The following is a 56,073-nucleotide window of genomic DNA, read 5'->3' on the forward strand; positions in this document are numbered from 1 at the left end:
GATGCGGCGACCCGCACAGTCATCTCTGCGCGCCACGCCTTCCATAATATCCAGCATGGCGGCGATGACCGGCTGGCCGTTGTCGTCGGGCCCTGCTCGATCCACGATCCCCTCGCAGCCCTCGATTATGCCCGGCGGCTGGCGGCGCTGCGCGAGACGCTCGGCGACCGGCTCGAAATCATCATGCGCGTCTATTTCGAAAAGCCCCGCACCACGGTGGGTTGGAAGGGCTTGATCAACGATCCCAGTCTCGATGGCAGCTTCGACATCGATCACGGGCTCCGCGTGGCGCGCAATCTTCTGCTCGATGTGAACAATCTCGGCCTGCCGGCGGCGTGCGAATTCCTCGACATGACTACCCCGCAATACATTGCCGACCTGGTCAGCTGGGCCGCCATCGGCGCCCGCACCACCGAAAGCCAGATCCACCGCGAGCTGGCCTCGGGGCTCTCCTGCCCGGTTGGCTTCAAGAACGGCACCGATGGCAATGTCCGCATCGCCCTTGATGCCGTGAAGTCATCGAGCCAGCCGCACCACTTCCTCGCCGTCACCAAGTCCGGCCGCTCCGCCATTGCCACCACCACCGGCAATGAGGACTGCCACATCATCCTGCGCGGCGGCAAAACCACCAATTTCGACGCCACCAGCGTCGATGCCGCCTGCAAGGACGCCGAAAAGGCTGGCATTGCCCCCGTGGTGATGATCGACGCCAGCCACGCCAATTCGTCCAAAAAGCCCGAGAACCAGCCCGCCGTCCTCGCCGATATCGGCGCCCAGATCGCTGCCGGTGATCGCCGCATCATCGGCGTGATGATCGAGTCCAACCTCGTCGCCGGCCGCCAGGACCTCGTCCCCGGCCAGGACCTGGTCTATGGCCAGTCGATCACCGATGGCTGCATCGATTGGGACACCACCGTCGCAGCGCTCGAAGCCCTGGCCGACGCCGTCACCCGCCGCCGCGCCGCCACCAACCAGGCCGTCGCCTAGGCTCACCGTGCCGCCCGCGGACTTGATCCGCGGGCCACTCTCACCCCGAGACGCGCTTTGACCGGTCCCCGGATCAAGTCCGCCCCCTGCTTCATCACATTGCTGGCTTGACCCTCCCCCGCCAATCCTGTTGTCTCCGGCCATGGCCAAATCACCGCTGACATCGATCCCCAATATCATCACCATCGCCCGTATCGCGACGATCCCGCTGATCGTCTGGCTGCTCATGACCGGCGATATCGGCCTGCGCATCGTCGCGCTCGTTCTCTATGTCGTGGCTGCTGCCAGCGACTGGCTCGACGGCTATCTGGCCCGCAAGTGGAACCAGGTCTCTCCCCTCGGCCGCATGCTCGATCCGATCGCCGACAAGCTCCTCGTCGGCATCGTCATCGCCGCGCTCGCCTGGGATGGCAGCTTTTCGGGCTGGGACATGATCCCGGTCATTGCCATCCTGTTCCGCGAATTCTTCATCTCGGGCCTGCGCGAATTCCTCGGCAATACCAAGGTCGTGCTCCCCGTCAGCACCCTGGCCAAGTGGAAAACCACCGCCCAGCTGGTCGCCCTTGCCATCGTCATGCTTGAGCGGATCCTGCCCGGCCTGGGCCTGGTCAGCGATATCGTACTCTGGGTCGCGGGCATCCTGACCGTCTGGACCGGTTGGCAATATCTGCGCGCCAGCTGGCCGCACCTCTCGGGCGAACAGCAGTGAAAATCCTCTATTTCGCCTGGCTGCGCGAACGCCTCAATCGCGGCGAGGAAGAGGTCGATCTTCCCGCCGATATCCTCACCATTGCCGACCTGATCTCCTGGCTGGCCGACCGCGACGAGGCCGCCGCCCTCGCTTTCGAGAAACGCGCGCTGATCAAGACCGCGCTCGATGCCAGGCTGGTCAGCCACGATACGCCCTTGGCCGGCGCCAAGGTCGTCGCCCTGTTCCCCCCGATGACGGGAGGCTGACTTGGACATCCGCGTCACCCAGGCTCCACTCGATCCCGGTGCGGAGGCCAATGCCTTCATCGCCCGGGCCGCCCATGCCGGTGCCGTCGCCACCTTCACCGGCCTCGTGCGCTCCATGCCCAACGATTCGATCCTGTCCCTGACGCTGGAATGCTATCCCGAACTGGCCATAAACCAGCTCACCGCCATCGCGGCCGCCGCCCAGTCCCGCTTCGCCCTGGCCGACGTCACCATTATTCACCGCTATGGCCGCATGCTGCCCGGTGAACCCATCGTCCAGGTCATGGCTTCTGCCCCCCACCGCCAGGCCGCCTTCGATGCCGCCCAGCTGCTGATGGACCACCTCAAGACCGACGCCCCGTTCTGGAAACAGGAAACCACCCCCGCCGGCACCCACTGGGTCGAAGCCAAGTCCGCCGACGACGACGCCAGGGCGCGCTGGCAATAGCCGGGTCCACAATTGCCGGGACCGCCCCCTTGAGCGCAGGCTGAGGGATCGCGGCAGGCCTAGCCAGCCACCATCGGGTGCTCCTCGCGCCGGCGGAAATCACCGGCGCAGGATACGCAAGTTCAGCAATGTCCGATGTCAGCCTGCGGCGCTGGCCGCGCCTAGGCGCGCCCCAGCTCCTCGGTCCGCTTGCGCGCGGCGGCCACGGCCCGCTCCATCAACGGCGTCAGCCCGTCATCGGCCATCAGCACGGCCAGCGCCGCGGCCGTCGTGCCATTGGGCGAGGTCACATTCTTGCGCAGCGTTTCCGCCGGCACGGCTGGTTCGGCTTCCATCAGGGCGGCCGCGCCGATCACCGTCTGGCGCGCCAGCTTCATCGCGATCTCCGGCGACAGGCCCTGCTGCACACCGGCAGCCGCCATCGCCTCGACCATATTGAACACATAGGCCGGACCCGAGCCCGAAACCCCGGTCAGCGCATCCAGGTCGCCTTCGCTATCGAGCCAGACGACCATGCCGGCAGCCGCCAGCAGCGCATCGACCGTCGCGCGTTCATCGGCGTCAACATCGGGGCCGGCAACCGCGCCGGTAACACCCTTGCCGATCTGTGCCGGGGTATTGGGCATGGTGCGCACCACCCGCCCGCTATCCATGCCGCGCGTCAGCCGCGCAATGTCGATCCCGGCGGCAATCGAAACCACCAGCGTTTGCGGGCCGATAACCGGCTGCAGCGTTTCCATCACAGCATCGATGATCTGCGGCTTGACCGCCAGAACCAGCACATTGGGCAGCAGCCCCGCGCCTTCGGCGTGCAATGGCAGTTCGTAATCTGCGGCCAGTGCCCTTGCTTCCGGGCTCGGCGACGGATCGACCAGCACCAGGTTGCTCGGGGCCAGGCCGGCATCCAGCCAGCCGCGCGCCAGGGCCAGTCCCATCTTGCCGGCACCAACCAGCATCACGGGACCAATCGTGCGGAGAGATACGCTCATGCTTCACCCACCGTTTCAAACATTACATGGCTCAGTGCATCGGCAGCGGACTTGCCCGCCCAGACGACGAACTGGAACGCCTGGTAATATAGATCGCAGCTATCGGTAGCCGAGCGCAAGAGTGCTTCGCATTGCTGCGGCGACACTTCGGCGCCACCGGTCAACAGGTGCGAGTTGCGGAACAGCACCACGCCTTCCTTGTTCCAGATGTCGAAATGGCCGATCCACAGCTGCTCATTGATCAGTGAGATCAATTGCTTGATTTCGTTGCGCCGCCCCTCTGGCACTTTCAGATCGAACGCGCAGGCAATATGCAGCGATTCAAGATCTTCCATCCAGTTGAACGAGACGTGATAGTCGCTCCAGCCGCCGCGCACCGAAATCGAGATTTCGTCGGCGTCCTGGCGTTCGAAAGTCCAGTCATTGATCGATGCGATATGCTCGATGATGTCCACCGGATGGACAGTGCGATCGGGCTCGATCTGTAGAAGTGACATTGACGGGTTCCGTCCTGGGAGCGCGTGATCGGGAGCGGCCGCAAAGCCGACAGATTCAGGGTACTCAGGGAACTTACCGCACGCATGAGAGCTTACGAATCGTCCTGATGTTTTGACCCTACACCGCTCCACTGATTCAGGGGACGCGCGGCCGGTTCAGGACGCCAATCTCTTGTGGATGATCGGACTGCGAGCGTTAACAAGCCGTTAACAGACGGGCCGAACGCCCATCACAACTGCACGAATTCAGGACGCTTTGCTTGGAAACTGCGCGCGGCGCGCCCGTTATTTGCTCTAGCCAAGCATTTCGGGCCCGGCCCAGCCCGTCGTCAGCACCTCGGCCCATTGGGGAAAGCCGTTGTCCAGCGCCTGCCGGGCCGCACCATCCCAGTCATATCGGACGATCCGCAGTTCTGCGGTCCAGCCCCCGCCCCGCCGCTCGATGATGGCATAGCGCGCATCGGGCGCCCCATGCACCAATTGCATGCCGACCGAGCCCGGATTGACGATGATCCGCCCATCGCGCAGCCGCACGAAGCGCGCCACATGGCTATGGCCACACAGCAGCACCGGGAAATCGCGGCCATCGGCTAAAGCCGCCACCTCCGCCTCGCTCGGCAGCGTCGTCGTCCGGCCATCGAAGAAATTGTCCAGCCAGGGCGCATTGTCGTCGCCGGGGATGCCGTGACAAAGGAACACCTCGCCGGCCTGCACGGCTTCGGCCGGCATGGTTCGCAACCAATCCAGCTGCGCCGGGTTCAGCCGCGACCGCGCAAAGCGATCAATAGCCCGCTGCGGCATCGCCTCGAGCACCCAGCGGTCGTGATTGCCGACAATGATCGGCCCTGGCAGCGCCATCAGCCGCGCGGCAGCGCCTGCCGGGTCCATCGGTCCGCTGACATGGTCACCCAGGCACAACACCGCGTCGACACCCAGCCGGGCGATATCGTCCAGCACGGCATCGAGCGCCAGCCTGTTGCCATGCACATCGGAGATGACAGCGAAGCGCAAGCCTTAGGTCGACTTGGTCTTGGCCTTGGGCTCAGCCTTGAGCGCCGCCAGTTCCTGGCGCAACGCGTCGATTTCCTCGCCCTGCACCTGCACCAGCTCGCGCAGCGCGTCGAAATCCTCGCGCTTGACCAGGTCCATGTCGGCGACGAAACGCTGGGTCTGCGACTTGACCGCGGTCTCCACTTCCCGGCGCACGCCATCGGCCACGCCAGCCGCTTCATTCATCAGGCGGCCGAGATCGTCGAAGATCCTGTTGTTCTGGCTCATGGCAAACCTCAAATATCGTGTTGGCCGGCAAAGCGGCGTCTTGCTCTGATATGTAATGCATCGGGTGCAAAAGTGGAAACCGGTTTTCCGCCGCGACCATGCGGCATACAAGACCGCGCGAGCCCGGCTTGACCGCAGACCGCCGAACCGGCGATGGTCCGCGCCGACCGGTTGCCATCGACAGCCCGGCTCACCACCTATGTCAGCACCCAGTGCGGAGCACGCCTTGCCCTTTCCCGATATCGACCCCATCGCCTTTGCAATCGGCCCGTTTGCTGTCCGCTGGTATGCCTTGGCCTATCTGGTCGGCGTGGGCCTGGGGGCGCTGTACGCCATGCGCCTGTTGTCGCGCAAATCGCTCTGGGCCAATAATGCTCCGCCGTTCCAGCCGGCCGAAGCCTGGGATTTCGCCTTCTGGGCCATGCTGTCCATCGTGATCGGCGGCCGCATTGGCTATGTGCTGTTTTACAACCTGCCCTTCTACGCCGCCAATCCCATGCAGGTGTTCAACACCCTCGATGGCGGCATGTCCTATCACGGCGGCATGATCGGGCTGATGGTCGCCGGCATCATCTTCACCCGCCACAAGGGCGGCAATCCGCTGTCGACGCTTGACCTCCTGGGCGCGGTCGCCCCCATCGGCATCATGCTGGGTCGCCTCGCCAATTTCGTGAATGCCGAGCTATATGGTGCGCCCACCACCCTGCCCTGGGGCGTTGTCTTCCCCACCGATCCGCTGCAGGTCGCCCGCCATCCCAGCCAGCTCTATGAAGCCGCGCTTGAGGGCCTGCTGCTGTTCCTCGTCATTCGCTTCGTCACCCACATCGCCTATGGCCTGCGCCGCCCCGGCCTCGTCGCCGGCATCTTCGCCATTGGCTATGCCCTGTCGCGCATCGCCGTTGAATTCGTGCGCCTGCCCGATGAGCAACTCGGCTATCTCTATGGCGGCTGGCTCACCATGGGCCAGGTGCTCAGCCTCCCCATCCTGCTCGGCGGTGTCGGACTTGTCGTTTTCGCCATGACCCGCAAGCCGGCTATTCGCTAGGCTCTGGGGAACCAGGCCAGCTTCCATCAGGGCATGCCCGCGCCGGCGGGTATCGCCTTCTCCTGACTGCCGCCACACCCGTTCGTGGAGACCACCGATGACCGAGAACCCCAGCCTCCCCGAGCTTATCGACATGCAGATCCGCACCACGGGTCCCATGTCGGTGGCCACCTATATGGGTCTGTGCCTCACCCACCCGTCCAAGGGCTATTACAAGGGCGCCGACCCCCTCGGCGCCAAGGGCGACTTCATCACCGCCCCCGAGATCAGCCAGATGTTCGGCGAGCTGGTCGGCTTCTTCTTCGTCAATCTCTGGCAGCAGATGGGCAGCCCCAGGGAATTCACCCTGCTCGAGCTGGGCCCCGGCCGCGGCACGCTGATGGCCGATATGCTGCGCGTCGCCTGCCGCGCCGAGGGCTTCCGCGACGCGCTCGACCTGCGCCTGTTCGAGACCAATCCCACCCTGATTGCCGAGCAGCATGCGCGCCTTGAAGCCTATGATCCCAAATGGATCGACAGCTTTGAAAAAGTCGGCCGCGGCCCGCTGCTGGTGGTCGCCAATGAATTTTTCGATGCCCTGCCCATCCGCCAGTTCGTCCGCAGCGATCAGGGCTGGCACGAGCGCATGATCGGGCTGATCGAGGGCAAACGCGCCTTTGGTCTCTCGCCAACCCCGATCCCGCCAACCTCGATGCCCGAAGCCGTCGCCGATGCGCCGCTGACCGCCGTGCTGGAGGTCGCCCTGGCCGGCACCGAGGTGATGACGCGCCTCGCCAACACCATCTCGACCCAGGGCGGAGCTATTCTCGCCATCGATTACGGTTATGCGCGCACCCAGCCCGGCGACACCCTGCAGGGCGTGCGCCGCCATCAATATGCCGACGTGCTGGACAGCCCCGGCGAAGTCGATCTCTCCGCCCAGGTGGATTTCCAGGCCCTCGGCAATGTCGCCGCCCGCGCCGGTCTGGCCGTGCCGCCCCTGCTCACCCAGGGCGAGTTCCTGACCAATATGGGCATCAATGACCGCGCCAGGGCGCTGTCATCGGCCAATCCCGGCGCCGCCGCCGATGTCGCCTCCGCCAGGGCCCGCCTTGTCGACGCCGACCAGATGGGCACGCTGTTCAAGGTCTTATGCGCCCATAGTCCGGGCCTGCAGGCGCCCGGTTTCACGGCATGATCGCCCCCTTCGAGCAAAGCCCGGCGCTCGCCGCCATCCCAACCATTCGCCACGGCTTCTTCGGCCGTCGGGGCGGCATTTCTACCGGCGTCTATACCGGGCTCAACGTCTCTGATTCAGGCGGCGATGACCCCGAGGCTGCCGCCGCCAATCGCGCCATCGTCTCCGCCAGCCTCGGCCTCGGCGAACCCGTCATCCTGCGGCAGGTCCATTCCAATCGCGTCGTGACCCTGGATGCCCCGCCCACCGGCCCGCGTGTCGAAGCCGATGCCCTCGTCACCAACCGGCCCGGCATTGCCCTCGGCATCCTCACCGCCGACTGCACGCCGATTCTCTTTGCCGATTCTGCCGCCGGCATAGTCGGCGGCGCCCATGCCGGCTGGCGCGGTGCCGTCGATGGCATTGTCGGCAATACCATCGCCGCCATGGTCGCCCTCGGTGCCGATCCCGCCCGCATCGTCGCTGCCATCGGCCCCACCATCAGCGCCCCCAATTACGAAGTCGGTCCGCAATTCCTGGCCGATTTCCTGGCTCTGCACCCCAATGGCGGCAAGCATTTCTTCGTGCCGGAAGGGCGGCGCGAGCACTTTGACCTGCCCGGCTTTATCCGCGAGCAGCTCGCGACGGCGGGAATTACCCGCATCGAACAGGTCGGCGCCTGCACCTATGGCGCCCCCGAACGCTACTTCTCCCACCGCTATGCCACCCATCAGGGCACCACGACCGGCCGCCAGATCGCTGTCATCGGATTGCCATGAGGCAAATTAGCTATCATCCATTTGTTGCGTTGCGAGTCTGACGCGCAGCGGCTACATGTGCGCCGAAACTGGATGCGCCCCTCTCCCGGGGCCATATTGAGCACAGGATCGCGTCATGAAGCTGGTCACCGGCAACTCCAACCGTGCCCTCGCCCAATCCGTCGCCAGCTATCTCGAACTCCCCCTGACCGATTGTACGGTGAAGCGCTTCGCCGACAAGGAAGTCTATGTGGAAGTCCACGAGAACGTCCGCGGCGAGGATGTCTTCATCCTGCAGTCGACGAGCTTCCCGGCCAACGACAATCTGATGGAACTGCTGATCCTGACCGACGCGCTGCGCCGCTCCTCGGCCCGCCGGATCACCGCTGTCCTCCCCTATTTCGGCTATGCCCGCCAGGACCGTAAATCGGCCCCGCGCACGCCCATTTCGGCCAAGCTCGTATCCAACCTCATCACCGAAGCCGGCGCCAACCGCGTCCTGACGCTCGATCTGCACGCTTCCCAGATCCAGGGCTTTTTCGACATCCCCACCGACAACCTCAGCGCTGCGCCAGTCATGGTGCGCGACATCCAGGACAATTATGACGTCAAGAACGTCATGATCGTTTCGCCCGACGTTGGCGGCGTGATCCGCGCCCGCAATGTCGCCGGCCGCATCGGCGCCAACCTCGCCATCGTCGACAAGCGCCGTCCGCGCGCCGGCGTTTCCGAGGTGATGAACATCATCGGCGACGTCTCCGGCCAGGCCTGCATCCTGATCGACGATATCGTCGATTCCGGCGGCACCCTGGTCAACGCCGCCGAGGCCCTGCTCAAGGCCGGCGCCAAGGAAGTATCGGCCTATATCACCCACGGCGTTCTGTCCGACGGCGCTTCCGAGCGCATTGCCGGCTCCATGCTCAAGGAACTGGTGGTCACCGACTCGATCGAGGAGACCGAGGTGCAGCGCGCCGCCGGCAATATCCGCCGCCTCTCCATCGCGCCGCTGATCGGCGAAGCCATCGCCCGTACCGCCAGCGAACAATCGGTCTCGAGCCTGTTCGATTAATTCGGCTGGGCTCCGGCCCAGGCGCATCCACGATGCCATCCCGGCACAGGCCGGGATCCGTGTACCGCCACCACGCTAGAATCGCGCCCTTGGCGAAGTGCGCCCTATGCGCCTGCATCCTGATTCTTTCGCGTAGGGGCTCGCCCGGCGCGAGACTCCGCTTGTTCCTCGACGAAATCTGGCTTATAGCCCGCGCCATGAAGCGCTCGTCACCCCTGGAGGACGGGCGCGTATGCTGTTGTTGTGACGCATACACCAACCAGAATGGATATTTCCATGGCTGAAGTTAAGGTGCTCAGTGCACAGGCGCGCGAAGGAGTGGGCAAGGGGGCCGCTCGTGAGCTGCGTCGTCAGGGACTCGTTCCTGCTGTTATCTACGGTGACAAGAAGCCCCCCGTCACCATCTCGATCTCCTATAAGGACGCGATGAAGAACATCTATGCGGGCGGCTTCCTGTCGCACGTCATCGAGCTCGACGTCGACGGCACCAAGCACCGCGTGATCCCGCGCGACTACCAGCTCGATCCCGTCAGGGATTTCGCGCTGCATGTCGACTTCCTGCGCGTCGGCGCCAACTCCACTCTCACTGTTGAAGTCCATGTGAATTTCATCAATGAAGAGAAGAGCCCGGGCCTGAAGCGCGGCGGCACGCTGAACGTCGTGCGTCACACTGTGGAAGTTTCGGCTCCCGCCAACGCGATCCCGGAAGAGATCACCGTTGACCTGACCGGCACCGAAATCGGCGATTCGATCCACATCTCGGCCGTGACCCTGCCCAAGGGCGTGACCCCGGTGATCACCGACCGCGATTTCACCATCGCGACCCTGGTGGCACCGTCGGCGCTCAAGTCGTCCGAAGGTGGCGAAACCGAAGCCGAGACGACCGCCGAGTAATCGCGCGATCGCCAGACTTCTGCTACTGATCGAGGCGGCCTTCGGGCCGCCTCTGTTTTTTGGAGCCAGCCTTGATGAAACTGCTCGTTGGCCTCGGCAATCCCGGGGACCAGTATCGTGGCAATCGCCACAATATCGGCTTCATGGCCATCGATGCCATTGCCCGCCAGCACAGCTTCCCCGCCTGGAAGAGCAAGCATGCTGGATTGCTGGCCGAAGGCCAGATCGGCGGCGAGCGCGTCATCCTGCTCAAGCCGCAGACTTTCATGAACCGCTCGGGCGACAGCGTCCAGCAGGTGGCAAAATTCTACAAAATTCCGCCCGAAGACATTGTCGTGCTCTATGACGAGCTCGACCTCGCCCCCGGCAAGGTCCGCGTCAAGATTGGCGGCGGCAATGGCGGCCACAATGGGCTGCGCTCCATCGATCCCCAGATCGGGCTCAACTACAAGCGCGTCCGCCTCGGTATCGGCCATCCCGGCTCGAGGGAGATGGTGACCCATCACGTCCTCGGCGATTTCGCCAAGGCCGACCAGGTCTGGCTCACCCCCCTGCTCGATGCCATTGCCAGGCATGCCGACATGCTGCTGGCCGGCGACGACAATGGCTTCATGAACAAGCTGGCGATTGCCATCAAGGGCGAAGACGAGCCAGCGCCGGCCAAGCCCGCCAAACCCGCCCCGGCGTCCACCGACGCGCCCAAGGCCCAGAGCCACATCCGCGCCGCCCGCCCGGCCCAGCCGCAAGCGGCCGTCCCCAGCAGCGGCCCGATGGCCGACATGCTCAAGAAGCTGTTCAAGGGCTAGCACCGGCCGCGCGAGCGCCCATGCCATTGCTCGAGGATCGCGATAGGCATCGCCCGCGCACTGGGCTAGAACAGGAGCGCGGCGCGCTGGCCGCATGACCACCACCAGACTGCGAATACTCTTTGGGGAGAGGGCGATGGCAGGCAATGAGGTTGTGTTCTACCAGGCCGTCAGCAATGATGGTTTCATCACCGACAAAAGCGGCGCCAGCACCTGGCAGGGGCCCTATTTCATTGCCGAGCTGGGCTTTCACGAATTCATCGCCGGCGTGGCCAGCGTCATCCTTGCCCGCCCCATCTATGACCGCATCGTCGCCAACGGCAGCTGGCCCTATGGCGACATTCCAGGCATCGTCGCCACCGACCAGCCGCTCACCGATTTCGCCGCCCCCATCATCGCCGCGCCCGACGATCCCGCCGCCCTGGTCGCTGCCGCGCAGGAAGCCCGCCCCGGCCTCGCCTGGATCGTCGGCGACACCGCATTGGCCACCCGCATGATCCTTGCCGGCCTCGTCACCCGCGCCGAGCTCTTCGTACTCCCCCTTGCCCTCGGCTCCGGCACCGAATACCTCGCCCCCGACACCCTCGCCCACCTCGACCTGGTCGACCAACACACCTTCACCAACGGCGTGGTGCGCCTGACCTACACCCGCAGAGCGACCTGAGCCCCCCTCCCGCATGCTCACGCTAATCGCCGCCCTGTCCACCATCGTGAGGGGCTTCCAAACGACCCGGAGGGACAAATCGCTCCAGTGGAGCGCTTTTGAGAGCGGAAGGCCATGAGAGCTATGCTCGAATGGCTGGCCACGGTGGGGCTGCTGCGGTTCCATCTGCCCAATGTTCGCCTTTCAACCAATCCACCTCACCCACCGGCCGTCATCCCGGCGAAAGCCGGGATCCAGTTTCCTTGCCGCATACCAAACTGGACCCCGGCTTTCGCCGGGGTGACGCTGAGTGTGTGGATGCGCCGACCCAACAGCCGTCGTCCCCTCCCCCTCGAGGGGGAGGGTCAGGGTGGGGGGGCTGCGGTTGTCGCGAGGCGGGAGCGTGGGGAGCGCGCAGAACCCCCACCCTTGATCCCTCCCCTCAAGGGGGAGGGAGACGACTGCAAATTCGTCGTCAATCCGTCGGCCGGCCTCTCCCCCCTTGTGAGGTGGGTCACCAAACCAGGCCCTCAACGCCTCAAGTTTCCTTGCCGCATACCAAACTGGACCCCGGCTTTCGCCGGGGTGACGCCGAGTGTGTGGATGCGCCGACCCAACAGCCGTCGTCCCCTCCCCCTCGAGGGGGAGGGTCAGGGTGGGGGTGCTGCGGTTGCCGCGAGGCGGGAGCGTGTTGAAGCCCCAGAACCCCCACCCTTGATCCCTCCCCTCAAGGGGGAGGGAGACGACTGCAAATTCGTCGTCAATCCGTCGGCCGGCCTCACACCCCATTGTGGGGGTGGGTCACCAAACCAGGCCCTCAACGCCTCAAGTTTCATTCCGCATCCCCAAACTGGACCCCAGCTTTCGCCGGGGTGACGCGGTGTGTGTTGCGGCACCGCGCCGGCCTCCCCAAAACCGCCCCCTCAGTCTGCGTCCCCTCCCCCTCGAGGGGGAGGGTTAGGGTGGGGGTGCTGCAGGCAGCCAGGCAAGGACTGATGGCCAAGTACCAAAAACAAAACTTATCCCCCTCCCCTTCCACCTCCTCCATACTCACCCCCATTCCCGCACTTCTACTGCGCGGTCGCGACGAACGGTCGGTGCGGGGAATGCCGGTGGGGTGGGAGTCGTCCTGCCCCGGTGGGCGACACCGTCAGTATCGGCTGAAAAACCGCCGCCCCTGGTTCGGTCCCGCAGAAAATACCGGCGCGATGGCGAGGCTCTTGCCTCATTTAATTGCGGACTACCCGCTCGGGGCAAAAGCCTCGCCATCCCCGCACTTCCGTTTGGAAGTTGCCGAGCATTTCCCGCTGAAGCGCTGTGCGCTTCGGCTGAAATGCCAAGCACTTCGGCTACGAAGTGCCCCTCAAAAACCGCGCAACGCGGCGTTTCCGCACGCGTGCATTGACTTATGGCCCGATCCGAACCAAGTGGAGGGCAACACAATCCGGAGTTTCCCATGGGTTTCAAGATGGGCATTGTCGGCCTGCCGAATGTTGGCAAGTCGACCCTTTTTAACGCGCTGACCCGCACTGCCGCCGCCGCTGCCGCCAATTTCCCGTTCTGCACCATCGAGCCCAATGTCGGCGACGTGCCGGTGCCCGATGCCCGGCTGCAGAAACTGGCCGAAATCGGCAAATCGGTGAACGTGCTGCCGGCGCGCATGAGCTTTGTCGATATTGCGGGCCTGGTGAAAGGCGCGTCCCAGGGCGAAGGCCTGGGCAACCAGTTTCTCGCCAATATCCGCGAATGCGATGCCATCGCCTATGTGCTGCGCTGCTTTGAAGACGGCAACATCATCCATGTTGCCAACAAGGTGGACCCGCTGGCCGACGCCGAAGTGGTCGAGACCGAGCTGATGCTCGCCGACCTCGAAAGCCTCGAGAAGCGCCGCACCGGCGTGGAAAAGAAGGCCAAGGGCAATGACAAGGACGCCAAGGTTACGCTCGAGCTGATCGATCGGGCCCTGGTGCTGCTGCGCGAAGGCAAGTCGGCCCGCTTTGTCGAGCGCTCGGCCGAAGAAGAGAAAGCCTTTCAGGAACTCCAGCTCCTCACCTCCAAGCCGGTGCTCTATGTCTGCAATGTCGACGAGGCTTCGGCCGAGAACGGCAATGCCATGACCAAGGCCGTCGAAGCATATGCCCATGCCAATGGTGCCGGTGTCGTGGTCATTTCGGCTGAGATCGAAAGCCAGCTGGCCCAGCTTCCCGATGCAGAACAGGCCGAATACCTGGAATCGCTTGGCCTGCATGAGCCCGGCCTCAACCGCCTGATCCGTGAGGCCTATGACCTTTTGGGGCTGCAGACCTATTTCACCGTCGGCCCCAAGGAAACCCGCGCCTGGACCATCCACAAGGGCGACAAGGCCCCGGCCGCTGCCGGCGTCATCCACTCCGATTTCGAGCGCGGCTTCATCCGCGCCCAGACCATCGGCTATGACGACTATGTCAATCTGGGCGGCGAAGTCCCCGCCAAGGAAGCTGGCAAGGCCCGCGACGAAGGCAAGGAATATGTCGTTAAGGATGGCGACGTCATGCTGTTCAAGTTCAACACTTAGGACCGGTCGCTACGCGGCAAAATCGCTCCAGTGCAGCGATTTTAGGTCCCAAGGCCATGAGAGCTACGCTCGAATGGCCAGACCTCCCGCCGTCCCGATCCCGCCGGCGCCCTGCCCGCCAGGCCCTGCCAATCTGGGGTGACCCACCGGGTCACCCCTCCCACAAATCGCCACCCTCGGGCTTAACCCGAGGGCTCTGTGGGCCAAAGCAAGACCCCTCGGGTTAAGCCCGAGGGTGACGACCCAGGAGGACGGACGCCAGACACGCCCGTTCCGCTCTGCCAGCTGCCCATCGCGTTCTATCCTTCTGCCCGCCTGCGCCTACCTACGCCCGCCTACCTGCACCCTGCCGCAGTTGCCTCCTCAGTCTTCTTTGACGTATAGGTAAAGCAAATGCCCAATCCGATAACGCAAGACCGCCGTCATTTCGAAGACCTCGCCGTGGGTGAAGTGATCGACCTTGGCCACACCACTGTGACCAGGGACATGATCCTGACCTTCGCGCGCGAATTCGATCCACTGCCCTTCCATCTCGACGAGAAAGCCGCCAAGGCCTCCCTGCTCGGCGGTCTCGCCTCGAGCGGCTGGCAGACCGGCGCGCTCAGCCTGCGCATGCTGGTCGACAGCTTCCTCGGCACGGTCGCCTCGGCCGGCGGGCTCGGCTTCTCCAACCTCAAGTGGAAGAATCCGGTCATGGTCGGCGACACCATTGGCGGCACCGTCACCATTGCCGAATTGCGCCGCTCCAGCAGCCACCCGCAATGGGGCATCATGACCCTCGATTTCGATGTGCGTAACCAGAAGGGCCAGCCGGTGCTGACCATGCGCCTGGCCAATCTGATCGAAACCCGGAGTGCAGCCGCATGACCCGCTGGTACGAGGATATCGCCATTGACGAGCCCTTCCCGCTCGGCAGCCACACCTTTTCCCAAGACGAGATCATCCGCTTCGCCACGCTGTATGACCCGCAATATTTCCACATCGATCCCCAGGCGGCCCGGCACAGCCATTTTGGCGGCCTGATCGCCAGCGGCTGGCACACGGTCAGCGTTGGCCACCGCAAGATGGTCGATGCGCTGTTTGCCGAGGAAAATCGCCTGCGCGAAGAGGGCCTGGAGCCCGGCGTTTCCGGCCCCTCCCCCGGCGTCAACTCCATGGAGTTCAAGGTGCCGGTCCGCCCCGGCGATACCGTGACCTACGAGCTGGTGGTAACCGACAAGCGTGCCTCCAATTCCATTCCCGGCTGGGGCCTGCTGTTCAACCGTCTGACCGCGCTCAATCAGCGGGGCGAACTGGTCTACCGCGCCGAGATTGTCGGCTTCTCCAAGCGGCGCGATTATCGCATGCCCACCAAGCTGCGTCTGTTGCAGGCACTCACCAAAGTGCCTGTCATCGGCGCCCTGCTGCAGCGCGGCACTTGAAAGCGCGACGCGGTGCCTGCACTCTGCCAGCCATGCTCCGAATCGCCCCCCTCGCTATCGCCGTCGCCTTGATCGCCACCCCGGCCATGTCCCAGGAATATCGGGGCAATTGGGCCTGTCGGGACGGCACTGCCATGCGCGCCGGTATCCTGACCATCTATGGCTCGGCCTATGGCTTTGCCTCCACCATCTTTGGTGACAAATCCTCCGGCACGGGGGCCCTCACGCCCTACCAGGACGGCGTTGGCTTCAACGATGGCCCGCTGCGCGCCGCCCGCGGTATCGAAGCCGGGCGCATGGTCAATGACCCGGTTAATGGCCCTGCTGTGCAGCTGGAAACCGGCGACGCGATCGTCATGCTCTGCACCCCGCGCTGAGTAAATTGATCGCCCTCGCGCAAGAACGGGGTTGATTTTCCCGTAAACTTAGCCAATTTGGACCGGTAGCGCCGGGCCCCTCTGGCGAAAGCAATCTGCTTTCGTGATGTCGGAGCTACTCCAAAACTCTCATGGAGAAGGTCCGGCGATGGAATCGCTACTTGGCGCCCTAACGGGCGATTTTCTGGGCACCCCCGTCTACTTCTGGGTCGCCTTCATCACTGTCGTTATCGCACTACTGGTTTTCGACCTTGGCATTCTGCACAAGGACGAAAAGGAAATCTCTGCGCGTGAAAGCCTGACGCTCTATGGCTTCTACGTCACCATTGCCCTCGCCTTCGGCGGCTGGGTCTGGTGGGCCCGCGGCTCGCAGGCTGGTCTGGAATTCTTCACCGGCTATCTGATCGAGCAAAGCCTGGCGATGGACAATATGTTCGTCATCGCCACCATTTTCGGCTTCCTCGCCATTCCCCGCATCTACCAGCATCGCGTGCTGTTCTGGGGCATTATCGGCGTGATCGCCTTCCGCGCCATCCTGATTGGCCTCGGCGCGGCATTGGTCCATTCGTTCGACTGGATCCTGTTCTTCTTCGGCGCCTTCCTGGTGTTCACCGGCTTCCGGATGTTCAAGCATCAGGATGAAGCGCCCGATATCGAGCAGAACCCGATCTTCAAGTTCCTGCGCAAACGCTTCCGCATCACCAAGCAGTTGCATGGGCGTCAGTTCACGGTCCGCCAGCCCGATCCCAAGACCGGCAAGGTCGTGCTGTTCCTGACCCCGCTGGCCGTGGCGCTGATCATGGTCGAAGCCGTTGACCTGATCTTTGCTGTCGACTCGGTGCCTGCGGTTTTCGCCGTCACCCAGGACACCTTCATCGTCTACACCTCCAATATCTTCGCCATTCTCGGGCTGCGCGCGCTCTACTTCGCCCTGGCCGCGGCGATGAACCGCTTCCGCTACCTGCAGACCTCGCTGGCCATCGTGCTGGTGCTGGTGGGCATCAAGATCTTCCTCGTGCCCATGGGCATCAAGATCGACACCCTGCTCTCGCTGGTGGCCACGCTGGGCATTCTCGGCGGCGGCGTTGCCTTCTCGCTGTGGAAGACCCGCAACGAACCCGAGATCAGTGCCGAGCAGGCGCCGGAAACCGGCAAGCTCGAGCCCTAGTCAAATCTGTGGCCCGGCGGTTGACGCCGGGCCACGCCTCTTTTAGCCTTCCTCATCCAACATGAGGTCTGCGCAGAAATGATCTGAATATCGCCCCGGACGCCCGACTGTCTCCCGTTCCGTGCTTGCGCGCGACCGGATTGGCATGGTTGCCCGCGATAGTCAGATTAAGTGCGCTGCTGCCGCTCTGACGGCCATTTGCCTCTTTCCATCCCGGCATCCCTGACGTCCCGACAAACCCGCTTCATCGCACGGCGCGCCGCGCTGCGCATCGTTTTGACCCCCGCACCGCGTAAACGCGCCGGGTGGGGATTGAGAGAGGCTTGTCATGCCAAAAAACACCTTCCAGCGGCCCCGACCAGTTGCCCGCACCAACAACGTGCCGCGCCACGGCGCGCCACTGCCGATCAAGAAGACCGAGGCCCGCAAGGTGCCGCAGCCAAAGCAGAGCCCTGCGCCGCTGCCCTCCCTGGAAGCCCTGCTGGCCAAGTCGCCTGGCCACTAGGGCGCAATGCCACCCTGCTGACACAACTTGTCAGCAGGGTGGACCTATCCTGAGTGCGACACCAAAAACGGAGACCTGCCATGCCCCTGTTCGCCAGCTGCCATTGCGGCGCTACCAAGCTCGAAGTGCAGCAGCCGCCCACCCACGCGGCTGAGTGCAATTGCACCTTCTGCAGCCGCACCGGAGCGGTCTGGGGCTATTATCAACCGGGCGAGGTGAAAATTCTCTCGGACACTGCCGGCACAATCTATTCCGCCAGTGGCAGCGGCGAGCACCACTTCTGCACCACGTGCGGCATGCACACCTACGGCGTCTCGCCGGATTGGAGCTCGATGTATAATAGCGACGGCACAGCCAAGAATGGGGACCCAACCGCCGTCCCGACGACGCAGATCTATGCCCTCAACCTGCGGCTGATCGACGATTTCGATTGGTCAAGCGTTACCATCGAGAAGATGGACGGCCGCAATAACTGGTAGGCACATTCAGCTGGGACTTGCCTCAGTGCCTTAGTGCCCGTCGAAAGCGATCAGGGCAGTGACCTCTACCCCTTCGGCTGCCAGCTTGGCCGCACCACCCAGATCGGGCAGATCGATCACGAATGCAGCATGCGTGATCGTGGCGCCGGTCCGGCGCAACAGCCCCACAGCGGCAATCGCGGTGCCACCAGTGGCAATCAGATCGTCGACCAGCAGCACCACATCGCCATCATCGAGCACATCGGCATGGATCTCGATGGTGTCGACCCCATATTCCAGCGCGTAATTCTGCCCGATGGTCTCGCCGGGCAGCTTGCCCTTCTTGCGGATCGGGATGAAGCCTACGCCCATGGCGATGGCCACGCCGGCACCAAAGATAAAGCCGCGCGCCTCGATCCCGGCGACATGGGTCACCCCCTGCCCCCGATGGGCGTTGGCGATGCGTTCAACGCTCTCCTTGAACCCTTCGGGATGCTCGATCAGGGTCGTGATATCCCGGAACAGGATACCCTTCTTGGGATAGTCCGGAATCGTGCGCACAAGGGACTTGAGGTCGAGCTTGGCAAGGTCGAGCGACATAAGGAACCTGTCTGGAACGGAAGTGTGGATTAGGGACGGCCGCGACCGACAATATGCCGGGCAATGACGCCGGCATTATAGGCCGCACCGATGGCAGCCTCACGGGTCTTCGGATTGCTGGCAAGGGCCAGCACACCTGCGCGCACGACGGGGTGGCGGCTCATGGTGACTGCAGCGCCAACCACGGTGACGGCAATGCGAATGGCTGACATGGCTGCTCCCGGCGGTGCTGATCTGCGTGCCATTTATATTGCGGTCTTGGCCGGCATTGGCAAGGGGAACTTGGCAAGTGTGATTGGCACCGGACGTCTCGTATCGCCCTCGCGCTGCCCAGAAGCGACAAAGGGCCCCATTGGGGCCCTTTGCAAATCTTAAACAGCGACCGCTGCCGGCCGTCAGATCAGTGCTCGATACCCTTCCAGATACGGCGCTTGGTTGCCCACATCAGGCCAGCGAAGAGGAACAGGAACAGCAGGACACGGAAACCGGTTTCCTTGCGGGCCACCAGACCCGGTTCGGCCATCCACATCATGTAGGCGGAAACGTCCTTGGAATACTGATCAACCGTCATTGGCACTTCGACGCCATCTTCACCCGGAGTATAGGCGATCATTTCGTCCATCAGCGGCGGGGCCATGCCGATCGCGTGGCCTGGGAACACGTCGTTATACGACTTGCCTTCAGGCAGATCGAAGCCTTCGGGTGCTTCGTCGTGATAGCCAGTCAGCAGCGCGTGGATATAGTCCGGGCCGCCTTCCGAATAGCCGGTGAAGTAATTGGTCAGCCACCATGGGAACGCGTCGGTAACGCCGCGAGCCTTGGCCAGCACCGAGAAGTCCGGGGGCAGCGCGCCGCCATTGGCATCACGAGCATCCTGCTCGGTCGCGAACGGGGAAGGCCAGCGGTCAGCCGGAACACCGGGGCGTACGCCGCCTTCAGCTGTCGAATCGGCGATCTCGTACTCGGCGGCAAGCGCCTTGATCTGGGCTTCCGAGAACCCCGGACCACCTGGCTCAGCCAGATTGCGGAATGCGATCAACCGGGCGCCATGGCAGCTCGAGCAGACTTCGCGAAAGATCTGGAAGCCACGCTGCAGCTGATTTTCGTCATAAGTGCCGAAAATCCCCGCAAAGCTCCAGTCCTGCTTCTCGATATGGGGTGCCTCACCTGCGGCCTGCGCGGCAGGAGCCGCGAGTGCCGATGCGGCGACCATGGCCAGAGCGGCGATGATAGTCTTGGTATTGAACATTGAACCAGCCCCGCCCGTCACGAATGCGCTTTGCCGAGGACACTCTCGGAGATGCTGGTCGGCAGCGGCCGAGGCGTCTCAAGGCGAGAGAGAAGCGGCAGAATGATGAGGAAATGCGCGAAGTAGTAGAACGTGGTGATCTTGGCCAGCACCACATAGATGCCTTCTGCAGGAGCTGCACCCAGATAGGTCAGCGCCACGAAGTTGACCACAAACAGCCAGTAGAACCACTTGAACATCGGGCGGAAGGTACCCGAGCGAACCTTGGACGTATCCAGCCAGGGCAGGAAGAACAGGATCAGGATCGAGCCGCCGAAGAAGATCACGCCGCCGAGCTTGGAGTCGATGAACAGGATGTTGAAGTCGATGGCACGCAGGATCGCGTAGAACGGCAGGAAGTACCATTCAGGAACGATATGGGCCGGCGTCACCTGCGGATTGAACGGAATGTAATTGTCCGGGTGGCCCAGGATATCGGGGGCAAAGAACACGAACCAGGCGAAGGGGATCAGGAACAGCACAATGCCGAACAGATCCTTCATCGTGTAATACGGGTGGAACGGCACCGTATCGCGGCTCGACTTCACATCGACACCAGTCGGGTTGTTATTGCCCGGCACGTGCAGCGCCCAGATGTGCAGCACGACGACGGCGGCAATCACGAACGGCAGCAGGTAATGCAGCGAGAAGAAGCGGTTCAGGGTCGGATTGCCCACCGAAAAACCACCGCGCAGCAGTTCCAGCAGCGGCGTACCGACAACCGGGATCGCGGCAAAGATGTTGGTGATCACGGTAGCAGCCCAACCAGACATCTGGCCCCAGGGCAGCACGTAGCCCATGAAGGCAGTCGCCATCATCAGCACGAAAATCAGCACGCCCAGGATCCACAGGATCTCGCGGGGCGCCTTGTAGGAGCCGAAATACATGCCACGGAAGATGTGGATATAGACGGCAGCAAAGAACATCGACGCGCCCACGGCGTGGGTTGCCTGGATGATGCGGCCACCATTGACGTCACGGCGGATGTGCTCGACCGAGTCGAACGCCAGCGCGACATTGGGGGTGTAATGCATGGCCAGAACCACGCCGGTGATGATCTGCACCACCAGCATGAAGGCCAGGATGGCGCCAAAGGTCCACCAGTAATTGAGGTTCTTCGGCGTGGGGAAGTCCATCAGGTGTTCTTTGGAAAACCGGATGATCGGCAGGCGTTCGTCGAGCCACTTCTCGACGCCGCTACCTGGTGTATATGTCGAATGTTCGGACATCGGATAAGCCCCACTAACCGATCTGGATCAGCGTATCGCTGAGGAATTCATAAGGCGGCAGCACCAGATTGGTCGGTGCGGGGCCTCGGCGGATACGGCCGGCAGAGTCATAGTGCGAACCGTGGCAGGGGCAGAACCAGCCATCGAAATCGCCCGAGTCGCCAACTGGAACGCAACCCAGATGGGTGCAGTTGGCGATCATGACGAGCCACTGCTCGTGGCCGGGCTTGGTACGTTCCTGGTCGGTTGCAGGATCCTTGAGCTCGCTGAGCGGAACCGCCTGCGCCTCTGCGATCTCTGCCGGGGTGCGATGCCGCACGAAAACCGGCAGGCCACGCCACATGATGGTGACCGACTGGCCTTCTTCGATGCCGGCCAGATTGAACTCGATGCTGGCCAGGGCCAGCGTCGATGCGTCCGGATTGAGCTGATTGATCAGCGGCCAGACCACTGCTGCGGCGCCAACGGCCCCGACTGCGCCGGTCGCGACAAAGAGGAAATCCCGCCGTGTCGAATGATGTTCTGCTTGCGTAGCCAAGGTTACGATCCCCGTACAATGCACATAAGACGAGCCGGCATCGGCAGCCCAATTTACGCAGATACGCGGAATCGGTCGCCGCCGCCCTCAAGCGGCCCGTCAGTTGCGGTCTTTTTGCACTGTCACAGGCTCTTGTCCAGAGCGCCCGGCAGTGACACGAGACAAGTGCGACACTATACCCATGTTCCTGTGGCGCCAGCTGCAATATGGCTCATGAACACCGTTGTGCCGCCCATTTTGGCACACCGCCCCCCGCAAAGCCCGGTCCATGCCCGTCGAACTCGCCCTTTACCAGCCCGACATTGCCCAGAATACCGGCACTTTAATGCGGCTGGGTGCCTGTATTGGCGTGCCGATTCATATCATTCATCCCACCGGCTTCACCTTCTCTGCGAAAAACCTGGCCCGGGCAGGCCTCGATTATCTCGACCACGCCAATGTGCGCGAGCATGTCAGCTTCGCCCAGTTCGACACCTGGCGGCGTGTACAGGGACGGCGCCTCGTGCTCTTGAGCACCAAGGCCACCGACTCGGCCTATACGCAACGCTACGATGGCGACGACATTCTGATGGTTGGCCGGGAAAGCGCCGGCGTTCCCGACGCCGTCGCCGCAGCTTGCGACCTGTGCGTCCGCATTCCGATGCGCGACGGTTTGCGCTCGATCAATGTGGCTCTCGCCGCAACCCTTATTGTAGGCGAAGCCAAACGCCAGACAGACGGATTTTCGGACCTCACATGACCCTTCCAGCCGATATCGACACCAAAAAGACCACTGCTGAAGCCTGGTTTCGCGCCTTGCGCGACCGGATTTGCACAGCCTTTGAGCGGATCGAGGACGATGTGCAGGGCCCGCATGCCGATCGGGCGCCGGGACGCTTCGAGCGCACCCCATGGGATCGCGCCGCCGGCGGCGGTGGGGAAATGTCGATGCTGCATGGTCGCGTTTTCGAAAAGGCGGGCGTGCATATCTCGACCGTCCACGGCGAGTTCTCCGCAGACTTCGCCAAGCAGATGCCGGGCACCGAAGAAGGCGCCGAGTTCTGGAGCTCGGGCATCTCGCTGATCGTCCACCCCTGGAACCCGCACGTCCCCGCCGTTCATATGAATACGCGCATGATCGTCACCGGCAAGCAATGGTTCGGCGGCGGTGCCGACCTGACCCCGGTGCTGGATCGCCGCCGGCTTCAGGACGACGTCGACACTGTCGACTTCCACGCCGCGATGCGGGCCGCATGCGACGACCGCCCGGGCGTCGATTACGCACACTTCAAGCAATGGTGCGACGACTATTTCTACCTGCCGCACCGCAAGGAACATCGCGGCACTGGCGGCATTTTCTACGACCAGCACAATACCGGCGACTGGGATGCCGATTTCGATTTCACCAAGGCCGTCGGCGAGGCGTTTCTCGGCATCTATCCCGATCTGGTCCGGCGCAATTTCGAGACGACCTGGACCGAAGCCGACCGCAACGAGCAATTGGTGCGCCGCGGCCGCTATGTCGAATTCAACCTGCTCTATGATCGCGGCACCACATTCGGCCTCAAAACCGGTGGTAACGTGAATTCGATTCTCTCCTCGATGCCGCCGGAAGTCCGCTGGCCCTGAAACACTGAGGCGCCATGGGCCTGACCGACATCCACATTGCCGGCTATCGCTCGGTGCGCTCGATCCGGTTTCCGGTGCGGCAATTGTCGGTGCTGGTCGGGGCCAATGGCGTCGGCAAGACCAATCTTTACCGGGCCTTAGAACTGGTCCGGGCCGCCGCTACTGGCGACCTGGCAGAAGCCGTGGCGCGCCAGGGCGGGCTGGCGTCGCTCCTCTGGGCAGGCGAGCGCAAGGTCAACGATCAGCCGCGTCTGGTGCTCGAAGTGCGGCTGGACAATGTGCTGGCCGGCTCCGAGGGCAACGATACGTTCGCGCCGACCTACCGGATCGAAACCGGGTTTCCCAACAAGATTTCCGACGCAGCATTCGATAGCGAAGCCCAGATCAAGCTCGAGTCCCTGACGCTGCGGCAGGGCAGCCGCAATACCGATCTCCTGGAGCGCAAGGGTGCGGCGGCCTGGTTCCGCGATGACGCCGGCAAGCGTCGGCAGCTCGAGGAGCCGCTGCTCGCCAGCGAGACGGCACTCGCGGCGGTGCGCGGCAGCTTTCCCGAGGTTGATGCGGTCCGCCACACCATAGCCAGTTGGCGCTTCTACCACGGCTTTCGAACAGATCCCGCCTCACCGCTGCGCCGGCCGGCTCTCGCCATCACCGCGCCGATGCTCAACGCCGATGGGTCCAACCTCGCTGCAGTCTTCGCCACGCTCCGCCACATCCGGCAGGAGAGTATCGATCTGGACGCGGCCATCGAGGACGCCTTTCCCGGCGCATTTCTCGATGTTCCCATGCCGGACACGAATGCCAGTTTCAGCATGACCTTTCCAGACATGCCGAGTCGGGCTTTTGGCGCCGCCGAACTCTCCGACGGCACGCTGCAATTCCTGGCGCTTATGGGCGCCCTGCTCTCCTACCGCCTGCCGCCGCTGATCGCGCTCAACGAGCCGGAGGCAAGCCTGCACCCCGATTTACTGCCGGCTCTGGCCCGCATTATCGCCAAGGCGGCGGAGCGCAGCCAGATTTGGGTGGTCACCCATTCGCGCATTCTGGCCGATGCGCTGGCGGCCGAAACCGGCGTCCTGCCGCGCGATGTCATCCGCAAGGATGGCGCCACCTGGCTCGATGGGCTCAACCAGTTGGGCCTCTTCACTGACGATTGAGGGAACCTGCCTCCCCCTGACCACGTTCGGCTGCTAAGGTTCCGTCCGTCACCACGAATAGGAGGATGCACGATGAAACGCTTTGATTCCGGCTCCCTTATCCCCGGATCCACCTGGCATGCCGAGGCTGACAGTGAGGCAGAGGTTATTCGTCGCGCGGTCGAAAATCTGCGTAACCTGCACGGCGAAACCGAAATCCGACCCGACATGATCGAGCGGATCAAGGAGCGCATCGTCGATACCGGCGACAAGCCCGCCAAGCACTAGACCGGAATTACCGTTCCCGCAGGCGCAACAGCAGCGCCTGCCGATCCAGTGCGAAGCCGCTATCGATCCAGTCGCGTTCGAGGCGCGCCAATGTCTGACCCAGGAGCGGACCGGCCGCAATGCCGGCCGCCAGAAGGTCATGCCCACTCACGGGGAATGCCGGCAAGTCATGCGCGATGCTGAGCTGCTCGGCCATTGCGACCTTGCCCGCTTCTCCCCAGCCTGCCTGCACCGCAGCCACGTCTAGCCCATCCCCCAGATAGTCGCGATAGCGATACATCGCCTCATTGGTCTGCAGGTCGCTTAAAAGCGCCGCAGCGGCGCGCACAGCGATAGCGGTCTTGACCAGTTCATTGGACAGCCGCCAACCCGACTGCAAAGCTTGAACTGGCTGATCGCAGAGCAGCAGGGCAAGCCGCCCCGCCACTGTTGGCGAGCCGACCTGCCGCTCGTAATTGCGAAGGGCCTGTAGCGTTTCCTCGGCAATTACCAGCAGGCCGATGCGAACCATTGCCCGCAGGGTTGCGGCGACTTTAGGCAGCGCCAGCATGCGCAGCATTTCGGCGCCGACGCGCTCGGCCGACAAATGCCCCAGATGTCCGACAGCCTCGGCACAGGCAGATGCGCCCGTCACATCGAAATGCTCACCGCCATGGCTCGCAGAGAAACGGAAGAACCGGTAGACGCGCAAACCATCCTCGGCGATCCGCGCCGCCGCCTCGCCAATGAACCGCACGCGCCCTTCGAGACAGTCAGCCAACCCACCCAGCGGGTCGAACAGCGTACCATTGGCATGGACATACAGCGCGTTGATCGTGAAATCGCGCCGCGCCGCATCCTCCGCCCAGTCTGCACCAAAGCTGACCACGGCGTGGCGGCCATTGGTTTCCACGTCATGACGCAGCGTCGTGACCTCAGCCAGGGTATCGCCCAGCTTGAGGGTAACGGTTCCGTGCTCGATCCCTGTCGGATAAACCGCGATCCCCGCGCGCCTGGCCCGTTCCGTGACCTCTTCGGGGGTCAGTTCGGTCGCCAGATCGATATCGGGATTGTCGCGATGACGCCCCATAATGGTGTCGCGCACCACCCCGCCCACGGCCCGCGTTCGGCCCTCTGCGCCGTCCAGAACAGCCAGAATCGTCTGCGTCTCGGCGCGCCCGCGCCATTCGGCTTCGCGCAGCCGCGCCTCGGCGATACCGACCCCGGTCAAGCGTCCGCCTCATCGAGTGCAATGTCCCGGAACATCCGGGTCAGATTGGCGGTTATGCCCCAGATGGTGTGACCATCGTGATCGATCTGCCAGGTCTGGTGCTCCTTGCCATCGCGCTTGATGCGGAACCGGCCATAGCTCTCGTGCCGCAAGATCCGCGCCAGCGGCACCTCGAACACCGAGTGCACTTCGCCGGGATTGGGCACGAAAGGTCCGCTGGGCTCGACCGTCGCCACCACCGGCGTAATCAGATAGTTGGTGCCGGTAAAATAGGGGGCCATGAAGCCGAGCACATAGACATCGCTGCGCTCCAGACCAACTTCCTCCCAGGCCTCACGTAGCGCTGCATCGGCCGCGTCCGTATCGCCTTTGTCGATCTTGCCACCGGGAAAAGCCACCTGCCCCGAATGGGCCCGCAAATCGGGCGACCGCTCTGTATAAAGCACGGTGTGGCCCTCCGGACGGCGAATGAGCGCAATAAGCACTGCGGCCGGGACCGGCGGGCGGTCGAACGGCCGTGACGGCGCCCAGTCGGGCACCATGTCCTCGCGCGCCAATGGCGCGGGCGGAGCCGGCAGCAGCCGGGTTGCAAGGCGATCAATAACAGCGTCGTCCAAGGACACGGCGCACCCAAACGGATTCTCAAGCGCCCAGTCTAGGGGACGAAAGGCAACCCCGCACCCTCTTTTGCAGGGGTGCAGGGATGTTCCACTCGCAGGGCGCCCAATCAGCCCTGCTTGAAGGCCGCGATGGGGCCGGCCAGCGCAGCCGCCAGACTCGGGTCGGCGGCGGCGAGCAGGACGCGGGCGGGATCGACCGGGCCGGGGAACTGGACCGCACCCGGCGTGGTGGGCTCCCAGCCGAGTGGGCAATAGTAATCGCGATCGCCGACCAGCAGTACGAACTTGCCCTCGCCGCGTTCCAGGGCCAGCCGGGTCACTTCCCGCGCCAGCAGCTTGCCGGCGCCGCGTTTGCGGAAATTGGGATGGGTCGCCAGCGGCCCCAGCAGATAGCCATTGATGCCACCAACGCTGATCGGGGTCATCCACACCGACCCACAGGGCACGCCATCCACCTCGGCAACCAGGCTCAGGCTGGGATCGATCGGGAACCGCTCACGCACCCGGAACGCGGTCCGCGCAAAGCGGCCGGGGCCGAAGGCGATCGCCTGCAATTCCTCGATGAATGCGTCATCGCCGGCATTGGCCGGACGCACCACAGGAACACCATTCAGGGAGGCAGGAACGGCCGCAGCCGAAGGCGCAGTGACAAGGGTCATGGGAGAACGTCCAGAAAAAAAGGGATGCAAAGCAAACACCGGCCGCTCGAAGCGTACCGTTCAAGGACCCGTCAGGGTCGTCGTGTCACCAGCAAAACCTTTACCATCCTGGGCGCCTCCACGCCTGATTTCCGCATTAGCACCATGCTGGCCTCACGTAAATACAAAGTCATTCCCGCGACCAAGTTTTTCCATCGCCGCTATGGTCGAAATCGGCAACGCTTCGTTATCCGGAACCGGCCTTATCCTGAGCCGTTCCGAGGTCTATCTATCCAGCAGAATTCTTCAACGCAGTCCGATTGGGCACAGATTGCCCCAGCAATGGGACGACAACACGACAAAAAGGAGTCCGATCATGGGACAATTGATCGACGGAAAGTGGTCCACCCAATGGTACGACACCAAAAAGACCGGCGGTAAGTTCGAGCGCAGCCAGGCAGGCTACCGCAACTGGATCACTCCCGACGGCAGCCCCGGTCCATCGGGCGAAGGCGGCTTTCCCGCTGAAGCGGACCGCTATCACCTCTATGTTTCGCTGGCCTGCCCCTGGGCGCACCGCACCCTGATCTTCCGCAAGCTCAAGAATCTGGAACCGCTGATCTCGGTCTCGGTTGTCGCGCCCAAAATGCCTGACGAAACCGGCTGGACCTTTACCGGCGAAGGCTCGACCGGCGATGCCCTGCTCGGCAAGGACAACCTCTGGCAGGTCTATACCCAGGCCGACCCGCACTATACCGGCCGCGTCACCGTGCCGGTGCTTTGGGACAAGCAGCGCGGCACCATCGTCTCCAACGAGAGCTCCGAAATCATCCGCATGTTCAACTCGGCCTTCAACGAATTGACCGGCAATACCGACGATTTCTATCCAGAGGAGTTGCGCGGCGAGATCGATGCAATCAATGCCCGCGTTTACGACGACATCAATAACGGCGTCTACAAGGCGGGCTTTGCCACCAGCCAGAACGCCTATGACGAGGCTGTCCGCAAGCTGTTCGACGCGCTCGACTGGGTTGAGGGCAAGCTCGGCGAGACCGCCTATCTGACCGGCGACACCATCACCGAGGCCGATTGGCGCCTGTTCACCACCCTGGTGCGGTTCGACGCGGTCTATGTCGGCCACTTCAAGTGCAATCGCCAGCGCATCGCCGACTACGCCAATATCTCGCATTACCTGAAGGCGCTCTACGAACAGCCTGGGGTCAAGGAAACGGTCGATCTCGACCATATCCGCACCCATTACTACTGGAGCCACACCACCATCAACCCGACCCGCATCATCCCGATCGGTCCGGACCTGCCGTTTTTGAAATAGGTGCGGCTGAGTAACTCGGCGCGCAATCTCTGCCGCCCAAGCGGGTTGCCCCGTGGGTTGGCCCGCGGGCCGCTCGCCTTACAAGCCGCGCTGATGCTGCCCCCCGGATCCGGGGGCAGCATCAGTGTGTGCGTTGAGCATGGGGATAGACAATGGCAGGCGGAGAATAGAGCTGCGCGCTCAGCCCGCCCTAATACCCCCAGACGTCCCGCTTCGGCGCGTCGTCGAAATATTCGTCGATCCGCTGGCTGGTCGCTGGTGTCACCTTTTGCGGCAGCGCTGATCTGTCGAACCAGCCAATCTCGGCGATCTCGAGGTTCGGCTTGAATTCGAATGCCTGCTCGAATGCCCTGGCCACGAAGAACGCCACGTGGTCGCGGTCAGTGATGGGGCTGTTATTGTGATACATGCCGAACAGCTGCATCGGTGCGGTTACCCGATAGCCGCTTTCCTCCAGCAATTCGCGCTGCGCCGCCAGTTCCAGCGTTTCGCCCGGCTCAACGCCCCCGCCGGGAAACTGCCAGCCGGGAATATAGCTGTGGCGGATGAGGAAGACTTTTTCGCCGTCGACCAGCATCACCCTGGTGCCCAGCGTCATGCGGCGCTTCAGCCCCATCAGGTTAAGATAGACCTTGGCGCGCAGCCTCTGCCAGCGATTCATCTGCATGTTTGGCTCCCGATCCCCCATCGGTAACAGAGGTTTGCACGCGACAAAATCGGGGAACCGGGCGTTTGCCCATTTTCTTGAGCGCAACGGCATGCCATTACGCCCACGATGATCACTCTGGCCCATATCTCGGACGTTCACCTGTCGCCCATGCCTGACGTCGCCCTGCGCGACCTGATGGGCAAGCGCTTCACTGGTTTTCTGAACTGGAAGCTCAAGCGCCACGACGAACTCAACAGCGAGACACTGTCCAGCCTCGTTGAACACCTCAAACAACAGCATGCCGATTTCACCGCCGTCACCGGCGACATGACCAATCTGGCGCTGCCGACCGAGATTGCCCGCGCCGGAGCCTGGCTGGAAGCCCTTGGCGATAGCGAGCGCGTCTGTGTCGCCCCCGGCAACCACGATGCCTATGTGCCCGGAGCGCTGGAAGAGGCCCAGCGCCTCTGGGGCCCGTATATGACCGGCGAAACGCTGGATCATACCGCCTTCCCCTTCGTGCGCCGCGTCGGCGAACTGGCAATCGTGTCTTGCTCCAGCGCCGTGCCGACCCGCCCATTCCTGGCCATTGGCCGCTTCGATGAAGCCCAGGCCGAGCGACTGGCCAAGGTCCTCAAGCTGCTGGGCGATGCTGACTATTTCCGCACGGTGCTGATTCATCACCCGCCCAATCCCGAATTGCAGCACCCCTCGTTTGGCCTCAAGGGCCACAAGCTGTTTCGCCAGGTCATTGCCGAACATGGCGCTGAGCTAATCCTGCACGGCCATACCCACCGCTCCTCGATCCATTCGATCGGTGGCCCCAAGCACGAAGTCCCGGTGATTGGCGTTGCCGCCGCCAGCGCCGCCCAGGGCGGCACCCTGGACGATCCGGCGCGCTACAATCTGTTCCGCATCGAAAAGACCGGCACCGGCTGGGCCTGCACGATGCGTGAATACGGCTATCAGCGGCTGGGCAGCGAAATCGTCATGCGCCTGCAGATGCGGATTTACTAAGCCAGGTTGCTGCCGCCGCACTCCCGCCATGGCGAGAAAGCATCTATATATCGGCGAGACCAGCGGAAGCGCCGGCCGCTCCGTGATTCGTTCTAGAGTGATCCCAGTTTGAGCGCACAATTTCTTATCGAACGCCCCGAGTTCGACCCCGCCACCGGCGTCGCCCGCTTCGCCTATGCCCTCGCCGGCAAGCGCTTTGTCGAAGTGCTCACCCTGCCCACCGGCGCTCCGGCCGAGGCGGCGGCAGGACCATCCTTCCGCAAGCTGCTGGATCTGACGGCGCTGGTCCTTGGGGTCAGCTATTTCAAGCTGACCGCGCCGCTGGAACTCAGCGCACCCGACCTGCCGCTGACCGAGGGCGAACGCGCCTTCGTCATCGATGTCTACGAGAACGGCCTCGGCGAATTCTACGCCCGCAACAATCTGATGCGTTTCGGCAAGCTCAGCATTACCGGGCCCGACGACAAGACGGTCATCCCGACCATCGCCCTGCCCGACCGCGCGCTGCTACCGATTGGCGGCGGCAAGGACTCGCTGGTCAGCGTTGAATTGCTGCAAGCTGCTGGCGTCGCCTTTACCCCGTTTGCGGTCAATCCCAGGGGGCCCATCCTGACCTCGATCGACAAGATCGGCACCGAGCCGGTTTATGTCACCCGCACGCTCGACGCCGAGATGATCCGCCTCTCCAGCGAGCCGGGCTATTACAATGGCCACGTCCCCTCCACAGCCATCAATTCGATGATCGCGGCGCTCTGCGCCGTGCTGTTCGGCTATAACCGCATCGTCTTGTCTAACGAGCGCTCCGCCAGCGAGGGCAATGTTGTGTTCGATGGCCGCGAGACCAATCACCAATATTCCAAGTCGCTCGGCTTCGAGCTGCTGATTTCCGACGTTCTGGGCAATGCCACCGGCGGGGCGCTGCAATATTTCTCGCTGCTGCGGCCCTATTCGGAAGCGCGGATCGCCTCCTTCTTCAGCCGCGAAACCAAGTTCGACAATGTCTTTTCCAGCTGCAACCGCAATTTCCGACTAACCGGCAATGACGGCCCGCTCTGGTGTAGCGAATGCCCGAAATGCCATTTTGTCTTCCTGATCTTTGCGCCCTTCATGGCCAAGGAACGACTGCTATCGATCTTCGGCAAGAACCTGCTCGATGTGCCAGCCAACGAAGGCTCGTTCCGTGAGCTCGCGGGCCTTGCCGGGCAAAAGCCGTGGGAATGCGTCGGCGAAATCCTTGAGGCGGCCGCGTGCCTTTACTCGCTGACCCGCCACGCCGATTGGCACGAGGATGCGGTAGTCCGCGCGATCAAGGCCGACCTCTTCAGCCAATATGGCGAGCCGGCGCTTCAGGCTGCATTGGCCGAATGCCTGACCGATAGCCACGATCACCACATTCCGCCGGCCCTCGCCGCCAAGGTGGCAGCCTATGCGCTTTGAAGAGCCCGTCCTGCTATACGGCGCCGGCCGTGAAGCGCAGTCGACCCGCGCCTTCCTCAAGGCCCGCCAGCCTGACCTCAAGGTCTTCGTCACTGTCGATAGCGGCGATGCCGGACTGGACGATGTGGAAGTCATTGCCCCCGATGACCTGAAGGCGGCGGTGCTGGCCCATCGCTTTGGCCTGATCATCAAGAGCCCCGGGGTTTCGCGCTACAAGCCGATCTTCGACATTGCGCGCGATACCGGCATTCCGGTCAGCTCCAATCTCAATCTCTGGGGCGCCGCCTATGGGTCGGGGCGCACCATCATCGCCATCACCGGCACCAAGGGCAAATCCACCACCGCGACGCTGGTCCACCTGATGCTGACCCATTCGGGCGTCGATGCCGGGTTGGCCGGCAATGTCGGGCTGGCGCCGCTCGAGATCGCCGACCGGCACGCCGTCGTGGTGCTGGAATTATCCAGCTACCAGACAGCAGACATGAGCTTCCTGCCCGACATCGCGGCGGTGACCAATCTCTATCCCGAGCATGTCGACTGGCATGGCAATGTGCAGCGCTACTACAAGGACAAGCTGCACCTGATCGATCGTGAAGGTGACTTCCGCATCGCACTCGGCACTGCGGCGCAGGGCAATAGCCTGGTACAGGCCGCCGTGCGCGACCCCAGCCAATTGCTGCCAGAGCTGGACGACCACGCCCTTGCGGCTATCGACGCAGCGGTGGGCAAGTCGCGCCTCAAAGGCGGGCATAATCTCGACAACGCCCAGCTCGCCGCGCGCATCGCGCTGGCCGCTGGCGGTACGCTCGATGGTATTGTCACAGGGATCGCCGCCTTCATGCCCCTGCCGCACCGGCTGGAAGAACACCAGTTCGGCGGTACAATCTTTGTCAACGACTCCATCTCCACCACGCCCGAGGCGACCAAGGCGGCATTGGCAGCCTATCGCGGCTACCGCATTGCCTTGATCGCTGGCGGTCACGAGCGCCAGCAGGATTACACAGAACTGGCATCGCTCCTGCCCGGCTACGGCGTCACCACCCTGGCTTGCCTGCCCGTCACCGGCGCAAGGCTGGCGCAGGCGGTGCGCACCGACGCGCCGCATATCAAGGTGCTGGCCGAGCCTGACCTGGAAACAGCCATGAACACATTGAGCGCGCACCGGCGCGACTTCGACGCCGTTATCCTGTCGCCTGGCGCGCCGTCCTACAATCAGTTCAAGAATTTCGAGGAGCGTGGCGCACGATTTGTCGGACTGGCACAAGCCATTTTCGGCTAGCGGGCCCCAAAGAAACCCGGTTTCGGGTCGCTCGGCCACACCGTAAATTGACGGCAATTTCTCTCAGCGTCCGGAGCGACCATGAACGGCTTGATCTATCTCGCCATCGCCATTGTGGGCGAGGTGATCGCAACCTCCTTCCTGCGCGCCTCCGCCGGTTTCACTCAGCTTGTCCCCACCATCGTAGTGGTGGTTGGCTATGGCGTGACCTTCTATTTTTTCTCGCTGGCTCTGCAGACGATTCCCGTCGGCATTGGCTACGCAATCTGGTCAGGCGTCGGCATCGTAATGGTCTCGATCATTGCCTATTTTGTCTATGGGCAAACCCTGGACCTGCCGGCCCTGATCGGCATCGGCCTGATCCTGGCTGGCGTGTTGATCATCAACCTGTTCTCACAGTCGTCGACCCACTAGCAGTCCTGGACCGCGCAAGCCTAGAAGGCCTGCGTCAACGCTTGGACCGGCACCCCGGCCTCGACAAGCGCGGTGCTGATGTCCCGTAACAGGGCCTCGTCACTGATCCGGCGCCGCAATTCGGGGAGAATGCCGTGCGTTCGAAACGTCGCGACCTCGAGCACCTGCGGCAAGTAGCGGTTGACGACCCCGCCATCCCCGGAGCGCAATCCTGCCATCACCGCCACGATCGGGCCGATCTCGCGATCGACCTGCGCGTAGATGGCGGCATGGCCTATGGCGGCGAGAAAATCCCCATCGCGCAAGGAAATCAAGGCCGGCGCCCCATGATACCAGCTGGGGGGCAGCGGCGAGACCTCGATGGTCGTCCGCGCCATCGGTCGCGCTTCATCGACGCTACCGCGCAAGACCAGCAGCCGCGAGAACGCGGCGAGCGCATCCGAATTGGCCGGATTAAGCTGCACCGCCGAGCCATAGGCCGAGCGCGCCGCTTCGCGCTGCCCCAGATATTCCAGCAACCGCGCCCGCTGCTCCCACACAAAGCCGCTCACGGGCGTCATATCGATAGCCTGCCTCAGTTCCGCATCGGCTGCGGCAATCAGCTCGTCCGAAGCTGATGGCTGGCTGAGTTCGACCGAAAGGCTCGCGCTGGCGGCGCGCGCCTCGGCCGTCTGTCGTTGCGTTTCCGGCAACACGGCAAAGCAGGCGCTGGACCGCTCCCCATCCGCCAGGGCACCGGTCTCCCGATAAATATCGAACAGCAGATGGCAGATATAGAGGCTCTCCGCCCCCGCAAGCGAGGTTTGCGCCGCCAACCACTGCCGGGCGGGACTATGCAACGGCCCGCGCGGGCTGGCCAAAACGAGCGTCAGCGATCGCGAAATGCTGTCCAGCGAGCGTGCCGGCACGCTGTCGCTCACCTCGACAGCCAGTGCCTGGCTCCAGACCACGGTGCTCGATGCCACTTCCGTGAGGATGGCGCTATACTGCGCGACGCCTTCGCTGAGCCGCATGATCCCGGTGAGCACGAAATCGCTGCCATTGGCCGCCAGGGCCGTTTCCCCGCCCCCACCGCCATAGCGAACGTCGATCTCTTCGAACTGCTCAAGGTCCGTCACCAGTTCGATGGCGAGGCCCGCGACCAATGGCAACTGGTTCTCATCGCCGGTCAGGTTCTGAAACTCAACGACCGTAACGCTTGGGCGTTCATTGCGGATCTCGTCCAACTGTAAGGACGGCGCCGGCGGCCCAAAACTCGAAAATGAATAGGCCAGAGCGCCAAGCCCAAGGGTCAGCGCCAGCAGCACAAGCCAGGAGACGATGCCCCCGTTTAGAGACAGGCCCGGCCTGGGCGGCTCCGGGACCAGGGCAAACGGCGCCGGCGCAATCACCGGTTCCTCGATACCCCGGCTTTGAAACTCCGGCACATAGCGCCCGATCGGCAGCAGAATGCGCACCGATTCTGCGCTTCCCTCGCCGGAATAATACAGATCGAGCAGGCCCCGAAGGCGACGGGCTTGGACGCGTACAATCGGATCGGTCTGCGGATCGAAATCAGCGGGGCGGCCAAACACATCGACGGCAATCGAATAGGCCTTGATGGTGTGCCCCTCGCCGGCCAGGGTCCGCTCCACGATATAGGCGAGGAACCGGCCAAGCTGAGGCGAACGCGCCATCTCGGCCCAGCCAAGTACGCGACCAAGGGCAGCCAGAACGTCCTCGCGTTGTGGCATGGCTTTGTCCAAGCATATCTCCAGTCTCTGCGGGATTGTGACGCGTTACATGTAAAACGCAAGCGCGTCTTACCCTCGATTTACCCTAGCTTGCCTGTCACGCGCGGAAGAACTGCATCATAGCCCGCTCGTCGCCGTCATAAAGGTGACATTTAGATCGGCTGGCCACGGCCTCCGCACCACTCGACCATCCAGTTTTCCGGCAACTGCTCCGCCACGCTCCCGTGCGCGCCGGGGTTTGTCAGTTCTGTTCTCAGCTTGGCCCGCCCGCTACGGACCCGAAGGTATTTCATGAACACTGTTGTGGATAACGCGCCCTACATGGCGCTGGTGGACAATGATCCGCATTCGGCGCGTCTGCTGACCCGCATGCTGCTGGCCCATGGCTCCCCCGCCATCGAATGCTTTGGCGATGCCGCGGACGGCCGCGCCCGGCTCGAGGCCGTGCTGGCCGATCCCGAGGGCAATTGGCCAAGCCTGCTGATCGTCGACCTGAAAGCCCATAGCGGCGCCAATGTCGAATTCGTGCGGTCGATCCATGCCTTGATGCGCCAGAAGGGCGTTCCGGTTGTGGTCATGGCCCATACGCTGGATCAGGCAAGCCGAGAGACCCTGCATGAAGCAGGTGCGGCGGCCGTGTTCTTTCGCCAGGCTGAACTGGACGCCTATCGGCGCGAAGCAGCTGGCATTGTCAGTTTCTGGGCGCGCAATCAGCGCCTGGATGCAGTTGGCATGTAACTCCTGCGTCCACAGGTTACATGCCTCGGCGGGGAGAGATGCTGCAAGATCGGTGCAAGCCGGACCTGCATTCCCAAGCGATCTCTCCGCCACCCCATTCCCTGCAACCGGCGATCACGCCGATAGCGGGGACGCGGCGGCTCCTCCAAGTGGGCCGTCGCCTGCGCGCGGTCACGACACCTCCCGGTCGTGTCCGCACGGGGGGAGAAGCATTTTCGGGCAGCGCGCCTTGTCCCTCGGCGCTGATGACTGGATCCATTGCTTCTCCCCGCGGCCCAAAGCGCCGGTTCAGGTTTTTTCCGTCTCGACCAGTTCCCGGTCCTTGCCGACAGTCTTGTGGGCAAAGGCGCGCAGCGCAGCCAGCACCATGACGGCCAATAGCGCCACGCCGACGGCAATGATGTAATAGCCCAGCGCGCAGGCAATCCCGACCGCACCCGCCAGCCACATGCCCGCGCCCGTCGTCAGTCCCTGCACCCCTGCCCCACTGCGAAAGATTGCACCGGCACCCAGAAACGCGATGCCGGCCGTTACCGCTTCGACGGCGCGGATCGGATCGGCGCGCGAGTCGCCGATATCGGGCGTGATGGTGTGGAAGATTTCGAAGGCAAGAATGGTGAACAGCGCCGCAGCCAGCGCCACCAGGATATGGGTGCGCAATCCGGCACCCGCGGTGTGAACCTCGCGCTCAAACCCGATCATGGCGCCCAGAATGGCGGCGATCAGCAGACGAATGGCAATGATATGCTGGGGCAGATAGGTCTGCACGAAACCGAATTCGTTGCCGACATCCATTGTGAAAACCTCGTGTTGACGCTGGGCAGACAACCCGGCAGCCGCCACGAGGTTCCGTGATCTAGACCGTCTTCAACCAGCCGCCATCGACGAAATAGGTGCTGCCTGTCGAGTAGCTCGCCTTGTCCGAGCACATAAAAACGAAGAAATGCGCCAGCTCTTCCGGGGTCGCGAAGCGCTTCATCCCACCCGCCTCATCGGCCACGCCCTGCAGGTGCGCTTCCCATTGGTCGCCCTTGAGCTGCTTGGCGGTCTTGATCCAGTCGCCGGTGAGCACCAGGCCGGGATTGATTGTGTTGACGCGAATATTGTCGCCCGCCACCTCGGTCGAGAGCGTCTTGGAAAACATCATCAAGGCGGCCTTGGTGGTGTTGTAGATCGGCTCATACCAGAGCGGCTGCACGGCGCATATCGAGGCATTGTGCAAGACGACCCCACCGCCGCGCTGCTTCATCATGGGCACCACGCCCCGTGCCAGTCGCACCGCAGCCATCACATGCAGGTCCCAGTAATATTGCCATTTGGCATCATCGGCCTGCTGGATGGTCTCGTTAGAGCCCGTGCCCGCATTGTTGATCAGGATATCGGCCCCGCCAAAGGCCTTGCGTGTACCGGCAATGATGGCATTGCACCCCTCTGCCGTCGCCACATCGGCGGCGATGGCCGTCGCGATGACGCCATGCTTGTCGGCCACCCAGGCGGCGGTGTCATCGGCCTTGGCCGCGTCGCGGCCCACCAGCACCAGATTGGCGCCTTCTGCCGCCAGTCCCTCGGCGACCGCCAACCCGATACCTGCCGTGCCGCCCGTGACGATCGCCACCTTGTCGCGCAACCCGAGATCCATATTCCGCTTCCTTATCTGGCTACTTTGATCTGCAGCTTCACATCGCTTGGCCGCGCTTCGACAGCCCGGTCGAACGCCTTGACCGAGTCCTCGAAATCGAAGGTCGCCGAAATCAGCGGGTTGAGATCGACCCGGCCCGATGCAAACAGCGCGATGGCGCGATCATATTGATGGGCATAGCGGAAGACGTTCTCGATCCGCAATTCCTTGGTCGACGCCGCCGCAATGTCGACCGGTACCGGATCGACCGGCAATCCGACGACGACGATGGTTCCGCCGGGCCGTGGCAGGTCCATGATCGCCTCCCAGGCTCGCGGCGAACCTGAACATTCGAACACCACGTCAGCGCCCCAATCCTCGGTCAGGCGCTTGACCTCCGCCACGAGGTTCTTCTCGCGGATATTGACCGGGATCACCCCCTGATACCGCGCCGCGATATCCAGCTTGGGCTGTGCCAGGTCCGCGACGATCACCCGCGCACAGCCACCGGCCAGCGCCGCAATGGCGACCATAGTGCCAATGGGCCCCGCCCCCAGCACCACTGCCGTATCGCCGGGCTTGATGCTGGCCTTGTAGGCCGCCTGCATGCCCACCGCGAAGGGTTCGACCATCGCGCCTTCGGCAAAGCTGACATTGTCGGGCAACTTGAAGGTGTAATTGGCCGGATGCACAACCTCGGGCGTCAGCACCCCATGGATCGGCGGCGTCGCCCAGAAGCGCACCGCGGGGTCGATATTGTAGAAACCAAGCCGGCTGGCGCGTGAATTGGGGTCGGGTATCCCCGGCTCCATGCAGACCCGGTCGCCGATCTTGAGATGGGTCACGCCTGCACCGACCTCGGTCACCGTTCCCGCCGCTTCGTGGCCCAGCACCATCGGCGCGTTGACCACGAAGGGGCCGATCCTGCCATGGGTGTAGTAATGCACATCCGAGCCGCAGACGCCCACGGTATGAATGGCGATCTTGACCATGCCCGGCCCCACCTCGAGCGGCAGGTCGATCTCCCGGATTGCCAGTTCATGCTGGCGTTCGAGAACAAGCGCGCGGACTTTGGTCATCGGATATCCCAGTTCATTGGATGGTATCGCATGCGTCGAGCGAGCCTAGCCATCGTGCCAGGGCAACGAAAGTGGCAAACTGCCGATCGAAGCCTTACGCAGGGGTCGGCGGCTGCATTGCCCCAGTCATGATCGCGACCGCATCGGACATGGTAAAGTCCTTGGGATTGATCACCGCGATCCGCCGGCCCAGCCGATGAATATGAATGCGGTCGGCCACCTCGAACACATGCGGCATGTTGTGGCTGATCAGCACGATCGGCAGCCCCCGTCGCTTGACGTCCAGCATCAGTTCCAGCACCCGCCGGCTTTCCTTGACGCCCAGCGCCGCAGTCGGCTCGTCCATGATCACCACCTTGGAGCCGAACGCCGCCGCCCGCGCCACGGCCACGCCCTGGCGCTGCCCGCCCGACAGTGTCTCCACCGATTGATTGATATTCTGGATGGTCAGCAGCCCCAATTCGCTGAGCTTTTCGCGGGCGAGCCGGTTCATGGTGGAACGATCCAACAGGCGAAACAGGCTGCCCATTGGCCCAGGCTTGCGCATCTCGCGGCCCAGAAAGAGGTTGTCGGCAATCGACAGCGCTGGCGACAGGGCCAGGTTCTGGTAGACGGTCTCGATTCCCGCCATCCGCGCCTCCATTGGCGACTTGAAATGCACCGGCGACCCATCGAGCCTGATGTCCCCGGCGTCGGGAATCATGGCCCCGCACAGCGCCTTGATCAGGCTGGTCTTGCCCGCCCCGTTGTCACCGATAACCGCCAGAATCTCACCCGGCATCAGGTCGAAATCGGCATTGTCGAGCGCCACCACGCGGCCATAGCGCTTCTGCAATCCCCGCGCCGACAGGATCGGCTGGGGGCCGGCGATGGGCGTCGCGGTGAGGCCCGCAACAGGCTGGGACAGACTGGATTCCTGGCTCATGCTGAAATCTTCCGGATCCACTGGTCAATGGTAACGGCGAGGATGATGAGGGCGCCCACGGCAAATTCCTGCCACAGCGCATCCACGCCTGCGAGCGCCAGGCCATTGCGGAACATGCCCACGATCAGCGCCCCAAGCAGCGTACCGACTATGGAACCCCGCCCGCCAAACAGCGACGTACCACCAATAACCACCGCAGTGATGGAATCGAGATTGGCAGTCTGACTGCCCAGAGGCGACACTGCCCCGACCCGTCCGATCAGCACCCAGCTGGCAATGGCGCAGATGAAACCGGCCAATGTATAAACGCCGATCAGCGTCATCTTGGTATTGATACCGGCCAGCCGCGCTGCTTCCGGATCATCGCCAGTGGCATAAATATGGCGGCCAAAGGCCGTTCGATTGAGAATATACCAGACCACCGCCGCGATCAGGATCATCATGATCGAGCCAGCGGTCAGGATTGCCCCGCCTCCCAGGGCGACACGCGCACCCATCCATTGCAGCATCGGCGCTATGGCCGCGATGTCCTGGCTGCGGATGGTCTCCGATTGGGAGATAAAGATGACCATGGCGCCGTAAATCGACCAAGTGCCCAAGGTCACGATGAAGGGGGGCAGCTTGACCACCGCCACCAGGACGCCGTTGATCAGCCCGCACAGGATGCCGGTCATGATCCCCAGCACGAAACTGATCTCGACCGGCACCCCGGCAACCACAGAGAGGCGGCCCATGACGATCGATGACAGGATCATGATGGCACCGACCGAAAGATCGATGCCGGCCGTCAGGATCACCAGTGTCTGGGCAATGCCGAGAATGCCGATAATGGTCACCTGCTGCAGCACCAGCGACAGGTTGAACGGCGCGAAGAACTTGCTGCCGGCCGCCAGCGAGAACACGGCAATGCCGACGATCAGCACGATGAAGGGTATCGCTGTCGGATAGGCATGCAGGAACGCCTGTAGCCGCCGCATCGGGCTGGGCGCATCTTCCTCAAAGCTCGCCACCGACTGGGCCGCGCCCGCCAATCCCTTTTCCGCTGAGGCCGAACCGGCCGCGTCTTCACTCATGCAGATGTCCTCCCGACATTCTCAATGCTCCAACCTGCCGCCCGCCTGTTCGGCCCTGCCCGCGGATCAAGTCCGCGGGCAGTTGCTGTCATTCAATGGGACCACTAGCCCCAGCAGAGTTCGGCGCCCTTGGTCGTGTCGATGGACTCAACGCCGGCCACAGGTTTGTCGGTCACCAGCGTCGCGCCGGTGTCAAAGAAGTCGAGGCCTTCAGTCACGGCCGGCTTTTCACCGGTGTCAGCGAACTTCTTGATCGCTTCCATCGCCATCGAGGCCATCAGCAGCGGATATTGCTGGCTGGTCGCGCCGATCACGCCATCCTTGACGTTGGCAACGCCGGGGCAGCCGCCATCGACGGCCACGATCAACACGGAGCCATCGTCGCGACCGGCAGCCTTGAGCGCCTCATAGCCACCGGCAGCGGCCGGCTCATTGATCGCATAGACGACGTTGATGTCCGGGCATTTCTGCAGCAGCGTTTCCATGGCGGTGCGGCCACCGTCCTCGGCGCCACCGGTCATTTCGTGCCCGCAGATACGCGCATCGTCTTCGTCCCCATACTTGTTGGGGTCTTTCACATCGATCCCGAAGCCGGCCATGAAGCCCTGATCGCGCAGATAGTCGACGGTCGGTTGGTTCACTGCCAGATCCAGGAAGGCAATCTTGGCATTGGCAGCTGCATCGCCAAGCGTCCCCTTGGCCCAGGAGCCAATCAGTTCGCCGGCCTTGCGGTTATCGGTGGCAAAGGTGGCATCGGCCGCATCGATCGGGTCCAGCGGCGTATCCAGCACAATCACCAGCAATCCAGCATCCCGGGCCTGCTGAATAGTCGGCACGATGGCACTTGAGTCAGATGGAACGATTGCGAAGCCCTTGGCGCCAGAAGCGATAAGGTTTTCGATAGCGGCGATCTGACTATCATTGTCCCCATCGAACTTGCCGGCAAAGGTACGCAGCTCAATCCCCAGTTCGTCCGCCTTGGCCTGGGCCCCCTCGCGCATCTTGACGAAGAACGGATTACCCTCGGTCTTGGTGATGAGGCCGACAATGGCCTCCTGTGCATAGGCCGCGGTGCCGGACATCAGACCCAGCATCACGGCCCCGGCGGCCGCGACCTTCAAGAACTTACCCATGGTTTCTCCTCCCGAGAATGTTTGTCATCGAGCCCACGCCGCCTGTTGGCGGTCATTGCCCTGTCCGGACCGTCATCCTTTTTCCTCTGCCGACCTCGGACTGCGCGGCCATGATCAACAAATCACCTCAGGCCTGTCAATAAATTAATCCACATGATTTATTAATTGACAGCCAATAGCCAATCCTCTTTGCTGGCCATGGGAAGGAGGCGGCAAAGCAATGAAATTGATTGCATTTTTTCGCGCGCTATCGCCAATGGCGGTGTCAAAGGGTAGTGCAAACCCTTAACGGAGGGGCCCGGTGACGATGGCGGATGCGAGCAGAAATCGGTCAGGTGACCTGAATCGCGGAACCAACCAGATTGGCGTGCGGCTCTATAATGAGCGGCTGGTTCTGTCGCTGATCCGCCAGCATGGCACCCTGCCCAAGGCAGATATTGCGCGCATGACCGGTCTGTCGCCGCAGACCATCTCGATAATTATCAATCAACTGGAAGCAGACGGCCTGCTTCGGCGTGGCAATGTGGTACGCGGCCGGGTTGGCCAACCATCCGTTCCCTATTCCCTCAATCCAGAGGGTGCCTTTGCCTTCGGCCTCAAGATCGGCCGCCGGAGTGTCGATCTCTACCTCATCAATTTTGTTGGCGAGGTTCAGTGCCTGCTGCACCAGACCTATGCCTATCCGACCCCGCAAGGTGTTCAGGACTTCGCCGTGGCCGGGCTGTCGCAATTGCAGGCCGACCTGTCCGCCACCACGGTCGCCCGGATCGCAGGCCTGGGCATTGCCGCCCCCTATGAAATGTGGACCTGGGCTGAAGAAATCGGCGCCCCTGTTGCCGACATTGCGGCCTGGCGCAATGTGGACATCCGCGCCAGACTTGCCCAGCTCTGCGACTGGCCGGTATATTACTCCAACGACATTACAGCGGCATGCGCCGCCGAGCTGATGTTTGGCCGCGGTGCCGACTATGTGGACTATCTCTATGTCTATATCGGCTCGTTCATCGGGGGCGGCCTGGTGCTTGACGGCCACCTGTTCCCGGGCAGAACCCGCAATGCCGCAGCCCTCGGCTCGATGCCGGCCCACAATCGACTGCCGGGTCACCGACCCGGCCAGTTAATGGGTGTTGCCTCGATCTATGTGCTGGAGCGCAAGCTGATCGAGCAGGGACGCCGCGCCGAAATCCTCTGGCAATCGCCCGATGACTGGGGCGACAATCTGGGGCCTGCGCTCGACAACTGGATCGAGGAAGTGGCCGAGAGCCTCGCCTATGCCATCGTCGCCGCCATTGCGGTGATCGACGTCGAAACCGTGGTGATCGATGGAGCTTTTCCCGTCAGCGTGCGCAAGCGGATCATCGAGCGCACGCGGCTTGCCATTGACAGCGTCAATCAACAGGGGCTGTCGCCCTTCGCCTTGGTCGAGGGCAGCCTCGGCAATGGCGCCCGCGCCATGGGTGGCGCAGCAATCCCGCTGCTTGCCAACTTCACCCAGGACCGCGAGGTTTTGTTCAAGGAAAACAACTGAGCCCGTCATATTTGGCCGGCATTGGTAACCAGACCGCAAGTCTACTCGGCTTAGAATCAAACCCTCTAGGGCTTAGTTCGGCTAGTTAATGCGTATAAAATCAACGACGCCCGAGCACTGGCGCTTCACCACCGGTGTATTGCTGCCGGTTGTTCTGGCCCTTCTTGTAACCGCCGCCGCCGTGCTTGGCTTTGTGTTCTGGTCCACGGCCAGCGTGGACGCACGCGCCTTTGAGCGCCAGGTAACTATGGTCGAACAGGTGCTGTCGGCGAAACGCGACGAGATTCGCCACGACCAGGAAAGCGTGGCCATCTGGGACGACGCCTTGATCAATGCCAAGTTCGCCTTCGACCGGCAATGGGTGCACATCAATCTGGGCAAGTGGATGTACGACTTCTTCGGCCACGACCGTGTGGCTGTCCTTGATGCCGACAACCGCCCCAAATACATGATGATCGACGGCGGCGCCGCCGACCCATCCGCCTTTTCCGATGTCGCCGCTGCAACCATGCCACTGGTGGATCAATTGCGCAGCACGATCGCCGATGGCGGGATGAAACCCTACAATGACGGCGAGACCGATGTCCCAGTCTCGATTGCCGAGTTCGTGGTGATCGACAACACGCCCGCGATCATCAGCGTCATGCCTGTCGTTTCCGACAGCCGCAACCTGCGCCAGATCGACGGCTCCGAAACGGTTCTTGTTGGAATCGTGTTGCTCGACGCTGCGTTTTCGACACGCCTTCGCGGCGAATATCTGTTCCAGGACGCCAGCTTTTCGCTGCTGCAAAGCGGCCTGCCCAACGTGGCCTCCTATCCCCTGCTGAACAGCAATTGGCGCATCATCGGCTTCTTCGAGTGGCTGCCAGACAGCCCTGGCCAGACCATGCTGCTCCACACCGCACCGGCCCTCATCGTCGCCTTCATCATCGCCGGCATCCTGGTGTTTCTCTTGATCCGGCAATTATGGCGGTCCTCCAAGGCACTGGACGCCGGCCGTATCCGTGCCGAGCATCAGGCGGCCCATGACAAGCTGACGGGCCTGCCCAACCGCATGACCTTTGATGGCCAATTGGCCCAGACCCTGACCCAAGGCCACGCCGCTGGTGCGCATGTCACCCTGCTGATGCTCGACCTGGACCGGTTCAAGCAGGTCAACGACACACTGGGGCATCAGGCCGGGGATGAACTGATCTGTGCAGTCGGCGCGCGCCTGCGTCAGATTGTCGGCGACGACATGCTGATTGCCCGCCTCGGTGGCGATGAATTCGCCATCCTCTCCGTCGCCCGGGATGCTCCGCTTGACACAATAGGCTTGTCCAGCCGCATCATCGAAGCCATCGGCCGTCCCTTCGAGCTCAGTCATTTCAGCGCGTTTGTCGGCGTCAGCATCGGCATTGTCAGCACCACAGGTGGCATAGCCGAACCGCGCGAGCTGATCCGCAAGGCCGACATTGCGCTCTATGAGGCCAAAGCCAGTGGTCGCAATCGCGCTGCGGTGTACGAAGAACGTATGAACGAGCTGTTGCAGCTGCAGCACACCATCGAGGCAGAGCTGCGGATCGCCCTGCGCCGCGGCGACCAGCTCTCGGTAGTGTTTCAGCCGCTGGTTGACCAACAAAGTAGGATGGTCGTCGGCGCGGAAGCCCTGGCGCGCTGGAACCATCCCAAATACGGACAGATTTCTCCGGCGCGTTTCGTCCCCGTCGCCGAAAGCACTGGGATGATCGACATCTTGGGCGAGTTCGTGTTGCAGCGGGCGTGCGAACTGGGCGCCCAAACCCCCGGACGCACCATCGCGGTCAATATCTCACCGACCCAGTTGCGCAGCCCCCGTTTTGCGGCACAGGTCTTCAACATTCTACACTGCACCGGCATGCGGCCATCCGACCTCGAACTGGAAATCACCGAGTCGATCCTGCTCGATGACGAGCACACCTCTGCACAGAACCTGCGTACGTTCCGCGCGTCGGGCATCCACATTGCGCTGGACGATTTCGGGACCGGCTATTCGTCGCTGAGCTATCTCAAGCGCTACCCCGTCGACCGGATCAAGATTGACCGCTCCTTCGTAATGCAGCTCACCGAAGGCCACGTGTCGGTGGCGATTACCCGCGCCATAGTTCAGCTCGCCCATGCCATGGACATCGAGGTGACAGCCGAAGGCGTCGAGACCGAGGAACAGGCAACCATCCTCGGACAAATGGGCTGCAATACCTTACAAGGGTTCCTGTTCTCGCCGGGCGTCTCGCCCGATCGCATCGCCGAGATCTTCGAGCAAGCCGGAAATTGCGCACCGCAGCGCCGAAAGGCCCGCAGCAACTAGGGTCTGCCACGAGATCGGCCCGCGTTTACCGCCGCAGTGAACGGGCCATCGCTCAAGCCGCCGTGGTTTGCGTCAGGGCAAACACGACGTAGAGGATGACAAACAGCGCAACAATGCCGACCAGCGAAATGATCAGCACGCGCAGGTTCATCTTGCGCGAACTGGCCTGTCGTACATCCGTCGTGCTCTTGTGTGGATCATAGGTTTCCATATTTCTCTCCCATTGCGGTGTCGGGCTTCCAACGGGTGCAGCGGCCAGCGGTTCCCAAGGAGCGCCACAAGGGCTTGACGCCAAACGCGCCCCAGCCGAGTTTCGACCAGACCGAAACCGCGCTGGAGCTTTCATGACCACTTCGTCCGCCCTCACCCGCATGATCATGGCCGGCCAGGGAAAGGTGCCCGCCGATATCGTGATCAAGGATGTTCGGCTGCTGGATGTGATCACCGGTGCCGTGACCCAAACCGACATCGCCATTGTCGGTGACCGGATCGTCGGCACCCACGCCAGCTATGAGGGCGAAACCATCATCGATGGTGCCGGCCGCTTCGCTGTTCCGGGCTTTATCGATACTCATCTCCATATCGAATCCTCGCTGGTGACCCCATTCGAGTTCGACCGCTGCGTGCTGCCGCATGGCGTCACCACCGCGATCTGCGATCCCCACGAGATCGCCAATGTGCTGGGCGCCGAGGGCATCGAATATTTCCTCGCCTGCGCCGAGCGGACCATCATGGATGTGCGGATCAATCTTTCGTCCTGCGTCCCCGCCACGGCTTTTGAAACCTCGGGCGCGGCGCTGGAAATTGCCGATCTCGAGCCCTATCGCAGCCATCCCAAGGTCATTGGCCTGGCCGAGATGATGAATTTCCCCGGGGTGCTGCACGCTGACCCCGGCATCATCGCCAAGCTTGTCGCCTTCCAGGGCGGCCATATCGATGGTCACGCGCCACTGCTGCTGGGACAGGCCCTCAATGGCTATCTGGCCGCCGCCATCCGCACTGACCATGAGGCAACCTCAGCCGCCGAAGCCCGCGAAAAGCTGGCCAAGGGCATGGCCATCCTGATCCGCGAGGGATCGGTTTCCAAGGATTTGAAGGCTTTGGCCGAGATTCTGGACGAAAATACCTCCAGCTTCGTCGCCCTCTGCACCGATGACCGCAATCCGCTGGATATTGCCGAAGAAGGCCATCTCGATAGCTCCATTCGCCGTCTGATCGCCATGGGGCGCCCGCTCCACCATGTCTATCGCGCCGCGTCGCACTCGGCCGCCCGGATATTCGGCCTCACTGACCGAGGCCTGCTCGCATCCGGTTGGCGTGCCGATATTGCGCTGCTCGATAGCCTTGAGGATTGTCGTGTCTCGGACGTCATTTCGGCCGGTCGCCTGATCGGGCCGGAAGCGTTTGCTGCCCGCTCCCTGGTACCCCCGGTTGGACTGACCTCGATGAAGGCCAAGCCGGTGTCGCCGGAGGCTTTTATCGTCCCGGCGCGCGCCGATCGCAACCAGACGCCGGTGATCGGCGTCAAGCCCGGCCTCATCCTGACCTTCCGCGAATCGGCGACCCTGCCCGTCAGCGAGAAGGGCACTCTGCCCGATCTCGACGCCGACGTGCTCAAGGTTGCAGTCATCGAACGTCATGGCAAGAACGGCAATATCGGGCGTGGCTTCGTCAAGGGCTTTGGGCTCAAGCGCGGTGCCATCGCATCATCGGTCGGCCATGACAGCCACAACATCACCGTCATCGGCGCCACCGATGAGGACATGACCGTGGCGGTCAATCGCCTGATCGAACTGGGCGGCGGCTTTACCGTATCGGATGGCGGCAAGATCACCGCCGAACTGGCGCTGCCGATTGCCGGCTTGATGAGCCCCAAGCCGTTTGAGGAAGTCACCCACGATCTGCACGCCCTGCGCGAGGCGGCCTACGCACTTGATTGCGTGCTGCCCGAGCCGTTCCTGCAGGTCGCCTTCCTCGCCCTGCCGGTTATCCCGCATCTCAAGATGACAGACCGCGGGCTGTTCGACGTCGACAAGTTCGACTTCGTTGACTAGCGCCAACCTCTAATCAGCGTCACCTGCAACGGACCCCAATCATGAGCATCGATCACTCGCCTGCCGGCGGCCGCCCGGTTCGCCTCAAATGCGACTTCGGCATTACCGAAACCATCGGCCAGGTGATCATCTGGTTCCTGTTGACCATCGTGACGCTCGGCATCGCGCTGATCGTCTTCCCCTATTATTTCAACCGGGTCGTGCTCAACCGTACCGAAGTCCTCGATGACCGTGGCGTCGCCATCGGCCGGCTCAATTGCCGCTTCGACCTCGGCTCATCGCTGGGTCACGTGATCATCTGGATCCTGCTGATCATCGTCACGCTCGGCATCGCCGCGTTCTTTTACGCCTACCGCGTTATCCGCGTGCTGCTGAACGATACGCGGATCGAGTACTACCGGTAGGGACGGGCGACACTGCCCGCTTCGAGTGCTTGCCGCTTCCTCACCCCACGGGGTTAATCGCGCGCAGGCGGGAATCGCCTTCATCTTGGCAAGAACCAGGGTCATTCCCGCCTGCGCGGGAATGACCCTGTGTATGTCTATGGGCGTGACTAGCCCATACAGCGTGACCGGCGCTATGCGCGCTTGGCTGCTTCGCGTGCCTTCACCTGGCGGCGACGGGCATGCAGCACCGGCTCGGTATAGCCGGACGGCTGCTCGGCGCCATGCAGCGCCAGGTCCAATGCGGCCTGGAACGCGATCGAAGAGAAGTTCTCCGCCATCGGCCGATACAGTGGATCGCCGGCGTTCTGCTCGTCCACCACGGCGGCCATGCGCTCGAAGGTGGCGATCACGTCGTCCTTGCTGACCAGCCCGTGGCGAAGCCAATTGGCCACGGCCTGACTTGAAATGCGGCAGGTGGCGCGGTCTTCCATCAGCCCGACATTGTTGATGTCAGGCACCTTGGAACAGCCGACGCCCTGCTGCACCCAGCGCACGACATAGCCGAGAATGCCCTGGGCATTGTTCTCGAGCTCGCGGTTGATTTCTTCGCGGCTGAGCGAGAACGGCACCTGGATCGGCATCGAGAACAAATCGGTCAGCGCCGGGATCGACTGGTTGTGGCGGCGCTTCTGTGCCTCGAACACGTCGACCTGATGATAGTGCAATGCATGCAGCGTCGCGGCCGTTGGCGATGGCACCCAGGCGGTATTGGCACCGGAATTCGGGTGTCCGATCTTGGCCTCCATCATGGCCGCCATATCGTCCGGACGTGCCCACATGCCCTTGCCGATCTGCGCCCGGCCCGACAGACCACAGCTGAGCCCGATCAGAACGTTGCGGTCTTCATAGGCACTCAGCCAGCGCTCGGACTTGATCTCGTCCTTGCGCAGCACCGGGCCGGCCTCCATCGAGGTGTGGATTTCATCGCCCGTGCGATCAAGGAACCCGGTATTGATGAAGAACACCCGCTCGCGCGCTTCGTAGATCGCCGCCTTGAGGTTGGCCGAGGTGCGGCGCTCTTCGTCCATGATGCCGATCTTGATGCTGAGCGGCTTCAGCCCCAACATCTTTTCGACCGAGGCGAAAATCGCGCAGGAGAATGCCACTTCCTCGGGACCGTGCATCTTCGGCTTGACGATATAGATTGCGCCGGTGCGGCTGTTGACGACGTCCTGCATGGCGCACAGCACGGTAATGGCGGCGTCCATCAGACCCTCGCCAATCGGCTTGCCATCGGCGGTCTTGATTGCATCAGTGGTCATCAGGTGGCCGACATTGCGCACCAGCAGCAGCGAGCGGCCCTTGAGCTCCAGCGTGCCGCCCTTGGTGTCCTTGTACTGGCGGTCGGCATTGAGCTTGCGGGTAACGCTGCGGCCGCCTTTTTCGAACGTATCCTGCAGCGTGCCATTCATCAGGCCGAGCCAGTTGCGATAAACGCCAACCTTGTCCTCGGCATCGACAGCCGCAACCGAGTCTTCGCAATCCTGGATGGTGGTCATTGCGGCTTCAACGACCACGTCGCTGAGGCCAGCCTTGTGTGACGCGCCGATAACGCTGGCCGGCTCGATCACCAGGATGGCATGCAGGCCATTGTGGTGCAGCACCAGCTCACCCTTGGCCTCAGTCCCGCCGAAGCCGACAAAGGCGCTGGCATCCTTGAGCCCGAAGCGGCCAGCTGGCGTATCGACAACAAGGCGGCGTTCGTCGCCCTCCTTGATGACGTGATAGCCGGTGACGTCGCGATGGCTGCCCGATTCGAGCGGGAACGTCGCGTCGAGGAACTCTGCCGCCCGCTCGACCACGGCCTGACCACGGACTGCATTAAAGCCCTTGCCGGGCGCCAGCTCGCCGTCGCGAGAGATGACGTCGGTGCCGTAAAGCGCATCGTAGAGACTGCCCCAGCGCGCATTGGCAGCGTTGAGCGCATAGCGGGCATTGGAAACCGGCACCACCAATTGCGGCCCGCAAAGCGTCGTGATTTCGGGATCAAGGCCGGTGGTTTCGATGGTGAAGTCGGCCGGCTCGGGCACGAGATAGCCGATATCCTTCAGGAACAGCTCATAGCCCAGCGGATTATTGGCGACTGGACCATAGCGGTGATGCCACTCGTCGATCTCGCTCTGCAGCTCGTCGCGGCGCGCCAGCAAGCGTGCATTGGTCGGCCCATGTTCGGCAACCAGCGCCGCAAGCCCGGACCAGAACTGGTCGGCGGTGACCGCTAGGCCCGCCAGTGCTTCCTTCTCTACGAAATCCACCAGCAATGGATGAACCGATAACCCGGACTTCGCGAGATAGTCTGACATAGCTGCTTCCTTTTCGTGTCGGCGCAGAGAGCTTTAGGTCAAGCCGTCGTGCCTGCCAAGCCGCCTAAAGTAGTCTTCGCCCTTGCACCAGACACATAGACTTCTGCGACGGAGCGGTCATCCCCCAATGTCTGCAGCAGGAACAGTTCCTCGGCAAGGCTGGTGACCGTCGCCATGCGCAGGGCCATGGCTGGTGTCGCCCCGGCATCAAGCACCACCAGATCGGCGGCACGGCCCGGCGCGATGGTGCCGATCGTGCCTTCCAGAGACAGCGCACGGGCATTGCCCAGCGTCATCATGTAAAATGAGGCAAAGGGATTGAGCCGCTGGCCACGCAATTGCAGCACCTTGTAGCCCTCGTCCATGGTGCGCAGCATCGAATAGCTGGTGCCGCCGCCGATATCGGTCGCAACGCCAATCCGAACGCCGGACTTGCTCAGCCGTTCGCGATCAAACAGTCCGCTACCGAGGAACAGGTTTGACGTCGGGCAGAACACCGCCACCGAGCCGGTTTCCGCCAGCACATGCGTCTCGCGGTGGTTGAGATGGATACAATGGCCCAACAGCGTCTTGGGGCCCAGCAGGCCATAATCCTCATAGATGCCGGTATAGTCGGGCGCGCTCGGATAAAGCTCCATCGAAAAGGTGATCTCGGCATCGTTTTCGCTGAGATGGGTCTGCACATAGCAATCTGGGAATTCCTCGACCAGCGCCCGGCTCGCCTCAAGCTGCGCCGGGGTCGAGGTGATGGCGAAGCGCGGGGTGATCGCATAGAGCGCCCGGCCCTTGCCATGCCAGCGGGCAATCAGGGCCTTGCTGTCGTCATAACCGGACTGGGCGGTATCGCAAAGAGCTTCGGGCGCGTTGCGATCCATCATCACCTTGCCCCCCACCATCAGCATGTTGCGCCTGGCGGCCTCGGCGAAATAGGCATCGACCGAGCGCGGATGGCTGGAGCAATAGGCGACGGCGCTGGTGGTGCCATTGCGGATCAGCTCGTCATAGAACGCTGCGGCGACAGCGTTGGCGTGTCCCTGCTGGCTGAATTTCTGCTCTTCCACAAAGGTGTAGGTATTGAGCCATTCCAGCAGCGAGCCGGCATAGGAGGCGATCATCTGGCTCTGCACATAATGCAGGTGCGTATCGATGAAGCCCGGCAGGATCAGGTTGGGCCGGTGATCCACCACCTCGGCGCCACTGGCATCAGCTGCGGCGTAGTCCCCCACCGCAATGACCTTGCCATCGGCAATGGTAACGGCGCCGTCCTCGAAATAGCGATAGCTCTCCGCGTCATCGAGCCCTTGCGGCTCCGACACGAAGGTCAGCACGCGGCCGCGCAGGATTGTGGTCATTGGCCCGATCCCTCGCGGAACCACTCGACCAGCAGCACCCGCTCCTGTGGCGTCATTTCCGTCACATTGCCCGGCGGCATGGCATGGGAATAGCCGGCCTGGATAGCGACATCCCTGGCGTGATTGGCGACGGCAATGTCATTGTCCAGAATGACGTTCTTGGGTGCTTCATAGATCCCCGGCCAGACCGGCTCGGCGGTGTGGCACATGGCGCAGCGGGTTTGCACCGCTAGGCTGGCCGCGGCGAAATGAGTTGCACTGAGAAAGGGTTCGGCCGCACGAGACGCCACCTCCTCTCCGCCGGAACCCGGCAGTTTGGGAGCCGTCGACAGCCAGGCGATCACCAGGAACAGGATCACCGCCGCCGCCCAGGTCCAGTGCGGATTGCCCTTGCGGGCATGGCGGGTGTTGAAATAGTGCCGGATGACCACGCCGACCAGGAAGATCAGGCTGGCAATGATCCAGTTCCATTGCGTGGCAAAGGCCAGCGGGTAGTGGGACGACAGCATGAAGAAGATCACCGGCAGCGTCAGGTAGTTATTGTGCAGGCTGCGCTGCTTGGCGATCTTGCCGTATTTCGCATCGGGCACGCGCCCGGCCTTGAGATCGGCGACCACGATCTTCTGGTTGGGAATGATGATCATCGCCACATTGGCGGTCATGATCGTAGCGGTGAACACCCCCATATGCAGCATCGCCGCGCGGCCGGTGAACAGCTGGGTATAGCCCCAGGCCATCGCGGTGAGGATGGCGAACAACACCAGCATCAGCCCGTTCTGGCTCTCCCCGATCGGGGATTTGCACAGCCGGTTATAGACGATCCAGCCCAGCAGGATCGATGCCATCGAAATGCCGATTGCGCCCCATTGCGGCACATCCAGCACATTGCGGTCGATCAGGTAGATGTCGGCGCCGACATAGTAGATGATGGCCAGGAGGCAGAACCCACTGAGCCAGGTGGCATAGCTTTCCCATTTGAACCAGGTCAGGTGCTCGGGCAAGAACTCCGGCGCCACCAGGTATTTCTGGATGTGATAGAAGCCGCCCCCATGCACCTGCCATTCCTCGCCATGGGCCAGCGGCGGCAGGCTCGGGGTCTTGCGCAGGCCGAGGTCCAGCGCGATGAAATAGAAGGACGAGCCGATCCAGGCGATGGCGGTGATCACATGGGTCCACCGTGCCGCAAAGCTCAGCCATTCGTAAAAGATCGCGAAATCGCCCATCGCCCCACTCCTCGCAACGCTCGTCTCTCAGAAAAAGAGGCGGGACTGTGCCCGCCCCTTTTCAGATTGCTTGCCGGAACGCGGCCTAGGCCGGCTGTTCCACGCCTTCGACATACCAATCCATGCTGAGCAGTTCGCCATCGGTCATCACGACCCCAGCGGCAACGCGCTCGACACCGGTATTGTCCTTGATCGGGCCGGTGAAGATGTGGAACGAGCCATCGATCTGGCCGGTACGGACCTTTTCGGCGTCAGCCACGACATCGGCCGGGACCTTGGCATTGTAGGGGCCCATCTCGACGACTTCTTCTTTGAGGCCTTCCCAGGTATTGCCCGGAACCCAGGTGCCATCGATGACGGCCTTGGCCGAGGCGAGGTAGTGCGGGCCCCAATTGTCGATGATGGCGGTCAACTGGGTATCGGGAGCGAAGGCGCTCATGTCGGCGCCCTGGCCGAAGCCACCAATGATGCCGCGCTCGGCGGCAACCTGCAGCGCAGCAGGACCGTCGGTGTGCTGGGCAACGATGTCGATACCCTGATCGATCATGGCGCGGGCAGCGTCAGCTTCCTTGGCCGGATCGTTCCAGGTGGAGATGTAGACTGGCTTGACGGTGAAGTTCGGGTTCACGCGGCGGCCGGACAGGGCCAGGGCGTTGATGCCCATCACGACTTCCGGGATTGGGAACGAGCCAATATAGCCGGCCTTGCCCGTCTTGGACATGTGTCCGGCAATGGTGCCGCAGACCGCGCGGCCTTCGTAGAAGCGCGCATTGTAGAGACCGACATTGGCGGCGGGCATGTAGCCGGTAGCGTGCTCGAACGCCACATCGGGGAACTGCGCGGCAACCTTGATCACCGAGTCGCCGAAGCCGAAGCTGGTGGCGAAGATCAGCTTGCAGCCCTGCTGGGCCAGCTCGCGCAACACGCGTTCGCAGTCCGGGCCTTCCGGCACGTTCTCGACATAGACGGTCTCAACCGCATCACCCAGCTGGTCCTGGACGAAGATACGGCCCTGATTGTGGGCGTAGTTGTAGCCATTGTCGTTGATCGAGCCGACATAGATGAAGCCGATCTTGAGCTTCTCGGCCTGGCCGAAAGCGGTGCTGCCGAGCAGCGGAAGAGCGACGGCAGCGCCACCGATCTTGATCATAGTCCGACGCGAAAGTGTCATTTGTCTCTCCTGAAATGACGGTCTTCGTGGATCGAGCCAAGCCCCCAGGGTTGGATCAATTGCTGGGCAGGAACGGCTTGCCAAGGCAGGCCGGTGCATTGGTGGAAGCATCGCGCCGGAGCGAAATCAGGACCAGCACGACAATGGTGGCGATATAGGGCAGAGCGGCCCACAGCTCGGACGGAATGATCGACAGCACTCCGCCGCCAGCTTTGGCGTAGAGTTCCATGGTCATCACGAGGCCGAAGAGATAGGCGCCGGCCAATAGGCGGAACGGTTTCCAGGAGGCGAAAACCACCAGTGCCACGGCGATCCAGCCACGGCCAGCGGTCATGCGTTCGGCCCATTGCGGGGTCAGCAGCAGCGGGAAGCAGGCGCCGGCGAGGCCGGCCATGGCACCACCGAACATCACCGCCATGTAACGCACGCCAATGACCGAATAACCGATGGAATGGGCCGACTGATCATTCTCGCCGACAGCCCGCAGGATCAGTCCGGCACGAGTTTTGTGCAGGAAATACCAGATGACCACGACCATTATGAACGAGAAATAAACGGGAAATGAATAGGAGAACAGCACTTTCCAAACGGGATGCGCCGCCAGCTCGGCTGGAAACAGCGGCTCCATCAGCGAGACCGGCCGCGCCGAATAGGACGAGCCGGCCAAAGCCGAAAACCCGGTGCCGAAAATAGTCAGCGCCAGCCCGGTCGCGGTCTGGTTGGCCGATAGCGACAGGGTGAGAAAACCGAAGATCAGCGACGACGCCATCCCGGCTGCGGCGCCGCAGAGCAACGCCAGATAAGGGTTGCCAGTGTGGAACTGCACCACGAAGCCGGCAATGGCCCCGATCAGCATCATGCCTTCGACGCCGAGATTGAGCACGCCTGAGCGTTCAACCACCAGTTCACCCAGCGCCGCGATCAGGATAGGCGTCGATGCACCCACGACTGTGACGATGATTGCAAGCGTCAGATCCATCTACGCTACCTCTGTCGACGTTTGCGGCATCACGCGGCGGACCCGGTATTTTATGAGAATGTCCCCGGCGAGCAGGAAGAACAGCATCATCGCCTGGAAGATGCCGGTGGCCGCATTCGGCAGGCCGATAGTGGTCTGGGCCACTTCGCCACCGACAAAGGTGATGGCCAGAACGACACCGGCGACGATCACGCCCAAGGGATTGAGGCGACCAAGAAAAGCCACGATGATCGCGGTGAAACCGTAATTGGTCGGAAAGCCCGGCACCATGCGCTGGAACGGCCCGGCAATTTCGAGCATCCCTGCAAGCCCCGCGAGGCCGCCGCTGACCAGCATGGCCAGCCAGATAGTCTTGTTCTCGGAAAACCCGCCATAACGCGCCGCATGGGGCGCCGCACCCACCACCCGCATGCGGTAGCCGAACACCGACTTGCTCATGATGAACCAGGCAATGATCGCTACAAGCACCGCGATTGGCACGCCCAGATGCACGATCGTACCTGGGATGATGGTGGGCAGACGTGCGGCCTCGGAGAATAGCCGCGTCTGCGGAAAGCCGATGCCCATCGGATCCTTCCAGGGTCCGCGGATGAGAAAGTAGATCAGCTGCACCGAGGCATAGGTCAGCATCAGGCTGGTCAGGATTTCATTGACCTTGAGCTTGGTTCGCAGCAGCGCCGGAATGGAAGCATAGGCCATGCCGCCGGCCATGCCCGCCAGCATCATCAGCGGCAGGATCCACCAGCCGGTCATGCCCCAGGTCAGCAGCGCGATGCCGGTCGCACACAGTCCACCGACAATGTACTGCCCTTCGGCCCCGATATTCCAGACATTGGCGCGATAGGCGATGGAAAGACCGACGCCGATGATGATCAACGGCGCGGCTTTGACGCCGAGGTCCTGCCATTTGTAGGAATTGGTCAGCGGCGTCAGGAAGATTTCCCGCACCGCCCCCACGCCGTCATAGCCGATCAACGAAAAGATGATCGCGCCAATGATCATGGTCAGCGCCACTGCCGCAACGGGCGTGGCATAAGCCATGAACTTGCTGGGCTCCTGGCGTTTCTCAAGCCGGAATTGCATCTGGCGCCTCCGTAT

Annotated in this window: 60 protein-coding genes (2 of these 60 only partly in view); 32 read left to right on the forward strand and 28 right to left on the reverse strand. The window is 62.7% G+C overall.

The genetic code is table 11. The features are described 5' to 3' along the window. From BUA69_RS16070 to BUA69_RS16085, 4 genes are all read left to right on the forward strand, one after another. Positions 1–987, forward strand: partial view of a 3-deoxy-7-phosphoheptulonate synthase gene (locus BUA69_RS16070; protein ID WP_046133364.1) — the 3' portion only. The gene continues 87 nt to the left of window position 1, outside the view; the window shows 987 of its 1,074 coding nt (coding positions 88–1,074); the start codon falls outside the window, past its left edge; its stop codon occupies positions 985–987. Between the two features lie 142 nt (positions 988–1,129). Then, positions 1,130–1,696: a CDP-diacylglycerol--glycerol-3-phosphate 3-phosphatidyltransferase gene (gene pgsA, locus BUA69_RS16075; RefSeq protein WP_046133365.1), complete on the forward strand. Its 567-nt coding sequence runs from the start codon at positions 1,130–1,132 to the stop codon at positions 1,694–1,696. Beyond that, positions 1,693–1,944: a molybdopterin converting factor subunit 1 gene (gene moaD / locus BUA69_RS16080; RefSeq protein WP_046133366.1), complete on the forward strand. Its 252-nt coding sequence runs from the start codon at positions 1,693–1,695 to the stop codon at positions 1,942–1,944. Before pgsA ends, moaD begins: the two co-directional genes overlap by 4 nt. 1 nt (position 1,945) lies before the next feature. Next, the gene (locus BUA69_RS16085) at positions 1,946–2,392 is read left to right on the forward strand and encodes a molybdenum cofactor biosynthesis protein MoaE (protein WP_046133367.1); all 447 of its coding nucleotides are present in this window, start codon (positions 1,946–1,948) and stop codon (positions 2,390–2,392) included. Between the two features lie 161 nt (positions 2,393–2,553). On the opposite strand, the gene proC is transcribed toward BUA69_RS16085, so the two are convergent. From proC to BUA69_RS16105, 4 genes are all read right to left on the reverse strand, one after another. Beyond that, on the reverse strand, positions 2,554–3,381 hold the full coding sequence (gene proC / locus BUA69_RS16090) for a pyrroline-5-carboxylate reductase (RefSeq protein WP_046133368.1): 828 nt from the start codon (positions 3,379–3,381) through the stop codon (positions 2,554–2,556). After that, a complete protein-coding gene (locus tag BUA69_RS16095) occupies positions 3,378–3,878 on the reverse strand; it encodes a type III secretion system chaperone family protein (RefSeq protein WP_046133369.1) in 501 nt (166 codons plus the stop codon). Before BUA69_RS16095 ends, proC begins: the two co-directional genes overlap by 4 nt. A gap of 294 nt (positions 3,879–4,172) precedes the next feature. Further along, positions 4,173–4,889, reverse strand: coding sequence for a metallophosphoesterase family protein (locus BUA69_RS16100; protein ID WP_046133370.1), 717 nt, complete (start codon positions 4,887–4,889; stop codon positions 4,173–4,175). Positions 4,890–4,892: 3 nt separating this feature from the next. Then, entirely contained in the window at positions 4,893–5,156 is a 264-nt protein-coding gene (locus BUA69_RS16105) for an accessory factor UbiK family protein (RefSeq protein ID WP_046133371.1), read from the reverse strand. Positions 5,157–5,382: 226 nt separating this feature from the next. Here BUA69_RS16105 and lgt point away from each other — a divergent pair, with 226 nt between their 5' ends. The 14 genes from lgt to BUA69_RS16180 all read left to right on the forward strand — a co-directional run bounded on the left by lgt (position 5,383) and on the right by BUA69_RS16180 (position 18,031). Further along, positions 5,383–6,201, forward strand: a complete 819-nt coding sequence (lgt, locus tag BUA69_RS16110; RefSeq protein ID WP_244468666.1) for a prolipoprotein diacylglyceryl transferase — start codon at positions 5,383–5,385, stop codon at positions 6,199–6,201. Between the two features lie 97 nt (positions 6,202–6,298). Continuing rightward, positions 6,299–7,378 carry a class I SAM-dependent methyltransferase gene (locus BUA69_RS16115; RefSeq protein WP_046133373.1) on the forward strand — a complete coding sequence of 360 codons (1,080 nt, stop codon included), beginning with the start codon at positions 6,299–6,301 and terminating at the stop codon, positions 7,376–7,378. Beyond that, complete coding sequence (gene pgeF / locus BUA69_RS16120; RefSeq protein ID WP_046133374.1) at positions 7,375–8,136, forward strand: peptidoglycan editing factor PgeF; 762 nt, start codon at positions 7,375–7,377, stop codon at positions 8,134–8,136. The genes BUA69_RS16115 and pgeF overlap by 4 nt, the downstream gene beginning before the upstream one ends. A 115-nt stretch (positions 8,137–8,251) precedes the next feature. Further along, positions 8,252–9,184 carry a ribose-phosphate pyrophosphokinase gene (locus tag BUA69_RS16125; RefSeq protein ID WP_046133375.1) on the forward strand — a complete coding sequence of 311 codons (933 nt, stop codon included), beginning with the start codon at positions 8,252–8,254 and terminating at the stop codon, positions 9,182–9,184. A gap of 276 nt (positions 9,185–9,460) precedes the next feature. After that, the gene (locus tag BUA69_RS16130; protein ID WP_046133464.1) at positions 9,461–10,078 is read left to right on the forward strand and encodes a 50S ribosomal protein L25/general stress protein Ctc; all 618 of its coding nucleotides are present in this window, start codon (positions 9,461–9,463) and stop codon (positions 10,076–10,078) included. Between the two features lie 74 nt (positions 10,079–10,152). Next, positions 10,153–10,884 carry an aminoacyl-tRNA hydrolase gene (gene pth, locus BUA69_RS16135; RefSeq protein WP_046133376.1) on the forward strand — a complete coding sequence of 244 codons (732 nt, stop codon included), beginning with the start codon at positions 10,153–10,155 and terminating at the stop codon, positions 10,882–10,884. A gap of 136 nt (positions 10,885–11,020) precedes the next feature. Beyond that, a complete protein-coding gene (locus tag BUA69_RS16140; protein WP_046133377.1) occupies positions 11,021–11,548 on the forward strand; it encodes a dihydrofolate reductase family protein in 528 nt (175 codons plus the stop codon). Between the two features lie 1,435 nt (positions 11,549–12,983). Further along, on the forward strand, positions 12,984–14,081 hold the full coding sequence (gene ychF / locus BUA69_RS16155) for a redox-regulated ATPase YchF (RefSeq protein ID WP_046134220.1): 1,098 nt from the start codon (positions 12,984–12,986) through the stop codon (positions 14,079–14,081). A 393-nt stretch (positions 14,082–14,474) separates the two neighbouring features. Beyond that, positions 14,475–14,948 (forward strand): MaoC family dehydratase, encoded by a 474-nt coding sequence (locus tag BUA69_RS16160; protein WP_046134221.1) that lies wholly within the window; start codon positions 14,475–14,477, stop codon positions 14,946–14,948. After that, positions 14,945–15,502, forward strand: coding sequence for a MaoC family dehydratase (locus BUA69_RS16165; RefSeq protein ID WP_052950403.1), 558 nt, complete (start codon positions 14,945–14,947; stop codon positions 15,500–15,502). Before BUA69_RS16160 ends, BUA69_RS16165 begins: the two co-directional genes overlap by 4 nt. Before the next feature lie 32 nt (positions 15,503–15,534). Next, a complete protein-coding gene (locus tag BUA69_RS16170) occupies positions 15,535–15,879 on the forward strand; it encodes a hypothetical protein (RefSeq protein ID WP_046134222.1) in 345 nt (114 codons plus the stop codon). Between the two features lie 148 nt (positions 15,880–16,027). After that, complete coding sequence (locus BUA69_RS16175) at positions 16,028–17,047, forward strand: TerC family protein (protein ID WP_046134223.1); 1,020 nt, start codon at positions 16,028–16,030, stop codon at positions 17,045–17,047. 328 nt (positions 17,048–17,375) lie between these two features. Further along, positions 17,376–17,552, forward strand: a complete 177-nt coding sequence (locus BUA69_RS21065; RefSeq protein WP_160300104.1) for a hypothetical protein — start codon at positions 17,376–17,378, stop codon at positions 17,550–17,552. Between the two features lie 80 nt (positions 17,553–17,632). Beyond that, on the forward strand, positions 17,633–18,031 hold the full coding sequence (locus BUA69_RS16180) for a GFA family protein (RefSeq protein WP_046134224.1): 399 nt from the start codon (positions 17,633–17,635) through the stop codon (positions 18,029–18,031). A gap of 30 nt (positions 18,032–18,061) precedes the next feature. Here BUA69_RS16180 and BUA69_RS16185 read toward each other — a convergent pair whose 3' ends face one another. From BUA69_RS16185 to petA, 5 genes are all read right to left on the reverse strand, one after another. Further along, entirely contained in the window at positions 18,062–18,610 is a 549-nt protein-coding gene (locus tag BUA69_RS16185) for an adenine phosphoribosyltransferase (RefSeq protein ID WP_046134225.1), read from the reverse strand. A 29-nt stretch (positions 18,611–18,639) separates the two neighbouring features. Further along, positions 18,640–18,822 (reverse strand): hypothetical protein, encoded by a 183-nt coding sequence (locus BUA69_RS16190; protein ID WP_046134226.1) that lies wholly within the window; start codon positions 18,820–18,822, stop codon positions 18,640–18,642. A gap of 188 nt (positions 18,823–19,010) precedes the next feature. Further along, positions 19,011–19,859, reverse strand: coding sequence for a cytochrome c1 (locus tag BUA69_RS16195; protein ID WP_046134227.1), 849 nt, complete (start codon positions 19,857–19,859; stop codon positions 19,011–19,013). Between the two features lie 17 nt (positions 19,860–19,876). Continuing rightward, a complete protein-coding gene (locus tag BUA69_RS16200; protein ID WP_046134228.1) occupies positions 19,877–21,127 on the reverse strand; it encodes a cytochrome b in 1,251 nt (416 codons plus the stop codon). A 13-nt stretch (positions 21,128–21,140) separates the two neighbouring features. Beyond that, entirely contained in the window at positions 21,141–21,665 is a 525-nt protein-coding gene (gene petA / locus BUA69_RS16205; protein WP_046134229.1) for a ubiquinol-cytochrome c reductase iron-sulfur subunit, read from the reverse strand. A 268-nt stretch (positions 21,666–21,933) separates the two neighbouring features. Between petA and BUA69_RS16210 the strand changes: the two genes are divergently transcribed. From BUA69_RS16210 to BUA69_RS16225, 4 genes are all read left to right on the forward strand, one after another. Beyond that, positions 21,934–22,404 carry a tRNA (cytidine(34)-2'-O)-methyltransferase gene (locus tag BUA69_RS16210; protein ID WP_046134230.1) on the forward strand — a complete coding sequence of 157 codons (471 nt, stop codon included), beginning with the start codon at positions 21,934–21,936 and terminating at the stop codon, positions 22,402–22,404. After that, positions 22,401–23,273, forward strand: coding sequence for an oxygen-dependent coproporphyrinogen oxidase (gene hemF / locus BUA69_RS16215; protein ID WP_046134231.1), 873 nt, complete (start codon positions 22,401–22,403; stop codon positions 23,271–23,273). The genes BUA69_RS16210 and hemF overlap by 4 nt, the downstream gene beginning before the upstream one ends. A gap of 14 nt (positions 23,274–23,287) precedes the next feature. Next, complete coding sequence (locus BUA69_RS16220; RefSeq protein ID WP_046134232.1) at positions 23,288–24,430, forward strand: AAA family ATPase; 1,143 nt, start codon at positions 23,288–23,290, stop codon at positions 24,428–24,430. A 72-nt stretch (positions 24,431–24,502) separates the two neighbouring features. Then, entirely contained in the window at positions 24,503–24,697 is a 195-nt protein-coding gene (locus BUA69_RS16225; RefSeq protein WP_046134233.1) for a DUF1059 domain-containing protein, read from the forward strand. A gap of 7 nt (positions 24,698–24,704) precedes the next feature. Here the strand turns inward: BUA69_RS16225 and BUA69_RS16230 are convergent, their stop codons facing one another. The 3 genes from BUA69_RS16230 to BUA69_RS16240 form a co-directional block, all read right to left on the reverse strand. Next, a complete protein-coding gene (locus tag BUA69_RS16230) occupies positions 24,705–25,907 on the reverse strand; it encodes a CCA tRNA nucleotidyltransferase (RefSeq protein ID WP_082093729.1) in 1,203 nt (400 codons plus the stop codon). Continuing rightward, entirely contained in the window at positions 25,904–26,524 is a 621-nt protein-coding gene (locus BUA69_RS16235; RefSeq protein ID WP_052950404.1) for a CoA pyrophosphatase, read from the reverse strand. The genes BUA69_RS16230 and BUA69_RS16235 overlap by 4 nt, the downstream gene beginning before the upstream one ends. Before the next feature lie 110 nt (positions 26,525–26,634). Next, positions 26,635–27,186, reverse strand: a complete 552-nt coding sequence (locus BUA69_RS16240; RefSeq protein WP_072866596.1) for a GNAT family N-acetyltransferase — start codon at positions 27,184–27,186, stop codon at positions 26,635–26,637. 355 nt (positions 27,187–27,541) lie between these two features. On the opposite strand from BUA69_RS16240, the gene BUA69_RS16245 reads away from it, so the two are divergent. Continuing rightward, positions 27,542–28,498: a glutathione S-transferase family protein gene (locus BUA69_RS16245; protein ID WP_046134234.1), complete on the forward strand. Its 957-nt coding sequence runs from the start codon at positions 27,542–27,544 to the stop codon at positions 28,496–28,498. Between the two features lie 190 nt (positions 28,499–28,688). Here BUA69_RS16245 and BUA69_RS16250 read toward each other — a convergent pair whose 3' ends face one another. Then, positions 28,689–29,165, reverse strand: a complete 477-nt coding sequence (locus tag BUA69_RS16250; protein WP_052950405.1) for an NUDIX domain-containing protein — start codon at positions 29,163–29,165, stop codon at positions 28,689–28,691. Positions 29,166–29,273: 108 nt separating this feature from the next. Between BUA69_RS16250 and BUA69_RS16255 the strand changes: the two genes are divergently transcribed. The 4 genes from BUA69_RS16255 to BUA69_RS16270 all read left to right on the forward strand — a co-directional run bounded on the left by BUA69_RS16255 (position 29,274) and on the right by BUA69_RS16270 (position 33,294). Then, positions 29,274–30,164 carry a metallophosphoesterase family protein gene (locus BUA69_RS16255; protein WP_046134235.1) on the forward strand — a complete coding sequence of 297 codons (891 nt, stop codon included), beginning with the start codon at positions 29,274–29,276 and terminating at the stop codon, positions 30,162–30,164. Positions 30,165–30,272: 108 nt separating this feature from the next. Then, on the forward strand, positions 30,273–31,601 hold the full coding sequence (locus BUA69_RS16260; protein WP_046134236.1) for a MurL-like N-terminal domain-containing: 1,329 nt from the start codon (positions 30,273–30,275) through the stop codon (positions 31,599–31,601). Continuing rightward, positions 31,591–32,880, forward strand: a complete 1,290-nt coding sequence (murD, locus tag BUA69_RS16265) for a UDP-N-acetylmuramoyl-L-alanine--D-glutamate ligase (RefSeq protein ID WP_046134237.1) — start codon at positions 31,591–31,593, stop codon at positions 32,878–32,880. Before BUA69_RS16260 ends, murD begins: the two co-directional genes overlap by 11 nt. 81 nt (positions 32,881–32,961) lie before the next feature. Then, positions 32,962–33,294, forward strand: coding sequence for a DMT family transporter (locus tag BUA69_RS16270; RefSeq protein ID WP_046134238.1), 333 nt, complete (start codon positions 32,962–32,964; stop codon positions 33,292–33,294). 20 nt (positions 33,295–33,314) lie between these two features. Here BUA69_RS16270 and BUA69_RS16275 read toward each other — a convergent pair whose 3' ends face one another. Then, a complete protein-coding gene (locus BUA69_RS16275; protein ID WP_143154554.1) occupies positions 33,315–35,027 on the reverse strand; it encodes a hypothetical protein in 1,713 nt (570 codons plus the stop codon). A 291-nt stretch (positions 35,028–35,318) separates the two neighbouring features. On the opposite strand from BUA69_RS16275, the gene BUA69_RS16280 reads away from it, so the two are divergent. Further along, positions 35,319–35,765, forward strand: coding sequence for a response regulator (locus BUA69_RS16280; RefSeq protein ID WP_143154555.1), 447 nt, complete (start codon positions 35,319–35,321; stop codon positions 35,763–35,765). Positions 35,766–36,053: 288 nt separating this feature from the next. On the opposite strand, the gene BUA69_RS16285 is transcribed toward BUA69_RS16280, so the two are convergent. From BUA69_RS16285 to BUA69_RS16310, 6 genes are all read right to left on the reverse strand, one after another. Further along, complete coding sequence (locus BUA69_RS16285; RefSeq protein WP_046134241.1) at positions 36,054–36,560, reverse strand: MgtC/SapB family protein; 507 nt, start codon at positions 36,558–36,560, stop codon at positions 36,054–36,056. A 61-nt stretch (positions 36,561–36,621) separates the two neighbouring features. Then, a complete protein-coding gene (locus tag BUA69_RS16290; RefSeq protein WP_046134242.1) occupies positions 36,622–37,404 on the reverse strand; it encodes an SDR family NAD(P)-dependent oxidoreductase in 783 nt (260 codons plus the stop codon). A gap of 11 nt (positions 37,405–37,415) precedes the next feature. Continuing rightward, the gene (locus BUA69_RS16295) at positions 37,416–38,462 is read right to left on the reverse strand and encodes an NAD(P)-dependent alcohol dehydrogenase (RefSeq protein ID WP_046134243.1); all 1,047 of its coding nucleotides are present in this window, start codon (positions 38,460–38,462) and stop codon (positions 37,416–37,418) included. A 94-nt stretch (positions 38,463–38,556) separates the two neighbouring features. Next, positions 38,557–39,387: an ATP-binding cassette domain-containing protein gene (locus tag BUA69_RS16300; RefSeq protein ID WP_082093731.1), complete on the reverse strand. Its 831-nt coding sequence runs from the start codon at positions 39,385–39,387 to the stop codon at positions 38,557–38,559. Beyond that, complete coding sequence (locus BUA69_RS16305) at positions 39,384–40,460, reverse strand: ABC transporter permease (RefSeq protein ID WP_046134244.1); 1,077 nt, start codon at positions 40,458–40,460, stop codon at positions 39,384–39,386. The genes BUA69_RS16300 and BUA69_RS16305 overlap by 4 nt, the downstream gene beginning before the upstream one ends. A 104-nt stretch (positions 40,461–40,564) precedes the next feature. Beyond that, the gene (locus BUA69_RS16310; protein ID WP_046134245.1) at positions 40,565–41,593 is read right to left on the reverse strand and encodes a sugar ABC transporter substrate-binding protein; all 1,029 of its coding nucleotides are present in this window, start codon (positions 41,591–41,593) and stop codon (positions 40,565–40,567) included. 307 nt (positions 41,594–41,900) lie between these two features. Between BUA69_RS16310 and BUA69_RS16315 the strand changes: the two genes are divergently transcribed. Both BUA69_RS16315 and BUA69_RS16320 read left to right on the forward strand, forming a co-directional pair. Next, positions 41,901–43,121, forward strand: a complete 1,221-nt coding sequence (locus BUA69_RS16315) for an ROK family transcriptional regulator (RefSeq protein WP_046134246.1) — start codon at positions 41,901–41,903, stop codon at positions 43,119–43,121. A gap of 88 nt (positions 43,122–43,209) precedes the next feature. Then, the gene (locus BUA69_RS16320) at positions 43,210–45,447 is read left to right on the forward strand and encodes a bifunctional diguanylate cyclase/phosphodiesterase (protein WP_046134247.1); all 2,238 of its coding nucleotides are present in this window, start codon (positions 43,210–43,212) and stop codon (positions 45,445–45,447) included. A 52-nt stretch (positions 45,448–45,499) separates the two neighbouring features. Here BUA69_RS16320 and BUA69_RS21070 read toward each other — a convergent pair whose 3' ends face one another. Next, on the reverse strand, positions 45,500–45,658 hold the full coding sequence (locus BUA69_RS21070; protein WP_160300105.1) for a hypothetical protein: 159 nt from the start codon (positions 45,656–45,658) through the stop codon (positions 45,500–45,502). 133 nt (positions 45,659–45,791) lie between these two features. On the opposite strand from BUA69_RS21070, the gene ade reads away from it, so the two are divergent. Further along, positions 45,792–47,501, forward strand: coding sequence for an adenine deaminase (gene ade / locus BUA69_RS16325; protein WP_046134248.1), 1,710 nt, complete (start codon positions 45,792–45,794; stop codon positions 47,499–47,501). A gap of 41 nt (positions 47,502–47,542) precedes the next feature. Next, positions 47,543–47,905 (forward strand): DUF6693 family protein, encoded by a 363-nt coding sequence (locus BUA69_RS16330; RefSeq protein ID WP_046134249.1) that lies wholly within the window; start codon positions 47,543–47,545, stop codon positions 47,903–47,905. 173 nt (positions 47,906–48,078) lie between these two features. On the opposite strand, the gene BUA69_RS16335 is transcribed toward BUA69_RS16330, so the two are convergent. The 7 genes from BUA69_RS16335 to BUA69_RS16365 all read right to left on the reverse strand — a co-directional run. After that, on the reverse strand, positions 48,079–50,250 hold the full coding sequence (locus BUA69_RS16335; RefSeq protein ID WP_046134250.1) for a malate synthase G: 2,172 nt from the start codon (positions 50,248–50,250) through the stop codon (positions 48,079–48,081). Between the two features lie 38 nt (positions 50,251–50,288). Beyond that, positions 50,289–51,602, reverse strand: a complete 1,314-nt coding sequence (gene guaD / locus BUA69_RS16340) for a guanine deaminase (RefSeq protein ID WP_046134251.1) — start codon at positions 51,600–51,602, stop codon at positions 50,289–50,291. After that, positions 51,599–52,825 (reverse strand): urate hydroxylase PuuD, encoded by a 1,227-nt coding sequence (locus tag BUA69_RS16345; protein WP_046134252.1) that lies wholly within the window; start codon positions 52,823–52,825, stop codon positions 51,599–51,601. Before BUA69_RS16345 ends, guaD begins: the two co-directional genes overlap by 4 nt. A gap of 85 nt (positions 52,826–52,910) precedes the next feature. After that, on the reverse strand, positions 52,911–53,996 hold the full coding sequence (locus BUA69_RS16350) for a BMP family ABC transporter substrate-binding protein (protein WP_046134253.1): 1,086 nt from the start codon (positions 53,994–53,996) through the stop codon (positions 52,911–52,913). Between the two features lie 55 nt (positions 53,997–54,051). Further along, entirely contained in the window at positions 54,052–54,975 is a 924-nt protein-coding gene (locus tag BUA69_RS16355) for an ABC transporter permease (RefSeq protein ID WP_046134254.1), read from the reverse strand. Continuing rightward, positions 54,976–56,058 carry an ABC transporter permease gene (locus BUA69_RS16360; RefSeq protein WP_046134255.1) on the reverse strand — a complete coding sequence of 361 codons (1,083 nt, stop codon included), beginning with the start codon at positions 56,056–56,058 and terminating at the stop codon, positions 54,976–54,978. Next, positions 56,042–56,073, reverse strand: partial view of an ABC transporter ATP-binding protein gene (locus tag BUA69_RS16365; protein ID WP_046134256.1) — the end only. The gene runs 1,510 nt beyond the window's last position; 32 of the gene's 1,542 nt are visible here — the last part of the coding sequence; its start codon lies off the right edge, out of view; the stop codon is at positions 56,042–56,044. Before BUA69_RS16365 ends, BUA69_RS16360 begins: the two co-directional genes overlap by 17 nt.

The sequence above is a fragment of the Devosia limi DSM 17137 genome, assembly GCF_900128975.1.
Lineage (GTDB): Bacteria > Pseudomonadota > Alphaproteobacteria > Rhizobiales > Devosiaceae > Devosia > Devosia limi.

Excerpts from the sequence above, each read along its gene's own strand:
- BUA69_RS16285 (WP_046134241.1), bottom strand. The coding sequence starts at position 36,560 with ATGGATGTCGGCAACGAATTCGGTTTCGTGCAGACCTATCTGCCCCAG.
- BUA69_RS16360 (WP_046134255.1), bottom strand. The coding sequence starts at position 56,058 with ATGCAATTCCGGCTTGAGAAACGCCAGGAGCCCAGCAAGTTCATGGCT.
- BUA69_RS21065 (WP_160300104.1), top strand. The coding sequence starts at position 17,376 with ATGCCAAAAAACACCTTCCAGCGGCCCCGACCAGTTGCCCGCACCAAC.
- BUA69_RS16275 (WP_143154554.1), bottom strand. The coding sequence starts at position 35,027 with ATGCCACAACGCGAGGACGTTCTGGCTGCCCTTGGTCGCGTACTTGGC.
- BUA69_RS16255 (WP_046134235.1), top strand. The coding sequence starts at position 29,274 with ATGATCACTCTGGCCCATATCTCGGACGTTCACCTGTCGCCCATGCCT.
- BUA69_RS16270 (WP_046134238.1), top strand. The coding sequence starts at position 32,962 with ATGAACGGCTTGATCTATCTCGCCATCGCCATTGTGGGCGAGGTGATC.
- BUA69_RS16240 (WP_072866596.1), bottom strand. The coding sequence starts at position 27,186 with ATGACCCTTGTCACTGCGCCTTCGGCTGCGGCCGTTCCTGCCTCCCTG.
- hemF (WP_046134231.1), top strand. The coding sequence starts at position 22,401 with ATGACCCTTCCAGCCGATATCGACACCAAAAAGACCACTGCTGAAGCC.
- BUA69_RS16160 (WP_046134221.1), top strand. The coding sequence starts at position 14,475 with ATGCCCAATCCGATAACGCAAGACCGCCGTCATTTCGAAGACCTCGCC.
- ade (WP_046134248.1), top strand. The coding sequence starts at position 45,792 with ATGACCACTTCGTCCGCCCTCACCCGCATGATCATGGCCGGCCAGGGA.
- BUA69_RS16195 (WP_046134227.1), bottom strand. The coding sequence starts at position 19,859 with ATGTTCAATACCAAGACTATCATCGCCGCTCTGGCCATGGTCGCCGCA.
- murD (WP_046134237.1), top strand. The coding sequence starts at position 31,591 with ATGCGCTTTGAAGAGCCCGTCCTGCTATACGGCGCCGGCCGTGAAGCG.
- pgeF (WP_046133374.1), top strand. The coding sequence starts at position 7,375 with ATGATCGCCCCCTTCGAGCAAAGCCCGGCGCTCGCCGCCATCCCAACC.
- BUA69_RS16095 (WP_046133369.1), bottom strand. The coding sequence starts at position 3,878 with ATGTCACTTCTACAGATCGAGCCCGATCGCACTGTCCATCCGGTGGAC.
- BUA69_RS16280 (WP_143154555.1), top strand. The coding sequence starts at position 35,319 with ATGAACACTGTTGTGGATAACGCGCCCTACATGGCGCTGGTGGACAAT.
- BUA69_RS16320 (WP_046134247.1), top strand. The coding sequence starts at position 43,210 with ATGCGTATAAAATCAACGACGCCCGAGCACTGGCGCTTCACCACCGGT.
- BUA69_RS16105 (WP_046133371.1), bottom strand. The coding sequence starts at position 5,156 with ATGAGCCAGAACAACAGGATCTTCGACGATCTCGGCCGCCTGATGAAT.
- BUA69_RS16185 (WP_046134225.1), bottom strand. The coding sequence starts at position 18,610 with ATGTCGCTCGACCTTGCCAAGCTCGACCTCAAGTCCCTTGTGCGCACG.
- BUA69_RS16130 (WP_046133464.1), top strand. The coding sequence starts at position 9,461 with ATGGCTGAAGTTAAGGTGCTCAGTGCACAGGCGCGCGAAGGAGTGGGC.
- BUA69_RS16115 (WP_046133373.1), top strand. The coding sequence starts at position 6,299 with ATGACCGAGAACCCCAGCCTCCCCGAGCTTATCGACATGCAGATCCGC.
- BUA69_RS16335 (WP_046134250.1), bottom strand. The coding sequence starts at position 50,250 with ATGTCAGACTATCTCGCGAAGTCCGGGTTATCGGTTCATCCATTGCTG.
- BUA69_RS16180 (WP_046134224.1), top strand. The coding sequence starts at position 17,633 with ATGCCCCTGTTCGCCAGCTGCCATTGCGGCGCTACCAAGCTCGAAGTG.
- BUA69_RS16345 (WP_046134252.1), bottom strand. The coding sequence starts at position 52,825 with ATGGGCGATTTCGCGATCTTTTACGAATGGCTGAGCTTTGCGGCACGG.
- ychF (WP_046134220.1), top strand. The coding sequence starts at position 12,984 with ATGGGTTTCAAGATGGGCATTGTCGGCCTGCCGAATGTTGGCAAGTCG.
- BUA69_RS16290 (WP_046134242.1), bottom strand. The coding sequence starts at position 37,404 with ATGGATCTCGGGTTGCGCGACAAGGTGGCGATCGTCACGGGCGGCACG.
- BUA69_RS16245 (WP_046134234.1), top strand. The coding sequence starts at position 27,542 with ATGGGACAATTGATCGACGGAAAGTGGTCCACCCAATGGTACGACACC.
- pgsA (WP_046133365.1), top strand. The coding sequence starts at position 1,130 with ATGGCCAAATCACCGCTGACATCGATCCCCAATATCATCACCATCGCC.
- BUA69_RS16220 (WP_046134232.1), top strand. The coding sequence starts at position 23,288 with ATGGGCCTGACCGACATCCACATTGCCGGCTATCGCTCGGTGCGCTCG.
- BUA69_RS16250 (WP_052950405.1), bottom strand. The coding sequence starts at position 29,165 with ATGCAGATGAATCGCTGGCAGAGGCTGCGCGCCAAGGTCTATCTTAAC.
- BUA69_RS16140 (WP_046133377.1), top strand. The coding sequence starts at position 11,021 with ATGGCAGGCAATGAGGTTGTGTTCTACCAGGCCGTCAGCAATGATGGT.
- BUA69_RS16330 (WP_046134249.1), top strand. The coding sequence starts at position 47,543 with ATGAGCATCGATCACTCGCCTGCCGGCGGCCGCCCGGTTCGCCTCAAA.
- BUA69_RS16170 (WP_046134222.1), top strand. The coding sequence starts at position 15,535 with ATGCTCCGAATCGCCCCCCTCGCTATCGCCGTCGCCTTGATCGCCACC.
- BUA69_RS16125 (WP_046133375.1), top strand. The coding sequence starts at position 8,252 with ATGAAGCTGGTCACCGGCAACTCCAACCGTGCCCTCGCCCAATCCGTC.
- BUA69_RS16355 (WP_046134254.1), bottom strand. The coding sequence starts at position 54,975 with ATGGATCTGACGCTTGCAATCATCGTCACAGTCGTGGGTGCATCGACG.
- pth (WP_046133376.1), top strand. The coding sequence starts at position 10,153 with ATGAAACTGCTCGTTGGCCTCGGCAATCCCGGGGACCAGTATCGTGGC.
- BUA69_RS16295 (WP_046134243.1), bottom strand. The coding sequence starts at position 38,462 with ATGACCAAAGTCCGCGCGCTTGTTCTCGAACGCCAGCATGAACTGGCA.
- BUA69_RS16165 (WP_052950403.1), top strand. The coding sequence starts at position 14,945 with ATGACCCGCTGGTACGAGGATATCGCCATTGACGAGCCCTTCCCGCTC.
- proC (WP_046133368.1), bottom strand. The coding sequence starts at position 3,381 with ATGAGCGTATCTCTCCGCACGATTGGTCCCGTGATGCTGGTTGGTGCC.
- BUA69_RS16210 (WP_046134230.1), top strand. The coding sequence starts at position 21,934 with ATGCCCGTCGAACTCGCCCTTTACCAGCCCGACATTGCCCAGAATACC.
- BUA69_RS16190 (WP_046134226.1), bottom strand. The coding sequence starts at position 18,822 with ATGTCAGCCATTCGCATTGCCGTCACCGTGGTTGGCGCTGCAGTCACC.
- BUA69_RS16315 (WP_046134246.1), top strand. The coding sequence starts at position 41,901 with ATGGCGGATGCGAGCAGAAATCGGTCAGGTGACCTGAATCGCGGAACC.
- BUA69_RS16225 (WP_046134233.1), top strand. The coding sequence starts at position 24,503 with ATGAAACGCTTTGATTCCGGCTCCCTTATCCCCGGATCCACCTGGCAT.
- BUA69_RS21070 (WP_160300105.1), bottom strand. The coding sequence starts at position 45,658 with ATGGAAACCTATGATCCACACAAGAGCACGACGGATGTACGACAGGCC.
- BUA69_RS16175 (WP_046134223.1), top strand. The coding sequence starts at position 16,028 with ATGGAATCGCTACTTGGCGCCCTAACGGGCGATTTTCTGGGCACCCCC.
- BUA69_RS16310 (WP_046134245.1), bottom strand. The coding sequence starts at position 41,593 with ATGGGTAAGTTCTTGAAGGTCGCGGCCGCCGGGGCCGTGATGCTGGGT.
- BUA69_RS16200 (WP_046134228.1), bottom strand. The coding sequence starts at position 21,127 with ATGTCCGAACATTCGACATATACACCAGGTAGCGGCGTCGAGAAGTGG.
- BUA69_RS16350 (WP_046134253.1), bottom strand. The coding sequence starts at position 53,996 with ATGACACTTTCGCGTCGGACTATGATCAAGATCGGTGGCGCTGCCGTC.
- guaD (WP_046134251.1), bottom strand. The coding sequence starts at position 51,602 with ATGACCACAATCCTGCGCGGCCGCGTGCTGACCTTCGTGTCGGAGCCG.
- BUA69_RS16305 (WP_046134244.1), bottom strand. The coding sequence starts at position 40,460 with ATGAGTGAAGACGCGGCCGGTTCGGCCTCAGCGGAAAAGGGATTGGCG.
- BUA69_RS16300 (WP_082093731.1), bottom strand. The coding sequence starts at position 39,387 with ATGAGCCAGGAATCCAGTCTGTCCCAGCCTGTTGCGGGCCTCACCGCG.